The following is a 54393-nucleotide window of genomic DNA, read 5'->3' as shown; positions in this document are numbered from 1 at the left end:
GCATGACGTAACGGCTGTGGATGGGGATCACTTCGGCCTCGGTCCCGCTGGGGTTCGTCATCGCGGGGCCTTCAGGAGACCGGGCCGGCGGAGGGCACATGGCGGGCCGTGGTCACCACGTGGTCGACGAAGCCGTACTCCCTGGCCTCCTCGGCGGTGAACCAGCGGTCGTGGTCGGAGTCGGAGGTGACGCGTTCGATGGACTGGCCGGTGTGGTGGGCGATGCGCTCGGCGATGGTCTTCTTCGTGTGGAGCATCTGCTCGGCCTGGATCCTGATGTCGGACGCGGTGCCGCCGATGCCGCCGGAGGGCTGGTGCATCATGATGCGGGCGCGCGGGAGGGCGTAGCGCTTGCCGGGGGTGCCGGCGCACAGGAGGAACTGGCCCATGGAGGCGGCGAGGCCCATGGCGACCGTGGAGATGTCGTTGGGGACATATTCCATCATGTCGTAAATGGCCATGCCGGCCGTCACCGAACCGCCCGGCGAGTTGATGTAAATGAAAATGTCACGGTGCGGATCTTCGGCGGCCAGGAGGAGCAATTCGCCGCAGATACGGTTGCCGATTTCGTCGTCCACCTCCTGCCCGAGGAAGATGATGCGTTCGCGCAGCAGGCGCTGGACGACTGGTTCGTACTGCACCGGCGGGGCGTAGTCCCTGGTGGTGGTGGAGGAGAGAACGCGGCCGAAGGGGTGAGGGCGCCGGGAGTCGGTCATGAGGGCCTGCTTCCTGTCGACGGAGCCCGGCGGAGCGAACACCGGGGAATACGGCCCCAACACTTCCAGAAAAAACTCATCGATGCCGACTTTTTCACCGACGGCACATTTTCGCTAAAAGCCGATTACGCGTTACGCGTATTACGCCCTCAACCTGGTTTGATTGACGTTTTCACCACCGCCGCCGTCTGGACGGCACGCGCCGCAGCGCGGCCTCCAGTTCGGCGATCCGGTCGAGCAGGTCGATGACCAGCCCCAGCGAGGCGTAGTTGACGCACAGGCCCGCGTGCAGCCGTTCGATGCGGCCGAGCACCGCGAGCTGGGACGGCGCGAACCGGGGCTCGGGGCCGGCGATGGGGTCGAGCAGCCCGAGCTGGACCAGCCTCCGCACCTGCTCGGGGTGCAGGTCACCGGCGCGGGCGAACTGTTCCAGGCTGAGGCCGGGGAGCCGGCTGAGCGCGGTCGTCACGGGTGTCTCCTCGGGTCGAAGTCGGACAGGGCGGCCAGCTGCTCGAACAGGCGCCGCTCGTCGCCGGTGAGCCGGGGCGGCACCATGATCCGCGCCTCGGCGTACAGATCCCCGGCCTGGCCTCTGGGGTTCGGCAGGCCCCGCCCGCGCAGGCGCAGGCGGCGGCCGGTGGAGGTGCCCGGCGGGATCTTCAGCTTGGCCTCGCCGCCGGGGGTGTCCACGGCGACGGTGGCGCCGAGCGCCGCCTCCCAGGGGGTGAGCGGCAGCGGCGCGTACAGGTCGCGGCCCTCCACGCGGTACCGGGGGTCCGCGATCCTGGTGATCAGGTACAGGTCCCCGGGCCGTCCGCCGTCGCCCCGGCCGCCCTGCCCGGCGAGCCGGATCCGCTGCCCGTCGGTCACCCCCGGCGGGATGGTGACGTGGATGGTGCGCGGCCCGCCCGGCGTCTGAAGGGTGACGGTGCGGCGGGCGCCGTGGTAGGCGTCGTCCACCCCGACGGTGATCTCGGCCTCCTGGTCGGCGCCGGGCACCGGGCCCCAGTTCCCGCCGAACAGGTCCGAGAGGTCGACGTCGGGACCGAATCCCCCGAAGCCGTACGCGAAGTCGGGGCGCCCCCCGGACCGGGCCCCGGCCCCGGCGCGGGCCCTGCGTCCGGGCCGCGCCCGGCTCCAGGCGTCCGGGTCGACGTCCTCGGGCACCGAGCGCCAGTCCGGGCCGAACGCGTCGTAGCGCTGCCGCTTGGCCGGGTCGGACAGCACGTCGTAGGCCTCCGCGATGTCCTTGAACCGGTCCTCGGCGCCGGGTTCCTTGTTCACGTCGGGATGGTGGGCGCGGGCCAGCTTCCGGTACGCACGCTGGATCTCCTCACGGCTCGCCGTCCTCGGCACCCCGAGGACCTCGTAGAGATCACGTGCCGCCATGGGACCTCACTCCGGCGCCGTGGCGACCAGCACGGTCGCCGGGCGCAGCTGCCGGTCCCCCTCGCCGTACCCGGGCCGCACGACCTCGGCCACCGTGCCGGGCGCGGCGCCCTGCGCGGGCACGGTGCCGACGGCCTCGTGCAGACCGGGGTCGAACGGCACCCCGGCCTCGTCGTGGCGGGCGTATCCGAGGCGCTCCAGCAGGGACACCGCCTGGTCGCGCACCGCCCGCACGCCCTCGATGACGCTCTTGGGGTCGGCGTCGGCGTGCCGCAGCGCGAGGTCCAGGTTGTCCAGGACCGGCAGCCATTCGCGTACCGAGCGGGCCCGCTCCTCGGCGCGCACCCGCTCCGCGTCCCTGTCCATCCGTTTACGCGCGTTGTCCAGGTCGGCGACGGCACGCAGCCATTTGTCCTCCAGCTCGGCGATCCTGGCCTCGGTGGCGCGCTCGTCCGGCTCCGGCGGCCGGTCCGGTATCTGCTCGGTCATGTCATTCCGCCGTGAACTCGGCGTCGATGACGTCGTCGTCATCGCCGCGACCGGTACGCGCCCCCGCCTCCGCGTGGCCTTCCCGCGCGGCCTCCTCGGGCGGCCGTGTGGTGGCGAGGCTCTGGTCGACCTGCCGCAGCTCCGACGCGAGGTCGCGCAGCCGTTCCACGGGCGCCTCCTCCGTGATGGCCTGGCGGGCGTCGGCGACCAGTTGCTCGGCGCGGGCCTTCTCGTGCACCGGCAGCGAGTCGCCGAGCTCGGCGAGGCGCCGTTCCACCTGGTAGGCCGCCGAGTCGAGCACGTTGCGCGCGTCGATCGCCTCGCGCACCCTGGCGTCCTCGGCCCGGTGCTGCTCGGCGTCCCGCATCATGCGGTCGATCTCGGACTTGTCGAGGTTGGAGCTCTCGCTGATCGTGATGCGCTGCTCGCCGCCGGTCTCCTTGTCCTTGGCGGTGACGTTGAGGATGCCGCTGGCGTCCACGTCGAACGTCACCTCGATCTGCGGCTCCCCGCGCCGCGCCGGGCGGATGTTCTCCAGCCGGAACCGCCCGAGCGCCCGGTTGTCGGCCGCGCGTTCCCGCTCCCCCTGCAGGACCACCACGTCGACGGCGTTCTGCTCGTCCTCGGCCGTGCTGAAGGTCTCGGTGCGGCGGGCCGGGATCGTGGTGTTGCGCTCCAGGACCTTGGTCATCACGCCGCCCAGCGTCTCCACGCCGAGCGACAGCGGGGTGACGTCCAGCAGCAGGACGTCCTTGACCTCGCCCTTCAGCACCCCGGCCTGGATGGCGGCGCCGTCGGCCACCACCTCGTCGGGGTTGACCGTCATGTTCGGCTCCTTGCCGCCGGTCAGGCGCCGCACCAGCTCCTGCACGGCGGGCATCCGGGTGGAGCCGCCGACCAGGATGACCTCGTCGAGGTCGTCGGCCGACAGCTTGGCGTCCGCCATGGCCTGCTCCACCGGGCCTTTCGTCCGCTCCACCAGGTCGTGGGTGATCTCCTCGAACGTCGAGCGCATCAGGGTGGTGTTCAGGTGCTTCGGGCCGTTGGCGTCGGCCGTGATGAACGGCAGGCTGATCGCGGTCTGGGTGACCGAGGACAGCTCGACCTTGGCCTTCTCCGCGGCCTCGAACAGCCGTTGCAGGGCCTGTGGGTCGCGCCGCAGGTCGATGCCCTCCTGCCGCTGGAACTCGTCGCCGAGGTGGTCGACGACACGGCGGTCGAAGTCGTCGCCGCCGAGGTGGGTGTCCCCGGCGGTGGACCGTACCTCGATCACGCCCTCGCCGATGTCGAGGACGCTGACGTCGAAGGTGCCGCCGCCGAGGTCGTACACCAGCACGGTCTCGGCGCCCTTGCGGTCCAGGCCGTACGCCAGGGCGGCCGCGGTCGGCTCGTTGATGATCCGCAGCACCTCCAGGCCCGCGATGCGGCCGGCGTCCCTGGTGGCGTGCCGCTGGGCGTCGTTGAAGTACGCGGGCACCGTGATGACGGCCTCGGTGATCTTCTCGCCGAGGAACTTGGCGGCGTCGGCGACCAGCTTGCGCAGCACCATCGCGGCGATCTCCTCCGGCGCGTACATCCGGTCGCCCACCTTGAAGCGCACCGCGTCGTCCGGGCCGGGGACCACGTCGAACGACACCGCGTTGATCTCGCTGCCCACCTCGTCGAACCGGCGCCCGATGAACCGCTTGGCGGAGTAGATGGTGCCCTTGGGGTTGAGGATGGCCTGGCGGCGGGCCAGCCTGCCGACCAGGCGTTCGCCGTTCGGGGTGAAGGCCACCACGGACGGCGTGGTGCGCTCCCCCTCCGCGTTGGGGATCACGGTCGGCTGCCCCTGTTCGGTGACCGCGATCACGGAGTTGGTGGTACCGAGGTCGATGCCTACTGCCTTCGCCATGAGTTCCCCCCGCCGGACTTGGCCCGGCCCGCGCGCGGCAGACCGGGCGCCCCACCTTCGAGACTGACCGGCCGCGACCGGCCCCACATCCTCAGATCGGGTAGTTGTACTGTGGGTAAAAGGCCAGGTGAGCCGCATGACCGGCCACAGGCGAAGGCCCCCCGTGACCGGACCCGGTTTCGCTGGGGGGACACATGCGTGGACGCGACTCCGAATGGCGGGCCGTCGAGCGGTTGCTGCGGACGACGGCGGGCGGCACGGGCGGGACGCTGCTGATCGAGGGCGAGCCGGGGGCGGGCAAGAGCCTGCTGGTCGCCGAGGCCGCCGCGCGGGCCGTGCGCCTGGGGCTCCTGCCGGTCGTCGGCGGGGCCGAGGAGGTGGGGCAGTTCGTCCCGCTCGCCCCGCTGTTCATGGCCCTCGGCGAGGTTCCGCGCGCGGCCGAGCCCGTCGCCGAGGTCGATCTGCGGGTGCGGCTGCTGGAGCAGCTCAGGGTGGGGCTGGAGAAGCGGGCGGCGAGCCATCCCGTGGTGGTCGCCCTGGACGATCTGCAGTGGGCGGACCACACGACGCTGGCGGCGCTGCGCACCCTGCAGTGGGAGGTCGCGCAGGTGCCGGTGGCCTGGATCCTCGCGCGGGCCACGGGGACGCGGTGCGACGAGGCGGAGCGGCTGTTCGAGGTGCTCGGACGGCACGGGGCCGGGCGGATCGTCCTCGGGCCGCTGCCGGGGGACGCGGTGGCCGCCGTCGTGGCCGACGTGCTCGGGGCGGTGCCGCGGCCCGATCTGCTGGCGATGGCCGAGGGGGCGGGCGGGAACCCGTTCCTGCTGGGCGAGCTGCTGGCCGGCCTGCGGGAGGAGGACGCCGTGGAGATCGACGGCGGACGGGCCGGGCTGCGCTGCGCCGAGCCGCCGCGGCGGGTGCGGGACGCCGTGGGGCACCGGCTGGCGGGGCTGCGGCGGGAGACGCGGCACCTGGTGGAGGCGGCGGCGGTGCTCGGGCGGTCGTTCGGGGTGGAGGACGCGGCCGAGCTGCTCGGCGCTCCCCCGGCGGCGCTGCTGCCCGCGTTCGAGGAGGCGGTGGGGGCCGGGATCCTGACGGCCGCCGAGGACGCGCTGGAGTTCCGGCACGAGCTGGTGTGGCGGACCATCGTCGCGGCCATCCCCTCGCCGGTGCGCAACGCGTTGCACCACCAGATCGGGAAGATCCTGCTCGACCGGGGCGGGTCGCCGGTGCGGGCGGCGGGGCACCTGGTAGAGGGGTCACGGCCCGGGGACCCGCGGACCCTCACCGGGCTGGACCAGGCGGTGAGCGAGGCGCTGTCGACGTCGCCCGGCGCCGCGGCGGAGCTGGCCGTGCAGGCCGTGCGGTTCAGCGATCTGGCCGATCCCGGGCGGGTCGCGCGGATGGTGACCGCGATCCAGGCCATGACGGAGGCGGGACGGCTCGCCGCGGCGGAGGACCTCGCCCGGTCGGCGTTGGCCCACCCCGCGCCCGGTCCCGCGGCGGCCGAGCTGCGGCGGGCGTTGTCCGGGATCCTGCTGCTGCGGGGGCAGGTCGCCGAGGCGGTGACGGAGGCGGAGACGGCGCTGGGCGAGCCGACCCTGGCCGGGGGGGCGCACGACCGTGCCGTCCTGGCGTTGCTGCGCGCGCTCGCGGAGTCGCCGGACACGCGGCGGGCGGCGGAACGGGCCGAGGGGATCCTCGCGGGCGCCGACCACGGGGAGGCGGTGCGGGCCGGGGCGCTGGTGGTGCTGGCGCGGGTGCGCTGGGACGCAGGGCGGCTGGCCGAAGGGGTCGGGATGGCCCGGGAGGCCGTACGGCGGGCGGCCGGGGGGCCGGCGGACGTGCGGCGGGTCCATCCGCGGCTGGTGCTGGCGCCGATGCTGGCCGCGGGCGGCCTGCTCGACGAGGCCGCGCGGGTGGCGCGGGAGGCGGGCGAGGAGGTGGAGGCGCTCGACCACGGCGTGCGGGCTCCCTGTCCCGCGTTCGTGCGAGCGCGGGTGGCGCTGGCCGCCGGGCGGCCGGAGGAGGCGGTGGCGCAGGCGCGGGCCGGGCTCGACCTGGCCGAGTCGCTCGGGACGCGGTTGTTCGTGCCGCTCGCCGCGCCCGTGCTCGGCACGGTGGCGCTGCGGCGGGGGGACCTGCGGACGGCCGCCCGGTACGCGGGGTGCGCGATGGTCGGCGTCAAGACGGCCGAGGCCGGGGAGGGGCCGGGGGCGGCGATGGAGGTGGCGCGGCCCGTCTACGCCGCGCTGCGGGAAGGGGCCGGGGTGCTGGCCGGGGAGCCCGGGGACGCGGCGTGGCTGGTGCGGCTGGCCCTGGCCGCCGGCGAGCGGGCCTGCGCCGGCGTGGTGGTGCGGGCCGTCGAGAGGCTGGCCGCCGCCGGGGCCGGTTTTCCCGCCGTACGGGCCGCCGCGCTGCACGCGCGCGGGCTGCTGGACGGCGACCGGGGCATGCTCGCCAGGGCCGCCGAGACCGCCACGGATCCGTGGAACCACGCGTCCGCCGCCGAGGATCTCGGGGTGCTGCTGGCCGGGGACGATCCCCCCGCCGCGATCCGTTCCTTCGACCGGGCCCTCACCGGCTTCGACACCGCCGGGGCCGGTCGCGACGCCGCCCGGCTGCGCCGCAGGCTGCGCAGGCTGGGCGTCCGGCACCGCCACTGGACGACCGCCGAGCGTCCGGTCACCGGCTGGGAGAGCCTCACCGACACCGAGTGCATGGTCTCGTCGCTGGTCACCCAGGGCTGGACCAACCGGCAGGTCGCCGACCAGATGTTCATCAGCGCGCACACGGTGGCCTTCCACCTGCGGCAGATCTTCCGCAAGCTCGGGATCTGCTCGCGGGTGGAGCTCACCCGCCTGACGATCGAGGCCGGACGCCGCACGGCGGCGCCGGACACGCCGTACCAGATCCCGTCGCACCGGCGCCGCGGCGAGGGGCCGCCCGGCGACGGCGTGTGGACGCCGCGCTAGGCGGGGGTGCGGTGGCGGGTGACGTACGGGGCGAGGAGGCAGGCCCAGACGAGTTTGCCGTGGCCGTCCAGCAGGTGCCAGCCCCAGGAGGAGCACAGGTTGTCCACCAGCCAGAGGCCGCGGCCGCTCTCGGCGAAGTCGTCGGTGTCGGACATGACCGGGGGTCGCTCGGCCGGGTCGAAGACGGCGCAGACGAGGTGGGAGGAGCGGTGGAAGAGGCGGAGGCCGCCTGGCTCGCCCGCGTGGCGCATGGCGTTGGTGACGAGCTCGGAGACGACGAGGCGGGCGTCGGCGGACAGCTCGGTGAGGCCCCAGCCGTCCAGGGTGGCGGCGGTGAAGTCCCGCGCGGCCTTGACCGGCGCCCCCGCACGCCCCAGCTCCCGCAGCTCGGCGCCGGCGGGGCCGGACAGGGCGACCTCGGCCGAAGGAAGCAGCCACCAGGGCGCTTCGCCTCGTACGACGGCCTGCCGGCGTACCGGTTGTGCGGTCATCACGTCCTCACTACGTCGTGTGCCCGCGGATGCGGAGATGACGCGGGAGAGTCAATCCTTCTGCACGCACGAGGCGGATGCAAGAACATCTGCACGTGCAAAATTACAACTTTTCATGCAGAACGCCGGTATAGGCACCTAAGGTCGGTTTTCCCGTCCTGAGAAGTAAGAGGTCCTCTGGGGTGGTCGGGAAGCCCGATGGGGCCTCAGGATTGGACACGACGGCTTACCCAATCATGGCTCCAAGGAGCGACCCGCATGGCCATGCCGCTCGGACAGGACGGCACACCCGAGATCCATATGCTCGCCCGGCCGAGGGGTGGACCCACCGCGCTCCGCATCCTGCTCGGCGCTCAGTTGCGCCGGCTGCGTACCACCCGGGGGATCACCCGCGAACAAGCGGGCCACAGCATCCGTGCGTCCGAGGCCAAGATCAGCCGCATCGAGCTCGGCAGGGTCGGCTTCAAGGACCGCGACGTGGCCGACCTGCTCACCCTGTACGGCGTGGGCGAGTCCCAGGAGCGGGAGGTCTTCCTCGGCCTCGCGCGGCAGGCCAACGCGCCCGGGTGGTGGCACAAGTACAGCGACCTGCTGCCCGGCTGGTTCGAGCTGTACGTCGGCCTTGAGGAGGCCGCCACCACGATCCGCACCTACGAAATCCAGTTCGTGCCCGGCCTGCTCCAGACCCGCGACTACGCCCGCGCGGTGATCAAGCTCGGCCACTCCGGCGCGCCGGAGGACGAGATCGAGCGCCGGACGGACCTGCGGCTGGCCCGCCGGCAACGGATCATCGAACCGGGCGGCCCGAAGCTGTGGGCGCTGGTGGACGAGGCCGCGCTGCGCCGCCCGCTCGGCGGGCCCGGGGTGATGCGGGCCCAGGTCGAGTACCTCCTGGATATGACGCGGGCTCCCAACATCACCGTCCAGGTGGTGCCGTTCGGGCAGGGCGGCCACTCGGCGGCGGGCGGGCCGTTCAGCATCCTGCGGTTCCACGAGGGCGACCTGCCGGACGTGGTGTACATGGAGCAGCTCACCAGCGCGTTGTACCTGGACAAACGCGAGGAGACCGACCCGTACATGAAGGTGATGGACCACCTGTGCGTGGAGGCCGCCACCGTGTCGGAGTCCCGGCGGATGCTCACCGCGCTGCTGGACGAGTTCTGAGTTTTTTTCCGCGTTCTGAGCAGGAACGGCCCGAGGGCGCCGCACCGGAGCGGCGTCCGCCTCTTGCATACCCGGCGGATTGCCGGGCACCGCTAATGAAGAAGGGACAGAAAACCGCAGCTCAGAGGAGTGATCATGCTTCAGGGTAAGACGATCGCCTTCCTGACGGCGTCGCAGGGGGTGGAGCAGGTCGAGCTCACCGAGCCATGGCGGGCCGTCGAACAGGCGGGAGGGACCCCGCGGCTGGTCTCCACCCATCCCGGCCGCGTCCAGGCGTTCAACCACCTGGACCGGGGGGACACCTTCGCCGTGGACACCACGGTCCGTGACTCCGGGCCCGCCGACTACGACGCCCTCGTGCTGCCCGGCGGGGTGGCCAACCCGGACTTCCTGCGGATGGACGAGGACGCCGTGGACTTCGTGCGGGGCTTCTTCGAGGCGGGCAAGCCGGTGGCGGCGATCTGCCACGCGCCGTGGACGCTCATCGAGGCCGGGGTGGTCAGGGACCGCGCGCTCACCTCGTGGCCGAGCCTCAGGACCGACCTCACCAACGCCGGGGCCACCTGGACCGACCAGGAGGTCGTCGTGTGCACCAGCGGGCCGAACCGGCTGATCACCAGCCGGATGCCCGACGACCTGAAAGCCTTCTGCCAGGCGGTGAGCGAGGCGTTCGAGGAGTGACACCCCGCGCGGCGGCGCCGGGGCGTCCGCGTACCCGGCGGGAATCGCACAGTTCGTTGTGAGGACCATCGGTCTCTGCCATGCTGTCCGCCATCAGCGCCGCAGATGGGCAGTCCGCCTGGCATGAAAGATCCTGACATGACCGACGTGTTCACGCTCGGAGAGGCTCTCGGCGTCATCTCCACCGACCGCATCCGCCACGACACGGAGGTGCGTCTCGACGTCGGCGGCCCCGAGCTCACCACCGCCGTCGGGCTCGCCCGGCTGGGCCACTCGGTGACCTGGCTCGGACGGGTCGGCGGCGACGAGCTCGGCGCCCGCATCCTCACCGTGCTGCGCGGCGAGGGCATCGACGCCTCCCACGTGCAGTCCGACCCCGGCGCCGCCACGGGCCTCGCCATGCGGCAGCGCCGCATCGGGCGCGCCGGGCACGTCGTGCACTACCGCGGCGGCTCGGCCGGCGCCCGCCTCGGCCCCGGCGACATCCCCGCCCGCGCCGTCCAGTCCGCCAAGGTCCTGCACGTCACCGGCATCACCCCCGCCCTCAGCGGCACCGCCTGGAGCGCCGCCCACCACGCCGTCAAGCTGGCCAGGGACGCCGGCCTGTCCGTCTCGGTCGACGTGAACTTCCGTCCCCAGCTGTGGATGGACCGCCAGGAGGCCGTGGAGGCCCTCACCGAGCTGGCGACCGGCGCCAACGTACTGTTCGTCAACCAGGACGAACTCCAGCTGATCGAGCCCGTGATTGGAACGATCCGCGAGCTGGTGGTCACCCGAGGTGGCAAAGGCGCCAGCTCCACCGTCAACGGCATGCGCTACGACGCCCAGGCCGCCCCCGTGACGGTGGTGGACCCGGCAGGCGCCGGCGGTTCCTTCGTGGCCGGCTACCTCAGCGGCCTGTTGGAAGAGCTCCACCCCACCGACCGCCTCCGCCGAGGCTGCGCCCTGGCCGCCTTCACCGTGGCCAGCCAGAGCACCTGGCAAGGCCTCCCCACCCGCGCCGAGCTCCCCCCGCTCACCTTCTGACCGCTGTCACCGCAGCACGCGATACCGCAGGTGCGTCGCCTCCGTCCCCCGCACCACCTGAACGGTCTCCAGCTCGATGTGCTCGGCCCCGAGGTGCTCGAAGAGCCGCCGCCCCTCCCCGAGCAGCACCGGGATCAGGTGGATCTGTATCTCGTCGAGCAGCCCCGCCTGAAGACACCGCTGGCCGGTACCCACCCCGTGGACCAGCACGTTCTTCTTCCCCGCCGCCTCCTTGGCCCGGCGCACCGCCTCCCCGAGATCGCTCAGATAGGTGACCCCGGGCCACCCCGCGAAGCGTTCCTCGGGCTGATGCCGGCTGAGAATGAAGATCGGCACGCCGTCGTGGTGGTCCCCGTTCCACCCTCCGGCCGGTTCGAACGTCCCGCGGCCGGCGAGCACCGACCCCGTGGAGAGGAACTCGTCGATGACCTCACGGTCGCCGGCGCCGATCCGTTCGCCCGTACCCAGCTGATTCACATCGTCGATGACGCCGGTCCATTCGTGAAGGCGCTCCCCGCCGTCCCCCAGCCCGTTGTCCAGCCTCTCGTTGGGCCCGGCGACGAAGCCGTCCAGGGACATGGACATGTACAGCACGGTCGAAGCCATGAGGGGTTCTCCTTCGCTCGACTCGGCCCGGCTCGATCACCGTGGGCCTTTACGCGCACCATCGCACTGGTCGACATGCTCTCGGCAAATGCGACGGTCCGGGCGCTGTTTCGGGGATCACACGGCGTGCTCGGCGCAGAGGCACCCGACGCCCCGTTCGATCCACTCCTGGCCGGCCCACTCGGGGTGCCGGTCGATCAGCAGTGCCCGGACCTCGGCGACGATCTCGGCCTCGCCCATCGCGGAGTCACGGCGGCGCCAGGTCTCGTCGCGTAGTTCGCGCAGGTAGTCGCGGACGTCGGTGAGCACCTGGGGGCCGCCGGGGTCGCCGTGGCCGGGGACCACCACCCGGGGTCCGGTGGCGGCCAGGCGGTCCATCACCGTGAGCCAGCGCACGCCGGAGACGTCCGTGTCGTAGGGCGGGAACCAGGGGAAGATGGCGAACTGGCCGGTCTCGGCGAGATCCCCGGTGAACAGGACGCCGGCGTCGGGGACCTCGACCACCTGGTCGCCCTTCGTGTGGCCCCGGCCGGTGGGGCGCAGCCGTACGGTCCGTCCGCCGAGGTCCAGGTCGCAGGCGTCGTCGTCGTAGACCACGTCGGGGGTGGGCACCTGTACGCCGTCGAGGCGGTGGGCGACATGGCCGCCGAAGGCCCGGAACATCTCCAGGTAGCCCGCCCCCTTCGTGCTCAGGTCGTCCGCCTGGGCGCGGTTGACCAGGTACGTGGCGCGGCCGGCGAACACCTGCGCGCCGAACGCGTGCTCGGGGTGGAAGTGCGTCGTGGTCAGGTACAGCCGTCGGCCCTTCGCCACCTCGGAGGCGAAGGCGAGCACCTGCTCCGCGTTGGCGGTGCCGATGCCCGTCTCGACGACCAGCACGGCGTCCGTGCCGCCGATGACGCCGATGTTGGGCACCAGCGCGACCCGGTGGTTCGGGATCACCAGCAGGTCGGGGGCGATCTCCTCGGCACCGGAGACCCGCACGGCGGGGTCACTCAGCGGTTCGCTGGTCACAGGTTCGTCGGTCATGCTCCGATTCGACCCCCCGGGCGGCGCGGCCGTCCAAGTCCGGCTAGGTGGTCCCGATACCGTGCGGATATCGTCGCCGGTCATGGAGCTACGCTCGCTGCGCTATTTCGTGGCCGTCGCCGAGGAACTCCACTTCGGCCGAGCCGCCGCCCGGTTGCACATGACCCAGCCTCCCCTGAGCCGGGCGATCAGGCACCTGGAGACCGGCATCGGAGCCGTCCTGTTGCACCGCTCCCCCGCGGGCGTCACGCTCACCCCCGCCGGGGCGGCACTGCTGGACGAGGCGCGCTCCCTGCTCGACCAGGCCGACCGGCTGCGCGTCCGTGTGGCCGCCGCGGCCGGTGCCGCGAGCATCACCGTCGGCATCCTGGGCGACAGCACCGACCGGGCCGCGACGCGGCTGGCCGCCGCGTACCGTGCGCGGCACCCGGACGTCGAGGTCCACGTCCGCGACACCGACCTGACCGACCCGACCTGCGGCCTGCGCGCCGGCCTGGTCGACGTGGCCCTGACCCGCGGCCCGTTCGACGAGACCGGCCTGGTGGTCCACGACCTACGCGCCGATCCCGTGGGGGCGGTCCTGCGCGCCGACGACCCGCTGGCCTGCCACGACCACCTGGAACTGGCCGACCTGGCCGGCCGCCACTGGTTCCAGTTCCCGGACGGCACCGACCCGATCTGGCGGTCGTACTGGAACGGCGGCGAGCCCCGCGAGGGCCCGGTGGTACGCGCCGTCCAGGAGTGCCTCCAGGCCGTGCTCTGGAACGGCACGGTCGGGATGGCCCCGCTCGGCCACACCCCGCCCGAGGAGCTGGCCGTCGTCCCCCTGATCGACATGGCGCCCAGCCGCGTGGTGGCGGCATGGAACAAGGGCGACCCGAACCCACTGATCCGCTCGTTCGTCCAGATCGCTATTAGCGCCTACCGCGGCTGACCGCCTCCCCGCGGCGTCCGGCCGGTTCAGGCCAGGACGGTGACCGGGTCGCCGAGTCGTATTTCGCCCCGGCCCCGGGGGACCATGCGGATGCCGAACCAGGTCTTGCCGTCCCAGCCGCGGTGGCGGGCGAGGGTGCGTAGGGGCTCCTTGCCCTTTTCGATGGTGACCGGGTCGTAGGTGGTGACGGCGCAGCGGTCGCAGTGCTCCGTGAAGCGGAAGGCGACCGAGCCGATGCGGATCTCGCGCCAGTCGTCCTCGGCGTACGGGGGTGCGCCGTCGATCACGAGGTTGGGGCGGAATCTGGCCATGTCCAGGGGGGCGGGCGGGTCGTCCTGGCGTTCCATGGCGCCTTCGAGGATCCAGTCGTCCAGGCGGCGCAGCGAGGAGCGGGAGGTGAGCAGGATGGGGGCGTCCCCGGCGAAGCTGACGACCTCGCCGGGCAGGCCGCCGTGGGAGGCCGGGACGGGGCAGCGGTTGGGGTCGTCGAGCCAGACCAGGCGGGTGGGTTTGCCGAGCAGGCGGGTGAACCAGGCGTGGGCGTCGGGATGGGCCAGTATCGCGGAGTCCAGTTCGTAGAAGCGCATGGGAAACTTTTCTCCGGTGGCCGGGGGGACCTTCAGCTGGGGCATCCCCGGCGCGTCGAGCAGCAGGCCGCCCTCGTCGGTGACACGGGCGACGACCGACAGCAGCCGGGGATTCTCCCCGACCCAGTGGCCTCCCCCGTACTCGTCCACGACGGCCCAGCGGCGGTCCTCCGCCAGCCCCCACGGCTCCACGACCGCCGAATCCACCACCCAGCCTGAAACCGACTTAACCGGATATCTCCGGATCTCAGCTAGCTCCATGCCGACACCGTACGCCTGGGGTCCGAGAGAGCGCTTTCACGAGTGATCGGGGCGGGCCGACTCCCGCGGGTTGGCCGGCGAGGCACATCGGAGCCCCTTTTCAGGCGCCCGCGCCGCCGTCCACCGGCACGATCGCGCCGGTCACCATCGAGGCTCGGTCGCTGAGCAGCCACGCGGCCAGCTCGGCCACCTCGCGGGGCTCGGCCATGCGGCCGAGTGGGGTCGCCGCCTTGTTGCGCTCGATGATGCCCGGGGATACGGCCTCCCACGCGTCGATCATCTCCGTGGCGGTGCCGCCGGGGGTGATGCCGTTCACCCGGATGCCCTGACGGCCCCAGGTCACGGCCGCGGTCTCGGTGATGCTGTTGAGCGCGCGCTTCATGGCGCCGTACGCGGGGAGGGCGGTGTTCGCGCGGCGGCTGCCGATGCTCGAATTGTTGACGATCGCCCCGCCGCCGTTCCGCCGCATGAGTGCGGCCTGCGCGGTCATGGCGGTCCAGTGCGAGCGGAAGTTCACCGCGAACTGCTCGTCGATGTCCTCGTCGCTCGTGGTGTCGAGCGGGCCGGGGTGCTGGATCGCCGCGCCGTTGTTGAAGGCGCCGTCGAGCCGTCCGTGCAGCTCCTCGACGCGGCCGACCGCCGCGCGGACGCTCGCACGGTCGGCGAGGTCCATGGTGACGGCGTCGGCGACGCCTCCGCCGGCGCGGACCTCGGTGACGACGCGGTCCAGGGCGTCGGTGCTGCGGGCGGCGAGCACGACGGCGGCGCCCTCGGCGGCGAAGAGCCGGGCCGCGGCCGCCCCGATGCCGCGGCTGGCGCCGGTGATGAACACGACCTTGCCGGTGAGCAGGCCGATGGGTGCGACGTCGATGTTGTTGGTCATGAGGCCAGTTTCAGGTGGCCTCCCGGCCGGATGCAGGCACAGGTGGTACCAGGATCCGCCGCCGCGCGGCGTGCAGACTGGGGGTATGGACAAGCAGGAGCTCGGGGCGTTCCTCCGCAGCCGTCGCGAGCGGCTCCGGCCGGAGGACGTCGGCCTCCCCTCCGGACCGCGACGCCGGACACCGGGTCTGCGCCGCGAGGAGGCCGCGGTCCTCGCGCACATCTCCACCGAGTACTACGTCCGGCTCGAACAGGGCCGGGCACCGCGGCCGTCGGGCGAGGTCCTCGCCGGGATCGCGGGCGCGCTGCGGCTCACCGACGCCGAGTCCGACCACCTCCACGTCCTCGCGGGCACCGCGCCGACCCGTACCCGGCTGCACCGTCGCGACGTCCGCCCGAGCATCCTCGCCCTCCTCGAACGGCTGCCGCAGACGGCCGCTTTCGTGACGTCCGCCGTCTTCGAGGTACTCGCGTGGAACGACCTAGCGGCCGCGCTCATGGAGGACTTCGCCAAGCTCCCCCCAAGGGACCGAAATCTCGCACGCCGGGCATTCCTCGGCCCGACGCGCCCCGGCGCGACGCTGTACGGAATCTCCGACGCCACCGAGTTCCGCCACCACGTCGTCATGGAACTCCGCGCCACCCTCGCCCGCTACCCCGCGGACCCCACGGTGACCGCCCTCATCGCCGAACTCCGCGACGCCAGCCCCGACTTCGCCCGCCTCTGGGAGCGACACGACGTACAGGGCGCCCCCATGCTCACGAAAACCTTCCGCCACCCAGTCGTAGGCGAGATCACCGTCGACTGCGACGCCCTCACCCTCACAGACCGCGACCAGCACCTCGTCCTCTACAGCGCCCCAAAAGGCTCCCCCGCCGCCGAGGCTCTGGCTCTCCTGAACGTACTCGGAGCCGAGACCAGCGACTACCTACGCTAGCGACGGCGAACCCGTCACGCTTGAGAGTCGCACCGTCCCGAACATGGTGCCTTCGGCGCTGTCTTTTTTGACGACTCTCGCCGCAGTAGGTGATGACCGCCGCGCAGGCAATTGGTCACAACGTGTACCGCTTTGCGTGCCGTCCCCATCCCCACGAGGAAGACAGCTCCCGGTGTCACCTAAAGTGGCCTCAGGATGACCCTCACGAGGGGATGACTTCGTCTCACCGACGACGGAGGGCCCGGCCCCTGGTGCGTGTCCGCCAGAGCGCGATCCCGTGGCGCCACCACAGCGGCAAGTGGCAGCTGTCCCACAGCCAGGCGACCGCGACGATGCTCCAGCCCATGACGAGCTTGAGCGCATCACCAGCGCCGAATTCAGACATCTACCTCAGCTTTCCGCGGGGCGCCGCAGAGCGGCGGCATAGTCAGCGGACACCGTGCCCGGCACACCCGGCCGTGACAGTGAGCATCACCTGTTCGCCGGGGTCACTCCCTCTCCACCTGCGGCGGGACGCGCCCGGTGGGGTGCTCGATCTCGGCTTGCACGGCCAGAGCTATCACGAGGTCCACGGCGTCGTCGCGGGCCAGTTCAGGCAGCAGTCCGATGGTGCGCTGGGAGTGCGTGAGCGGGGACCGGCGACGAGCCAGCCACCCGGACGGCGCACCCTCGCGCGTCATGAGGCGGGTGACCTCCCACGCGGGATACCGCTGGTGCAGAGCGGCGACCTGCTGGTCGATCAGCGCGGTGATCGCAGACGGCAGCGGCGGCGTGGTCACGCGGTACCCGTACACCGGCGGGCGGGCACCATCGCGGTGAGCTCGGTATGGCGCATCTGGTCGCGCAGCTCCTCAGGGTGGACGCGTCGAGCAGCACAGGGCAAGGAGCGTCCCAGGCGGCGATGGCGTAGAAACGACGGCTCCACGTGCCGTACCAGACCAGCCATCCCGGTTCGATCCGGTCGAGTTCGGCGGCTACCGCTCTGCGGGCCGGATCCCACCATCGTGAGGCGTGAATCTCGGCGACCGGGCCACCCTCCACCACGTGCCGTCCCGGCGGCTGGGCCGAGTACCACGCCAGGAGCCCGGTCACGCTGCCGCCCCGTATCGGGCGGCACGCCACCGAATCCGGATGACTCTAGAGTTACTCACGGGTCAGGGCTCACTTTCCTGGCCAAGGCCCCGGAATCCCCCGGTGTTCGCCCACCGGGCCGGGACCGTCTTGCCAGGGAAGCTAGAACCGCAGGCAGCCCTCACTGTTTCCGAACGGAAACCCCTTGCTAGACCAGGTTCATCCGCCAGGCGAGCCCGTTCAGCTCACGGCCACCAAGGCGAGCGCGCAGGTCGGCCACCAGCTCGCGGGCCATAGGGTCGCTGCGGGTGCGGGGGCCGTCCTGCTTCTCGGCCGCCCGTAGATGGTTCGCGGCCTCTCGCGGCTGGTCGATCATGGCGTACGCTCGCGCTTTTTCGATCTTCAAGCTGGCCCGGCGGATACGGCTCGGCAACGCCTCCGGCACGACCTGGGAGGCGTACTCCAATGCCCGGCCGGGTTCACCGGCCTCGACGGCGAGCGTGGTGCGCCACACGCCGACGTTCGAAGGCCCGAACCACTGCCAGGCGTCCGCATGCTCTCCGGTTCGAACGGCGATCCGTTCTGCTTCCTGCGCGTTCGCGTCGGCCCCAGCGTGGTCGCCGCGAACCTGGCAGGCCAGCGCGGCACTGAGCCGGAGCATTCCGTAGACCTCCTGAGCCCTGCGGTCATCTCCGATGTGCGGTTCGACCCTGTCGGCGGTCCGGCCGATCGTGCGGAACGCCCGGGACAAGTCCAGGCTGCGCCGGCAGTGCGCCATGGCGAATGCCGCCGCCCCACGCCAGACCTCATCGCCAAGCGCATGCGCCGCCCGCTCGGCACGGTCCGCGGCGACCCACGCGAGATCGATATATCCGAGCGCCTTCAGGACGTCGGACGCCGCCACCCCGCACGCCGAGATCAGCATGCGCAGCGCGACGGCCTGCTGCTCGTTGGTCGCGCCGGCCGCGTGGACGTGAAGCTCACCGATGATTCCGGGCAGAAGCCGGGCCAGCGCGGCACGGTCCGATCCGCGCCAGGCGGTGAGAACCGGACCGGCCCATTCGGCTTCCAGCACTGCCATGGGGCGTGCGGGCACGTCGGGTGGATCATCCAGGGAAGTGCCCAGGAAGACGTCCCGCAGACGGGTGGGTTCGACGCCTGCGTGCCGCGAAGAAGTGACCGGCGAAGGTCCCCCCAGCAGGTCGGTGGCGGACACCTCCAACGCCTCCGCGAGGGCAAGGATGTCGGAACGGCGCTCCAATCGCGTCTTGCCGTTCTCCACCTTCGAGAGCCACCCCTTGGAGCGTCCGGCCAGCCCGGCGACGGCCTCCAGACTCTTCCCGCTCGCGAGGCGCGCGGCGCGAACAATCTCGCCGATGCGCCGATGTTCCGTGCCAGCGTCGCGCATAAGCCCGACCTTCCTGAAGCGTGGACAACCTCAGGCTACGGCGCGGGGCTTTCTCCGTGCAGACGGAAGCAGTCGCCACACCGTCGCGCTGGGAGATGGTGTGACCGTGACGAGCTGCCTGTGCCGCGGTCGTCACCGGCTGCGGCGAAGCTCGCCAAAGTAAGCAGCACCGAAGGACCACCGTCCGATCGCGGTGGGCACCGGTTCGGTGCGCGCCATGCGTGAACTGGCCGCCCTGGAGGACGTCATGCGCCCGTGGCAGGATGCGCCTGTCGGCCAGGACCTGGCCGAGGCACTGGCGCCTGCGAGACGGGGAGCGTGATGGCGGAGCCGTTGACACGAGAGCAGATCGACGAGCATCTGAAGGAACTGCCGGGCTGGACCACCGACGGCGTGAGCATCGAACGCGTCTATTCGATCCCGCACATCGCCGGCGCGGCGTTCATCGTGCACATCGCGGCGATCCAAGACCGGTTCGGTCATCACTCCAACGCCACCCTCGGATACAAGACCGTACGACTGTCGATCAGCTCCAGTGACCTCGGCGGCCGAGTGGCCGAGCACGACATCGAGCTCGCCCGCCGCATCGAGGCGATCTCCGAGGCGCATGGAGCGGTAATGGCTTGACCCGACCCGTCCCGAACTGGGCACGGACAGCGTGAACCAACGCACTAACACTCACTGCGGGCCGTCGCGGAATTCCTCCGCTGGAATCCCGACGGTCCCGGCGCGGACAGCACGCCGAAGGCACACAGTTTGGTTCGGTGTGGCCGTGACGAAATGCCTGCGCGGCGGTCGTCACCGGCTGCGGTGAGGCTCGCCTGAAGAAAGCAGCGCCGAAGGCACCATTTCCGGCGCGGGGCATTTTGAAATCGATGGCAGCTGGATGCAGGCACTGCCGTTTCCGCTTGCGGCGTGACGTGACACCGCATACCGTGCGCAATGTATCGGGTCGATATATCGGGCCGATGGATTGCCGTAGTCCGACTGACGTGGGAGTGCGATGAGGCGGATCGACTACGACACGGAGCAGTACCAGGACTACGCGCGTGGCCGGGCGCTCAGTGAGCGGCATCTGCAGGTGTGGATCGGCGCCTTCGGGGCGGTGCTGCCCGAGCGGCGGCCGCTGGCGGGGCTGGATGTCGGCTCGGGGACCGGCAGGTTCACTCCTGCGCTGGCGCGAGAGTTCGGGCCGGTGACCGGGGTCGAGCCGGCGGTCCGGATGCGCGAGATAGCGCAGGCGCAGTCCTCGCATCCCGGTGTGCGGTATCTGGCAGGCTCCGCCGAGGACATGCAGGTGCCGTCCGGCAGCGCCGACTACGCTCTCATGTTCCTGTCCTGGCACCACGTCCAGGACAAGCCGCGGGCGGTCCGGGAGCTGGCCAGGGTGCTCAGGCCCGGTGGGCGGCTGCTACTGCGTGCGAATTTCAGCGACCACCATCCCATGCCGTGGTGGCTGGAGCACTTCCCCCGCGGCTTTGAGGTGGACGCCTCACTGTTTCAGCCCCTGCATGAGGCCATCGAGATGTTCACGTCGGCCGGCTGGCGCGTCGCTAGCTTCGGCACGGTTACCGAGCCGTCCATCGGCACCCGTGGTGACGTGCTCCAACGGCTTCGCCTGCGCACTCTTTCGTTCTTCGCTCAACTCGGTCCCGACGACCTGGAGACCGGCTTCCGCCGCCTGGAGCAGGCTGTCGCCGCAGATCCCGACGCACCAGCGCCTGAGCATTCTCAGCCGCTGCTCACGCTCGAACGGCTCTAGTAATGCCAACGGCGCCTCGTTGACGACGAGAGGTGGGTCGGGCCGCCACAGTCGCTCCCGCCCAAGAAGACAGCGCCGAAGGGGCCAGATTGCTCCTATGAATCCGGCCGACGTCGCTTGACAAGGAAGCGGACGACGATGAAGCCGATGCTCGCCGCAGCCGCCGTCCACACGACTGTCTTCCCTATTGTCTCGACCACCTCGTTCCTGCCGGGCGGGAGTACGACCATCTGTAAGGCGGCGCCGACCGGCACGGTCAGTCTCGCGAGCAAACCGATCGCTCCCGGTCGCCTGACGCACGCACCGACGGCACCCAATGGCGCTCCGAAGACGACACTGGCGACCCACCACACGGGCGATTCGGACTCGTACCAGGCGAATTCCCCGCCGCTACGGATGGCGTCCACGACGCCATAGGCGGCCGTGGCCGCAAGCAGGGCCAGCACGCCGGCTACGGCACCACCCTGCGCCAGTGCTGCGGGACGGCTCACCCTGGCGCGGGTGACCAGCCACCCCACTGCGACCGCCAAACCCGCCCATGCCCAGCCGGAGTCGAGCAACACGCTAATGATTTCCGCGATCGACCATCCGCTGGTGGTATAGGCACGGCTTTCAAGGTCGGCGTAGCTGTGGGAGAGCGCGTTCACAAGGGAGGTCGCCGCGCCGAATCCCGCCCCGACCGCCAGGGCGCTCACCAGGACCTTCGCCGGCCACGTCCCAGACGAGCGGTACCGCCATCGACCGTCATACCGCTGAATGTTGGTCACGATGCCTTCCTACCGTGTGACTCATGATCTGTACGGCGAACGTTCCATGCCAGGAATCAGCCGCATTCGGCGACTGGTGACACGTATCCGTTCACAGCATCACCGAATCTCATCGACGGGTCGCCCCGAAGCCCTCGCGACCGTCGCTCAAAGCAGCGAGCAAACGTTGCTGCTTCTCGCGGTCACAGTCAGGACAGCACGCCGAGGGCCCACGGTCGGGTTCGAGGTGTGGCTGTGACGATCCGGTGGCCATGACCTCCTCGTTCGGCACCGCTACCGGATTGCGGCATCCGTCTACCGCGACTGAGCGCCTCGCGACCCCCCTCAGGCCGACTTCAGCGCGTGTACGAATGCCCGCCACTCATCGGTGGTGAACGCCAGTACCGGGCCGCCGGGGTTCTTGCTGTCCCGGACCACGACATGGCCGCCCGAGCCCGCGATCTCGACGCACTGTCCTTCCTGGGCCGAGTAGCTGGACTTGCGGAACGTCACTACAGCGTCTTCCATATCTCCTCGATCATCTGTCGGCTCTGGGTTGTCGGCAGGCTCTCACTTCGTAACCGGTCGAAGAAAATCATCGTCCTGTCAACCGTTTTTGGATCTGCTGTAAGGCTAGACAACCCAGCGGCTTCGATGGAGACATATCGGGTTCCATCTACCTCGATGATGATGAAGCCCGAACTGATACCAACAGTGGTGCGCACGCCGACGAAGGGTACGACCTGCACACTCACGGCGGGGTGCTCCATTATTTCGAGCAGGAACGCCAGTTGGCCGATCATGATTTCGCGGGAGCCTATCTCGCGGTGCAGCGAGGACTCGTCCAGCACGGCGAACACGGGTGGGTGGCCGTCTCCGTCAAGGATGGTACGACGTGCGAGACGGGTGCTGACGCGGTCTTCTATCTCGCAGGCTTTGACCATCCCACCGCGAAAGATCGCTCGTGCGTAGTCGGCGGTCTGGAACAAGCCAGGGATGATCGCGAGGTCGTACGACCTGACGATGGAGGCCCTGGGTTCCAGGTCAAGGTATTCCAGGAACCACTCCGCCACCCCTCGGCGGCTCTCGAAGAGAGACAGGTAGCGCGTCAGGAAGTGGCCGTCGAGGTTGAGCACGACATCGAGGTTTTCGGCGATCTCGCGTTGTGGGTTCCTCGTTCCGAGCTCGATCTTGGAGAGATGTCCCTGGCTGATCCGCAGCTTCGCTGCGAGAGCTTCTTGGCTGAGGCCGTGGCGGCGGCGATACTTTCGCACCTGCTGCCCGAATTGTGCGGCGGGAGTTTCTGGCGGGATAGTCATCTTCAGTCCAAACTAGCCGGGACGCTGGAACTGATAATTCCATAGAAGCATGGTCCGACATAGGTTGACGACCCGTTGACCAGGAAATCCGGCACCCATCGCGGGATGGTTGATGCATGCCGAACACCACAAAAGGCCGCTCACGCGAGCATGACGTTTCCCCGATTCGGTCTAAATGGGTGCTAAATCTGCTCGATATCCCACTCCAGCGCTATCTGAACATCACCCTTAAAGCGGACCATTCCAAGCGGTTCCCCGGATGGCATGAGCCTGACCTGATCGTGTGCGGGGATGACGTGGCCGACCGCAGATGGGAGGCCGCGCGGTGAGGACCATGGGGCTCCTCGGCAAGGTCGATCTGCTTGGCCGGGCCAGTTCGGTCAAGGTCGCGCGGGCGTATGTGCGTTCGGTGCTCTGTCGGGCTGGACGGCGGGACCTCGATGACGTCGAGACGCTGGTCAGCGAGGTCTTCACGAACGCGGTGCGGCACTCGGAGTCGGGGCGCAGGCCGGGTGGCCTGGTGACGTTGCGCGTGTACGACGACGGCGAGACGGTTCGGGTCGAAGTGAGCGATGAGGGCTCCTCCACCGGTATACCGACGGCCCCGGAGCGGGTCGGCCTGTGTAGCGAGGGTGGCAGAGGGTTGTGGATGGTCCGGGAGCTGTCTTCGTCGTGGGGATGGGGACGGCACGCCAAGGGACACACGGTTTGGTTCGAGGTGCGGCCGTGACGAATCGCTTGCGCGGCGGCCGTCACCGGCTGCGGCGAGGGTCGCCAAAAAGCAGACAGCGCCGAAGGCACCATTTCGGGGCGTGGTGTGACTTACTCCCTAGCGGTGTGACTTACTCCGCTCTCAGAGTGCGGCTGCCGTTAGGTGGTGGGGAGGTGGCGGATTCGGGAGTTGGTGGGGTCGTACAGGGGGGTGGGGGTGATGGTGGCGGGGGTCCAGGTGCCGTTTACTGCCACCTCTAGGTGGCCGTTCAGGGTGGTGGCGGAATTCGTCAGGGCGGCTTGGGGGTCTTGGTCTCTGGGGATGGGGAGGTAGGCGTAGGCGATGGAGCTGTCTACTCGGTGGCCGTAGCCGCCGCTGGTTATGCGGGAGGCGGGGGTGCCGTCTATTCGGACCGGCTCGCCGCCTAGGCAGACCTGGTCGGGGTCGGTGGGGGTCAGGCAGTGGAGTAGGCGGCGGGGGGGTGTGAGGGCTTCGCGGCCCAGGAAGTTCTTGGTGCGGGAGACGGCGAAGCCCAGGCCTGCCTCGTAGGGCGTGGTTTCGGGGGTGATGTCCAGGCCCCAGATGCGGTAGCCCTTTTCCAGGCGCAGGGAGTCCAGGGCTCGGTAGCCGGCGGGGCGCATGCCGTGCGGGGTGCCGGCCTCCATGAGGGTGTCCCAGAGGGTGAGGGCGTATTCGGTGGGGCAGTACAGTTCCCAGCCGAACTCGCCGGCGAAGGTGACGCGCTGGGCCAGGACCGGCACGTGGCCGACGGTGATCTCGCGGGCGCGCATGTAGCCGAAGGTCAGGTCGTCGGTGCTGAGTTCGCCGAGGATGGGAAGGGCCTTGGGGCCCCACAGGCAGTAGCAGGCGTACGCCGAGGTGACGTCGCGGACGTCGAGGCCGTGGCCGCGTATCCAGGACGCGTCGTGGACGCCGAAGGCGGTGCCGGTGATGACGCGGAAGCGGTCGGCGGTGAGGCGGGTGACGGTGACGTCGGCCTCGATGCCGCCGCGTTCGTTGAGCATCTGGGTGTAGACGACCGAGCCGACGGGGCGGTCCAGGTCGGCCCCGCAGAGGCGCTGGAGGCCGGCGAGGCCGGTGACCTCCAGCTTGGCGAACGAGGTCTGGTCGAACAGGCCGGCGGCGTCGCGGGTGGCGAGGCACTCGGCGCGGACGGCGGGCGACCAGTGCTTCCCGGCCCACCCGGCGGGACGCGGGCCCTGTTCGTCGCCGTCCGCGGGGGCGAACCAGTTGACCCGTTCCCAGCCCGCCTTCTCGCCGAACTCGGCACCCATCGCCTGGTGGCGCGGCCAGGCGGCCGAGCGGCGCAGCGGGCGGGCGGCGGTGCGTTCCTCGCCGGGGTACACGATGTCGTAGTACTTGCTGTAGGAGTCCAGGGCTTTGGCCCGGGCCCAGCGGGCGCCGCGGGCGTGCGCGCCGAACCGGCGGATGTCCATGCCGAACATGTCGTATTCGGGGGCGCCGTCCACGATCCACTCGGCCATGACCTTGCCGACGCCGCCCGCCGCCGCGAGGCCGTGCACGCAGAAACCGGCGGCGACCCAGAAGCCGCGCACCGTGGTCTCGCCGAGCAGGAACTCGCCGTCGGGGGTGAACGCCTCGGGGCCGTGCACGACCTTGGCGAACTCCTCGGCGTGCTCGCCGCCGCCGGGGACCGCCCGGGTCAGCTCGGGTACGCGGCGCCGCGCCGACTCCCACGACTCGCCGAACTTCGCCATGTCGGGGTCGAACAGCGCGCGGGGCGCGGCCAGTGGCGTGGACGTCTCCCAGACCTGCGGGGTGCGGATGTACCCGCCGACGAGGATGCCACCGTCCTCCTCCCGGAAGTACACGATGTTGTCGGGGTCGCGCACGGTGGGCGTCGCCGGGGACACCCCGAACGGCGGGGTCACGACGTACTGGTGCTTGATCGGCACGATGGGCACGTCCACCCCGGCCAGGAGCCCCACCCGCCCGGCCGCCGCGCCCGCCGCGTTGACCACGGTCCCGGTGCGGACGAACTCCTCGCCCACCCGCACGCCGAGCACCCGCCCGTCCCGCACCTCCACCCCGGTGACCTCGGTCCCGGTGACGATCCGCACGCCGAGCTTCTCCGCCCCGGCGGCGAGGGCGCGCACCAGCCCGGCGGGGTCCAGCCAGCCGTCGCCGGGCAGCCAGAGCGCGGACCGCACGTCGGCGACCTCCAGCAGCGGCAGCATGTCGCGGGTGGCCGGGCCGGAGAGGAGTTCCATGTCCAGGCCGTACGTCTCGGCGGCGCCCGCCTGCCGCAGCAGTTCCTCGTGCCGTTCGGGGGTGGTGGCCAGGCGCAGGCCGCCCACGCCGTGCCAGCCGGGGGGAAGGCCGGTCAGTTCGCTGAGTTCGGGGTACAACCCGGCCGAGTACATGATCATGCGGGTCTGGGTGACGGTGGAGCGCAGCTGGCCGACGAAACCGGCCGAGTGCCACGTCGTGCCTTCCGTCAGCTCGTGCCGTTCCAGCAGGATGACGTCCGTCCAGCCGAGGCGGGCCAGGTGGTACGCGACGCTGCATCCGGCGACGCCGCCGCCGACCACCACGGCCTGCGCTTCGGCAGGAAGTTTCACCATCTCTACTCCTGTGTAACAACTAACCCGGAAAATCGGATCAATGGTCTGAAGGTAGACCAAAGGAGGCGCGGCGTGCCAGATGTGCTCGGCTCGGCGCTCGAGCTGGTCACGGCCTGGGCCGGCCGGCCGGTGACCTATACCCAGATCAAGGGGGGACTCAGCCACCGGATCGTCCGGGTCGACACCGAGGCGGGCGACCGCTGGCTGCTGCGCGTGCTGGACCCCCGCGTCTCCGCCGCCGGTCTCGGCATCCCCCTCGACCTGGAGATCGTCAACACCGCCCGCGCCGCCGGTACCGGGGTCGGCGCGGAGGTGCTGCTGCGGCTGCCCGGCGCGGTGCTGCTGGAGTACATCGACGGCGCCACCCTGGACGCCGCGGCCGTGCGCGACCCGGCGATGACCGAGGGCATCGCCGCGGCCTGCCGCCGCCTGCACGCCGGGCCGCCGTTCGCCACCGAGTTCTCCGTCTTCCGCAAGCTGGACGAGCTGCTGGCCATCTGCCGCACCCACGGCCTGAAGATCCCGGCCGGGTACGAGGACTGGCTGCCGCTGGTCGCCGAGATCGAGGCGGCCCTGGAACTGCGCCGGCCGCCTGGCGTGCCGTGCCACAACGACCTGCTGCCGGAGAACTTCATCTTCGACGGCACCGCGGTCCGCATCGTCGACTACCAGCTCTCCGGGAACAACGACCCGGCGTTCGAGCTGGGGGACATCGCCGCCGAGGCGGACTACGACCCGGACATGGTGGCGCGCCTGACCCGCGCCTACTACGGCGACGAACGGCCGGCCGCCCGGGTCCGGCTGTATCTGACCATGTCCAACCTCACCTGGACGCTGTGGTTCAGCGTCCATCACGGCCTGCTCACCGAGCAGGCCGCGGCGGCGGACTTCGACTACGACGCCGAGGCCGCCGACAAGTTCCATCAGGCCGTACGCGACCTCTCCGATCCCGGGCTCGGCACCCTCATCGACCGCGTGCGGGGCGGGTGACCCCCTCCGCACCCCGGCAACGTCCCCATCCGCACCCTTCAAGTCACACAAGCACCACCCGCACCACGCACACACCGTGCATCCAAGGAGAGCTGATGGCTCAGCAGTCTTCCCTCGACGACGACGCCCAACGCCTTGCCGAACTCGGGTACAAACAGGAGCTTTCCCGCACCTGGAGCGGCTTCTCCAACTTCGCGATCTCCTTTTCGATCATCTCCATCCTGGCCGGCTGCTTCACGACCTTCGGGCAGGCGTGGAACAACGGCGGCCCGCTGGCCATCTCGGTCGGCTGGCCGCTGATCTCGGCGTTCATCCTCATCATCGGTTTCTGCATGTCCGAGCTGGTCTCGGCCTACCCCACCGCGGGCGGGATCTACTGGTGGGCGGCCAAGCTCGGCCGTCCCGTCCACGGCTGGTTCACCGGCTGGCTGAACCTCATCGGGCTGATCGCGGTGACCGCGTCGGTGGACTACGGCTGCGCGACGTTCCTGAACATCACGATCGGGAGGTTCAGCGACTCGTGGGCGCAGGGTGACGCGCTGAAGCAGACGTTCCTGCTGTTCGCGGTGGTCCTGGTCCTGCACGCGCTGATCAACATCTTCAGCCACCGGCTGATCTCGGTCCTGCAGAACATCTCGGTGTGGTGGCACGTGTTCGGCGCGGCCGTCGTGGTGCTGATCCTCATCTTCGGCCCGTCGTCGCACCAGAGCGTGGGCTTCCTGTTCGAGACGTTCAACAATTCGGGCTTCGGCGACGGCAACGGCGGCGCCACCTTCTGGCTGTACGTGCTGCCGCTCGGCTTCCTGCTCACGCAGTACACCATCACCGGCTTCGACGCCTGCGCCCACGTGTCGGAGGAGACGCACGGCGCGGCGACCAGCGCGGCCAAGGGCCTGTGGCGGTCGATCTTCTACTCGGCGATCGGCGGCTGGATCCTGCTGCTGGCGTTCCTGTTCGCGGCGACCAACGTGGACGCGGTCAACAAGGAGTTCGGCTTCGTCGGCGCGATCTTCACGTCGTCGCTGACGCCGGGGCTGGCCACGGTGATCTTCGGCATCTCCACCATCGGGCAGTTCTTCTGCGGGATGAGCTGCGTCACCTCGATGTCCCGGATGACCTACGCCTTCTCCCGGGACGGCGCGGTGCCCGGCTGGCGGCTGTGGTCCAAGGTCGACAAGAACCGCACGCCGGTCAACGCGATCATCGCCGGCTGCGCGGTGGCCCTGCTGATCACCCTGCCCGCGCTGTACGCCCCTCCCGGAAGCGCCACCCCGGTCGCGTTCCTCGCGGTGGTGTCGATCGCGGTGATCGGGCTCTACCTGGCGTTCCTCATCCCGATCTGGCTGCGGCTGCGGATGGGGGCCGCGTTCCAGCCCGGCCCGTGGACGCTCGGCGGCAAGTACAAGGTGCTGGGCTGGATCGCGGTGATCGAGATCGTCATCATCTCGATCTACTTCATCCTGCCGATCAGCCCCGCCGGGGTGCCGGGCAACGCGGACTTCACCTGGACCTCGGTGAACTACGCGCCGCTCGCGGTGGGCGCCGTGCTCATCGGCATCGCGCTGTGGTGGACGGTGTCGGCCAGGCATTGGTTCACCGGGCCGCGCCGCAACGTCGACGAGGTGCCCGCCGACGAGCCGGTGGCCTGACCACCGGAACGCGGCGCGAAAAGGCTCAGGCCTCGAACGCCTCGGCGACCGCCCGGCGGACCTCGTCGAAGCCGGGCGGTCGCGGGAGCTCGCGGGCCAGGGAGGTCATGTCGACCTCCGGCATGCCGCACGCCACCGCGAATCCCCACGGCGTGAGGTCGCCGTCGACGTTGAGCGCGAAACCGTGGCTGGTGACGCCCCGGGACGCCCGCATCCCGATCGAGACGATCTTGCGGGCGTTCCCGGTGGTCCACACGCCGGTCAGCAGCTCCGACCCCGGCGGCGTCTCGCGGCGCTCGGCCGGGACGCCGAGCTTCCCCAGCGCCTCGACCACGCGCAGCTCGACCTCGCGGACGTAGTCGACGACACCCTCGTCGGCGCGGAGCTTGACGATCAGGTAGCCCACCAGCTGGCCGGGGCCGTGGTAGGTGAGCTGGCCGCCCCGGCCGGTGGGCACCACGGGGATGCCGTAGGCCGGGTCGGGGAGGTGCTCGGCGAGGGTGCGTTTGCCGATCGTGAACACCTGTGGATGGCTGAGCAGCCACAACGTGTCGGGGCGCTTGTCGCGCTGACGCGCCCCGACAAGCTCCGCCATGCGCTCCATGGCCGCCTCGTAGTCCACCAGGTCGTCCTGGATGAGGGCCAGCGGGCGGGTGCGGAGGATTCTCTCACTCACCTGTCCGAGGATACGTCCCACGAACCGATGACCACCGCCTGGCGCTCAGTGGCGGCCGTACGACGCGCCCGCGGGGGCCTTGGGGATCAGGGCCCACATGAGCAGGTAGACGATGACCTGGGGACCGGGCAGGATGCAGGAGAGAATGAACAGCAGGCGAACCATGGTCGGCGGCATGTGCCACTTCTCACCGAGACCGCCACAGACACCTGCGATGATCTTGTGTTCTCTTGATCGATACACTGTCTTTCCCCCGTCTCCTCTCGGCTTTCACTTGTCCCAACGATCGTTGCCCCTGCCCCGTTCCAGCCGGGTCATTCGTCTTCGCCACGCCACCGCCGGGCCGTCGCGCCGGACGGCCGGACACCCCGTAGGGTGGCAATCCCCTGACCATGGAGAGCAAAGTGGACCTGCAAACCCTGCAGGCGCAGCGGCGCCTGCTCGTCCGCCAGAAGGTCACCATGATGGTGAACCGCTATGTGGTGCATCTGGCGAACCCCGACGACTCCGAGGGACCGATGGTCGCCTTCGCCGAGCAGAAGCGGATGGCGTTCAAGGAGCAGGTCACGCTGTACACCGACGAGTCGCGGCAGCACGTGCTCGCGGGCTTCAAGGCCCGCAAGGTGCTCGACCTCGGCAGCGGGTACGACGTCCTGGACCACGCCGGGCAGCCGATCGGCTTCTTCCGCAAGGAGTTCGCCGCGTCGTTGCTACGTTCCACCTGGCACTTCCAGCAGCCCGGCCTGCCGACCCTCACCGGCCAGGAGCGCAACGTGCTGGTCAGCCTGGCGCGCCGCTTCGTGGACTCGCTGTCGTGGCTGCCGTACCACTTCGACTTCGGCGTGGGCGCGCAGATCGGCTTCTCGGTGGATCGCAAGTGGGGCCTGCGCGACCGCTACGCCGTGGAGATCAACGACCCAAGGCTGGACCGGCGGCTGGTCATCGCGATGGCCGTGGCTCTCGACGCTCTGCAGGCCCGCTGACGCTGAGCATCAGCCAGGCGCCCCAGCCGACGAGCAGGACCGCCCAGTACGAGATCAGGCGGTAGATCGCCACCACCGCCGCGGCGGCGGGCAGCGACAGGCCGGCCCCGGCGAACGTCGCGGCCATGCCGACCTCGGTGACGCCGAGGCCGCCGGGCAGCAGCGCGAGCACCCCCGCGGCCTTGGCGGCGACGTAGCCGAGCAGCACCGTGTGCGACCCCACCGAGACCCCGGTGGCGGCGCACACGGCGGCCAGGCAGGCGATGTCGAACAACCAGTTGAGCAGTGCCAGGCCGGGCAGCACGAGCCGGTCGCGCGGGGTCAGCGTGACGGCGGCCCGCGCGGCGCGGATCGCGTCGGCCATCGCCTGGATCCGCGGCCCGTGGCCGGACGGCCGGTGCGCGCCCCGGCCGGGCAGGAACACCACGAGCAGCGCCAGCGCGGACCCCGCGGCGGCGAACCCCAGCATCGCGGTGGTGCGGGTGGCGGGCTCGGCGAGCAGCGCCACCACGCCGAGCGCCAGGAAGGTCAGGGTGGAGAAGACCGAGGTGAGCACCAGCGTCGCCGCGATCACGGCGGGCGGGGCGCCGAGGCGGCGGAACTGCCGCGTGGTGTAAGCCACGCTGAGGATCTGGCCGCCGGGCAGTGAGCTGGACACGGCGTTGCGCGCGTAGGTGACGGCGACCGCGCGCGGCATGCTCAGGTGGATGCCCGAGGTGACCAGCAGGTGCCGCAGCAGCCCCGCGAAGGTCCGCATGGCGGCTGCCTCGGCGACCACGGCGGCCGCGAGCCAGGCGGGGTTCGCCCCGGTGATCAGCTCCCACACCTCGGACGGCGCGGGCAGCTGGTCGCGGAACAACACCACGACGCCCACCACCGCGCCGAACGCCGCCACCCGGCCCGCAACGCGGCCGAACGTCCGCCTCCGCCCGGTCGTCTCGCCGGCCACCGCGCTTCGCGCGGGACGGGCGGGATCAGGGGGATCGGCGGCCTCCGCCACCATCGTTCCTGGACCCGACATCGTCACCTCCTCCACCTGAGGAGCATGACGTCCCCGAGCCATCTGAAGTACTGCCTGATCCCAACCATTTCGCGCCCCGAACTCTTCCGGCTTCCCGCAACTTTCCCCGCGCGACCTGCGGCGGCGCGCGGGGAAGGAGGTGTGCCGCGTCACACTAGGCACTGGGAACCGCGACGGGCTCGGGGCTGTGGGCCGTCACGGGACGGGGCCGCCGGACCGGCACGAGGAGCAGCACGAGACCGGCGAGCGCCCAGCAGGCGAGGACGGTGAGCGGGACGGTGAGGGCGGCGCCGCCGAAGTGCACCACGTCGCGCACGAGGTCCGCGCCGGGGCCGACGGGGAGAACCCGGCCCACCATGGCGTACCACTCCGGGACGAAGTTCGCCCCGAGCGGGCCGCCGCTGGCGGGAAGGCCGATCGGGATGAACAGCAGGGCGGCGAGGCCCGCGCCGGCCGGGCCCACCACGCGGAGCAGGCCGGCCACGATCAGCCCGATGGTCAGCACGATGGCGGTGGAGGCCAGGGTCAGCGCCGTGAACGCGCCGGGCAGCGCGCCGAGCACCACGCCTGCCAGCCACGCGTTGCCGAGGCCCGCCGTCACCGCGCCGAGCAGCAGCGCGCCCGTGCGTCCGGCCCAGCCGAGACCGGGCGCCACCTGGGAGAGCAGCACGGCGAGGCCGATGCCGGGCAGGACCAGCGCGAGGGCGTAGAACATGCCCGCGATGCCGCCGGCGTCGCCGGGGGGCAGCGGGACGGCGTCCTCGACGGCGAGCTGCGCGCCCTGGGCCTTGGCGACGCCCTGGAAGACGCCGGTGAGGACGGTCGCCGCGGTGCGCCCGGCGGCGCTCGCGACGGTCAGCTTGCCGGCGACGGGGTCGATCACCCCGTCCACCTCGCGGCCGAGCAGGGCGGCGCGGGCGGCCTGCGGGGTGGCGTAGCCGGTCAGCTCGAACGCGCCGGGGCGGGCGCGGGTGAGCGCGGCGTCGAGGCGGGAGACGACCTCGGGCGGGCCGACCACCGCGACCGGGACGTGGTGCGGCTCGGGTGCGTGCAGGGCGCCGAGGAACGACGCGACGAACAACATGCCGAGGACGGTGGCGCCCAACACGGCGCCGATGATCTTACGCATTTTTCACCACCTGTTGAGTTCATCAGTGTTGAGTTCAACATAGATGAATTCAACGTGGTTGAATAGGGGCAATCGGAAGGAGACCGATGACCGATCAGCCGGCCAGGGCGGGCGGACGGCGTCCGGGCACGTCACAGACCCGGGACGCCATCCTGGACGCCGCCATGGAGTCCTTCACCAGCCAGGGGTACACGGCCACCACCATCAGAGGGGTGGCCCGCGCGGCCGAGGTGGACCCTGCGCTGGTGATGCACTTCTTCGGCACCAAGGACGGCCTGTTCGACGCCGCCGTGCGCTCCCGGGGCCTCCCCCTGCGCCGCCTGTCGGAGGTCGTGCCGGGCGATCCGGACGGCCTCGGCGAGCGGCTGGTACGGCGCTACCTGACGCTGTGGGAGGAGCCGGAGACGGGGGCGCGGCTGCAGGCGATCCTGCACGCGGCGGCCGCCTCGGAGGCCGCCGCGACGCTGCTGCGGGGGTTCCTCACCGAGGAGGTGCTGCGCCCCATCGCCAAGACGCTCGAGATCGACCACGCCGAGACGCGGGCCATCCTGGCGGGATCCAGCCTGATCGGCCTGGCGATGGTCAGGTACGTGCTGAAGGTGGACGCGCTGGCCCTGCTCCCCCCGGAGACGGTCATCGCCGCCGCCGCGCCCGCCGTCCAGCGCTATCTCACGGGCGAGCTGGACCTGGACTGAGCTCACGGCGCCGAGCGGGCTCGACGGCGCCCAAGGCCCCGGCGGGCTCAGGGGGTGAGCGGCTGCTTCAGGCCCAGCAGGTTGCCCTCGGTGTCCTCCACGTAGACCACGTGGCCCTGGCCGGGGATGGTGTTCCTCTCGCCCGCGACCCGGCCTCCCGCGCGCCGCACCGCGTCCATGGCGGCGTCGATGTCGTCGACCTCCAGCCAGGCGATGGTGGCCTGCGACTGGTACTCGCGGGTCATGATGGCCCCGTCGACGCCCGCGCCGGGCCCGGTGGCGGCGACCTTGTATCCACCGGCGAACGGCGAGTCCCGGGGCTCCCAGCCGAACGCCTCGGTGTAGAACTTCGCCGCCCGGTCGACGTCGGCGGCGGTGATCTCGAAGTGAATGATGCGTCCCATGGGCCCCAGCCTGCCGCAACGTCCCGGGGCACGTCTTGGACGAATCTTTCAGGCCGCCGGATCGGGCTGGTGCATCAGGCGGGCGATGCCGTGGTGGATCCGCTTGAACGACGACGCGCTCACCCCGGTGAACCGCTTGAAGTCCCGCGCGGCGTGCGCCTGGTCGTAGTACCCCGCGAGCGCCCGCCCGGCGTCCCCGCCGCGCAGCAGCGCGCCCACGCCGTGGTAGTAGCGGATCAGCTCGCAGTACCGCTTGGGTGGCAGGCCGAGGTTGGCGGTGAACAGGCGGTACAGGGTGCTGTAGGAGACCCCGGCCTTGCCGGCGAGCCCGGCGACCCCGACCGCCCCGTGCGCGGCGTCCACGAGGCCCACGGCCGCCCGCAGCGCCTCCAGCGTGCCGGGCGCGATCGGGGTGAGGCGAGCGGCGACGAACGCCGCCAGGCCGCCGGCGCGGGCCCGTCCCGGCTCCCGGCCGCGCAGGTCGTCCGCCAGCCGGGCCGCCTCGGCGGCGCCGAGCCAGGACGCCAGCGGCAGGAACGTGTCCACCAGCCGCTCCCGGGGCAGCAGCGCGGCGAGGCCCCACGGCGCGAGCTGCGCGCCCGCGTAGGAGGAGCGGCCGCTCTGCTCCAGGACGTACGGCCGGGTGGTGATGCCGAACAGCACGCCGTCGTTGGGATGGGCGGTGCCGGTCAGCGGGTCGTGCCGGGTGCCGGGGTCGCCGAGCGCCACCACGAGCGCCGGGCGGCCGTTCGGGATGAGGATCTCCCGGGACGGCACGGCTCCGTGGGACGCCTCCGCCGTCCACAGCGCCTCGACGTAACCGCCGAGGTCCGGCGGCGCCGGGTGCCGGGCGTAGCAGCCGTCAGCCACGCCGGGCCGCCCGCGGGGGGCGGCCCGGGCCGCGGTTGTCAGACACCGATGGGGTGCCACACGGTCTTGGTCTCCAGGAACGCCGTCATGCGCTCCAGGCCGGGCTCGGCGAGCCAGTCGGCCTTGCCCGCCGGGCGCAGCACCCGCTTGAGGTTCTCGGCCGCGTCCCGCTCACAGGCCACGGCGAGGTCCTCGGGGCATCCGGTCAGGTCGATGGCGTTGACGTCCATGTGGGACGCCAGCCACGGGGCCAGCTCGGCGGCCCGGCCGGTCAAAAGGTTCACCACCCCGCCCGGCAGGTCGGAGGTGGCCAGCACCTCGCCGAGGGTGATCGCCGGGAGAGGCGCACGCTCGGAGGCCACCACCACGCAGGTGTTGCCGGTCACGATCACCGGGGCGAGCACCGAGATCAGGCCGAGCAGCGGGCCCTCCGGGGGCGCCACCACGGCGACGACCCCGGTGGGCTCGACGGTGGACAGGTTGAAGTAGGGCCCGGCGACGGGGTTGGCCGCGCCGCGCACCACGCCGATCTTGTCCGACCAGCCCGCGTACCAGACCAGACGGTCCACCGCGGCGTCCACCAGCTCACCCGCCCGCTTGGCGGACACGCCGTCGGCCGCGGCGACCTCGGCCGCGAACTGCGCGCGGCGGCCCTCCAGCATCTCGGCGACGCGGTAGAGGATCTGCCCCCGGTTGTAGGCGGTCGCCCCGGACCAGCCGGGGAACGCCTTGCGGGCCGCGACCACCGCGTCCCTGGCGTCCTTGCGGGAGGCGCGCGAGGCGTTGGCCAGGAAGTCGCCCTTGGAGGAGGTCACGACGTAGGACCTTCCGCTCTCCGAACGCGGGAACGCCCCGCCGATGTACAGCTTGTACGTCTTGCGTACGGCCAGGCGGCCGGGCTCAGTCATCGCCCCTCCAGGTGGTCTCCTCAGAGGACAGCCGGGCGGGCTCGGCGACCTGGTGGCAGCGGCTCACTCCGCAGCGGTGGGCGAACCATCCGCGGCGGGGACCGGCGGCCGTACGGCCGGCCCGCAACCAGGCACGCCCGCGGGCGGCCCGTGCCCGCCGGGAGCGGCGCGGGCCGCGGCGGTGCTCGCAGGGCTCAGACATCGAGATACGCCTCCAGTCCATGGCGGCCGCCTTCGCGGCCGTAACCGGACTCCTTGTAGCCGCCGAACGGCGACGTCGGGTCGAACCGGTTGAAGGTGTTCGCCCAGACGACCCCGGCACGCAGCCGGTCGGCCATCCACAGGATGCGCGAGCCCTTCTCGGTCCACACCCCGGCGGACAGCCCGTAGGGGGTGTTGTTGGCCTTCTCCACGGCCTCGGCCGGGGTGCGGAAGGTCAGCACGGACAGCACCGGGCCGAAGATCTCCTCCCGGGCGATGCTGTGGGACTGGGCCACGCCGGTGAACAGCGTCGGCGGGAACCAGAAGCCCTTGTCCGGGATGGGGCACGGCGGCGACCACCGCTCGGCGCCCTCCCGCTCGCCCGCGTCGCTGAGGGTGCGGATGCGGTCGAGCTGGGCGGCCGAGTTGATCGCGCCGATGTCGGTGTTCTTGTCCAGCGGGTCGCCGAGGCGCAGGGTGCCGAGCCGCCGCTTGAGGGAGTCCAGCAGTTCCTCCTGCACGGACTCCTGCACCAGCAGGCGCGAGCCCGCGCAGCAGACGTGGCCCTGGTTGAAGAAGATGCCGTTGACGATGCCCTCGACGGCCTGGTCCAGCGCGGCGTCGTCAAACACGATGTTGGCGGCCTTGCCGCCGAGCTCCAGCGTCACCTTCTTGCGGGTGCCCGCCACCGACCTGGCGATCAGGCGGCCCACCTCGGTGGAGCCGGTGAACGCCACCTTGTCGACGTCCTGGTGGCCGGCCAGCGCCTGGCCGGTCTCCCCGGCGCCGGTCACGATGTTCACCACGCCGGGCGGCAGGTCGGCCTGGCGGCAGATCTCGGCGAACGCCAGCGCGGTGAGCGGGGTGGTCTCGGCGGGCTTGAGCACGACGGTGTTGCCGCAGGCCAGTGCGGGGGCGATCTTCCAGGCCAGCATGAGCAGCGGGAAGTTCCACGGGATGACCTGGGCGGCCACCCCGAGCGGGCGCGGCTCCTCGCCGAACCCGGCGTACCGCAGCTTGTCGGCCCAGCCGGCGTAGTAGAAGAAGTGGGCGGCGACCAGCGGCAGGTCGACGTCCCGGGACTCGCGGATCGGCTTGCCGTTGTCCAGGGACTCCAGCACGGCCAGCTCGCGGGCCCGCTCCTGGATGATCCGGGCGATGCGGAAGAGGTATTTGGCGCGCTCGCGGCCGGGCATCCGGCTCCACACCGAGTCGTACGCCTTGCGCGCCGCGGCGACGGCGCGGTCGACGTCGGCGGGCGAGGCGTAGGTGAACTCGGCCAGGGCCTCCTCGGTGGCCGGGTTGATGGTCTTGTGGCGCTCGTCGCCGAGCGAGTCGATCCACTCGCCGTTCACGAACAACCCGTAGGACGGCCTGATGTCGACGACGTCCCGGGATTCGGGCGCGGGTGCGTATTCGAATATGTCCGACATCGGGCCGCCTCAGTCCAGGGTGAAGTAGTCGGGGCCGGCGTAGTGCCCGGTGGTCAGCTTCTGGCGCTGCATCAGCAGGTCGTTCAGCAGGCTGGACGCGCCGAGGCGGAACCACTCGGGAGTCAGCCAGTCGGGCCCGGCGGTCTCGTTGACCAGCACGATGTTCTTGATCGCGTCCTTGGTGGTGCGGATGCCGCCGGCGGGCTTGACGCCCACCATGCGGCCGGTCTGGGCGCGGAAGTCGCGCACGGCCTCCAGCATCACCAGCGTGACCGGCGGGGTGGCGGCGGGGGCGACCTTGCCGGTGGAGGTCTTGATGAAGTCCGCCCCGGCGATCATCGCCAGCCACGAGGCGCGGCGCACGTTGTCGTAGGTGACGAGCTCTCCGGTCTCGAGGATCACCTTCAGGTGGGCGTCGGTCCCGCCCTCGCGGGCGCACGCGGCCTTCACCGCGACGATCTCCTCGTACACCTTGCGGTAGTCGCCGGCGAGGAACGCCCCGCGGTCGATCACCATGTCGATCTCGTCGGCGCCGGACGCGACCGCCAGCGCGGTGTCCTCCACCTTGACGCCGAGCGACGTGCGGCCGCTCGGGAAGCCGGTGGCCACGCTGGCCACCGCCACCCCCGAGCCGCGCACCGCCGCGACGGCGTGCGGCACCATGTCGGGGTAGACGCAGACGGCGGCGACCGAGGGGACGGTGCCGTCGGCCGGGTCGGGCCGGACGGCCTTGGCGCACATCGCGCGCACCTTGCCGGGGGTGTCGGCGCCCTCCAGGGTGGTGAGGTCCACCATGGATATGGCGAGGTCGATGGCCTTGGCCTTGGCGGTGGTCTTGATGGAGCGGGTGCCCAGGGTCGCGGCGCGCTGGTCGGCGCCGACACGGTCGACGCCGGGCAGGCCGTGGAGGAATGCCCGCAGGGTCGCGTTGGACGACGCGACCTCCGTGAGCGAAGTCGTCAGAGTTGACACCTCACCAGCATCGCCGACCTGCCTGATAGTTCCAAACCGGCCGCGGTGACCAGCAACGTTCCCGACATTTCACCACAGATGGCTAGGCGCCAGATGGGCTGGAGCCCCGGGTTTCCGCCGGGCCCTAAGGGGGCTTACGCGGGATCCAGGGGCCCTAGGCCCCGTGGCCTCCGGGAGATAAGGCATACGCCCGATGTGCGGGGGCGGGCCTTAGACCGAGTCTTGAGGTGTCAGAGAAGACGAACCTCAAGGAGACAGCCGAAATGGCTCCCGAACTGCACTACGAACTGATCGCCACCCGAGTGGCCGAGCTGCACAAGCAGGCCGACGACGACCGAAGGGCCCGCCAGGCCAGCAAGGGCGCCAAGTCCGCCAAGGAGCCCCGCTCCGGGCGCGGGCTGCGCGCGAGCTTCGCCCGGCTGCGCACCTCGTGAACACCCGCGGTACCGCCCGCACCTGGACCCGGGACCTCCGGGCGGGGTGGGCCACCCCCTGGACCGAACCGCCGCGTGGGCGCGAAAGCGCCCCGCGGACCAGACGACGCCCCATGACGCCCGGCCGGACCCTCCCTCCCGGCCGGGCCGCCCACCCCCCGTGATCGGCGCCCGGCTCAGCCGGGCGCCGATGGGCCGTTTACCACCTTTTAGCCAGGGATAAATCACGCGATACTCAACATGGCACATGACATGCTTGCCCACATGGTGGGCCGGATGGTGAGTCCCGTCTTCGTCGGACGGATAGCGGAGCTCGACACCCTCGCCGACGCGTTCGAGCAGGCCCGTAAACAGACGGCCTCGGCCGTGCTGCTCGGGGGTGAGGCGGGAGGCGGCAAGACACGCCTGGTCAGCCGGTTCACCGAGGAGGCCGGGTACGCCGGCGCGCACATCCTCAGCGGCGGCTGCGTCGAGCTCTCCAGCGAGGGCCTGGCCTACGCGCCGTTCACCGCGGCGCTGCGCCAGCTGGTCCGTGAGATGGGCGCGCCCGAGGTGGCCGCGCTGCTGCCCGACGGCGCGGCGCGCGACCTAGCGCGGCTGCTGCCCGAGTTCGGCGAGGCGAGCGGCGACAAGGAGACCGAGACCGGCAGGGCGCGGCTGTTCGAGCAGTTCCTCACGCTGCTGGAACGCCTGGCCGAGCGGCGCTCGGTGATCCTGGTGATCGAGGACGTCCACTGGGCCGACCGGTCCAGCCGCGACCTGATCGCCTTCCTCAGCCGCAACCTGCGCACCGCGCCGGTGCTCATGATCATCACGTACCGCTCCGACGAGCTGCACCGCCAGCACCCGCTGCGGCCGGTGCTCGCCGAGCTCGGCCGGGTCGAGGGCGTGGTGCGCATCGACCTGCCGCGGCTCACCCAGACCGAGGTCGCCCAGCAGGTGGCCGGCATCCGGGGCGACGAGCCGGAGTGGGCGTTCGTCCGCAAGGTGTACGAGCGCAGCGAGGGCATCCCGCTGTTCGTCGAGGCCCTGCTGGAGAGCGGGGACGAGTGCGGCCTGCCCGGCTCGCTGCACGACCTGATCATCGGCAGCGTGGAGCGGCTGCCCGAGGAGACCCAGCGCGTGCTGCGCGTCGCGGCGGCCGGGGGGAACAGGACCGGGCACACGCTGCTCGCCTCCGTGACCGGCATGTCGGACTTCGACCTGGAGGACGCGCTGCGGCCCGCCATCGCCGGCAACGTCATCCAGGTCGACGGCCGGGCCTACGTCTTCCGCCACTCGCTGATCCGCGAGGCCGTGCACGAGGAGATGCTGCCCGGCGAGCACAACCGCGTGCACGCCCGCTTCGCCGAGGAGATCGACCGGGACCGCTCCCTGGTGCCGCCGGGCCGGGCGGCCATCGAGATCGCCCACCACTGGTACGCCGCGCGCGACCACCTGTGGGCACTGATCTCCGCCTGGGAGGCCGCGGGGAAGGCCGCCAACGCCTTCGCCTACACCGAGCAGATCCAGCTGCTGGAGCGGGTGCTGTCGCTGTGGGACCGGGTGCCGGACGCCGAGGAGCGCATCGGCGCGGGCCACACCGCCGTCCTGGAGCTCGCCGCGGAGGCCGCCGTCATCAGCGGCGACCCCGACCACGGCCTCAAGTTCGTCAAGGCCGCGCTCGCCGAGCTGGACGAGACCGCCGAACCCGAGCGCGTCGCCGGGCTGATGCTCCGGCGCAGCCAGTTCAAGTCCGACAAGGGCAAGCTCGGCGCGCTGGACGACCTGCGGTACGCCGAGCGGCTGGTGTCGTCGCCGAACGCCGCCCGGGCGCACGTGCTCTCCCGGCTGGGCTCCTACCTGATGTTCATCAACGAGACGGTCGAGGGCAGCGCGCTCACCGAGGAGGCGCTGCGCATCGCCCGCGAGGTCGGCGACTCCTCCCGGGAGGCCGAGCTGCTCACCAACCTGGCGCTCGGCCGCTCCCTGGCCGGCGACCTGGAGACCGCGATGCTCACCAACGAGCGGGCCATCGAGATCGGCACCATGCTGTCCTCGGGGCGCATAGTGCTGCGCGCGGTCGCCAACAACGTGGACGGCCTGACCAACCTCGGCCGCTCCACCGAGGCCGTGGCACTGGCGCTCAGCGGTGAGGCGACGGCGCGCGAGTACGGCCGCTACCGCACCTCGGGCACCTTCCTCGCCAACAACCGGGCCGAGGCCCTGGAGACGCTCGGCCGGTGGGACGAGGCCGTGGAGATCGTCGACAACGCGCTGGCCATGGACCCGGTGCCGAGGATCCGCGCTCACCTGCTGCGGGTGCGCTGCGACGTGGCCGCCGCGCGGGGCGAGACCGAGCTGCTGCGCCACCTGCTCACCCAGGTCGGCGCGCTGTACGGCGAGCCGCACGTGTACACGCAGGAGTGGATGACCAACAACCGGCTCCGGGTCGAGTACCACCTGCTGCGCGGCGAGGCGCTGGAGGCGCTCACGGTGGCCGACGAGCTGCTGTCGACGTCGCTGGACGCCCAGTCCGGCAAGCCTGCGCTCGGCTGGTCCAGCAAGCCCATGCTCGGCTGGCGCGTGCTGGCCCAGGGCCGCCTGGTCTACGAGACCGCCGCCGCGGCCGACCCGGACCGGGCCAGGGCCGTGCTGGAGAAGGCCGACGCCCTCGCCGCCCACATGGCGGCGTGCGGCCCGGTCGCCGAGGCGTTCCGCCTGATGTTCGTCGCCGACTTCGACGCGGCGGCCACCGCCTGGCGCGAACTCTCCCGGCCGCACCCCGAGGCCCGCTCCCTGTTCCAGGCCGCCGTCATGGCCGCCCGCCACGGCGACCGCGACGGCGCCGCCGACCGCCTGCGGGCCGCCTACCCCCTGGCGGTCTCCCTCGGCGCCCGCCCGCTGCTGGAAGAGATCGAGACCCTGGGCCGCCGCGTCGGCGCCACCGTGGCACCCCCCGCACAGGCCTGCCCCGCGCCCGAGCCCGCCGCCCCCGCCGCCGAGCTGACCCCCCGGGAACGCGAGGTGCTGCGCCTGGTGGCGCTCGGCCGCTCCAACCGCGAGATCGCGGCGGAGCTCTTCATCTCCGCCAAGACGGTCAGCGTCCACGTCTCCAACATCCTCGCCAAGCTGGGCGTCGCCACCAGGGGCGAGGCCGCGGCGGCGGCACACCGGTTGTCCCTGCTCACCTGACGATCGATTTGACGGCTTCCGGTAGAGTTACAGCGAATTTCCGAAGGGGAGTAGTCCCAATCGCGTGATCGACACACTGGCCGTAAGGCCCGGTCACGCGGGCCTCGCGTAGAGGCGGACGAGACCTTCGGCCCAGCAGTCATGCACGTTCATGCTGCCGGGCCGAGGTCTGTGCCCGAAAGACTCCCCGGGTGCCGCTTCCGGCCCGGTCGCACCAGAAGAAGGGCGACCCCCGTTGGAAGCGTTCTGGATCAGTCTCGCCGTGGTCTTCGTGGCCGAGCTCGGCGACAAGAGCCAGCTCATGGCACTGACCTTCGCCACCAGGTTCAAGACGTGGCCGGTGCTGGCGGGGATCACCATCGCCACCACCGTGGTCCATCTGCTCAGCGTCGGCCTGGGCGGGCTGATCGGCAACGCGCTGCCCCGCACGGCCATCTCCGTGGTGGCGGGCATCGCCTTCCTGTTCTTCGCGCTGTGGACGCTGCGCGGTGACGAGCTGAGCGCGGACGAGTCCCGCAAGGCGGAGCGCACCACCCGGAACGCCGTCATCGCGGTCACCGTGGCGTTCTTCCTCAGCGAGCTGGGCGACAAGACCATGCTCGCCACCATCACCCTCGCCACCCAGCACGGCTGGCTCGGCACCTGGATCGGCTCGACGGTCGGCATGGTCGCCGCCGACGCCCTGGCGATCCTGGTGGGCCGCCTCCTCGGCCGCCACCTCCCGGAGAAGGCGATCCGCTACGGCGCCGCCGCCTGCTTCGTCGTCTTCGCGTTCGTGTTGTTCGCCGAGGCCCTCGTCTGAGGTCAGAGACGCACGCCGACCAGGACGGGCTCGTTGACCAGGGTCACGCCGAACTTCGCCTCGACCCCCTCGCGGATCTCGCGGGCGAGGTCGAGGAGGTCGGCGGCCGTGGCCGCGGGCTCGGCCCCGCCGGGCTCCGGGGCGGCCGACAGGAGCGCCTCGGGGTCGGTGGGGAAGCCGGTGACGTGGAGGCCGCCCGGGTTGGTCAGCGCCAGGGTGTGCTTGGTGGAGATCCGCGCGGGGCCGCGGCGGTAGCCCTTGGGGAAGCCGGAGTGCTCGATCAGCCACGCGGCGGGGACCTTGACCCGGTCCCCGGGCATGTCCCAGCGGGGGAAGCCGGGGGCGCGGTGCTCCAGGGCGGCGGCCTCGGCGGCGCTCAGGATCGGGTTGGTGAAGAAGGATCCGGCGCTGCAGGTGTCGGGGTCGGCGGGGTCGAGCACCATGCCCTTGCCGCGGCGCAGGGCCAGCACGGCCGTGCGGACGTCGCGGGGGTCGGCGCGGACGCCGAGCTCCACCCCGAGCCGGGTGGCCAGCTCCTGGTACGCCACCGGCCCGGAGAGCGGCGACCGCTCCATGCCGTAGGTCACCGCGAGCACGACGAACCTGGCCGGGTCGTCCTTGAAGACACTGTGGCGGTACGCGAAGCCGCACTCGTCCGCGCCGAGTTCCCGCACCTCACGGGCGCGCCGGTCGTAGACCCGCACGCGGGTGACGGTCTGCGCCACCTCCTGGCCGTACGCGCCGACGTTCTGGATGGGCGTGGAGCCCACCAGCCCGGGGATGCCGGACAGGCACTCCACGCCGGACCAGCCCTCGGCTACGGCCCGGTCGACCAGCCCGTCCCAGTCCTCCCCGGCCTCGGCGGTCACCTCGACCCGCCCGTCGCTCCCGGCGACGTGCACGCCCCGGGACGCCACCTTCACGACGAGACCGTCGAAACCGTCGTCCGAGATCAGCAGATTGCTGCCGCCGCCGAGCACCAGCACCGGCTCTCCCACCCGGTCGGCCTCGGCCACCGCCCCGGCCAGCTCGTCGCCGCTCCCGGCGGTCACGAACGTCCGCGCGGCGCCGCCCACCCGCAACGTGGTGAACGGCGCGAGCCGCACCCCATCCTCCCGCTCAGCCATGCACCTTCCCCACCACGAGATCGGCGGCCTGCCCGCCGGGCCCCAGCCTAGACCGGGTCCGCTACGCCTGGCCGTCCCCGGGGCGCAGCAGGCGCCGCACGCGGTCGTCCGTGCGGCCCGACTCGCGGTCGCGGTACGCGGGGTCGGCCTCGTGGTAGGGGCGGTGGCGCTCGCGGTGGACGGGGAGGTGCTCCTCGGCGGCGACCAGCCTGCCGGGGAGGCGCAGGGAGAACTCCAGGTCGGCGTGGCGGTAGTAGTGGGCCTCCTCGGGGAAGCCGCCCGCCTTCAGGGCCGCCTCGCGGCGCACGGCGAACAGGTTGCCGCGCAGGGCCCGCACCTCACCGGGGCCGGCCTCGCGCCACTCGTCGCCGTCGTGGGTCAGGCCCTTCCAGCCCGCCGCCACCACGCCCTCGCGCAGCGACTCCACCAGCGGCGTGACGGCGTCGCCGTCCAGCACGGTGGAGGTCTCCATGACCACGTGGACCTCGCCGGAGTCCAGTTCCAGGAGCTTGTTCCTGGCGGCGCCCCAGCCGGCCGTGCCGCCCCGCCAGTGCGGGGTCTCGGCCACGTGCCACGCCGTGACCCGGCCGGGATGCCGCTCGGCCAGCTCGTGCAGGACGGTGCCGGCGCCGTCCATGTTGCCGAGGTCCAGCGCGATGATCCGGTCCTGGGTGTAGGAGATGAGCGCGTCAACGCATTTACGCAGGTCGGACGGGTGGCCGTCGACCACGAGCGCTATCGTCACCGCGGAGGCCGGGACCTCGTCGTGCCGTTGCGCGGCGGCCGCGGCGGTGATCGCCTCGTCCAGCCGCGACGCGGCGAGCGTGGAGTCCCACAGGACCTGTGAGGCGATCATGCTCTCGGTGCCGACGCTCTCGGCGCCGCCCTCGTCCGGCCGCGTGCCGCGCGTCGGTGTCCGCGTGCGCAGCTCGGTGCCGTCCCGGTCGCCCTCGGCGGTGCCGTCGTGCGTGACCGGGACCGACGAGACCTCCGGCCAGACCTTGAACGGCGGCTGGGGGGCCAGCTCGAAGCCGTCGCCCGTGTCCCGGACCGTCCATCCGGCGTCCTCGATCCGCTGCCTCAGCAGGTCGGCCGCGGCGTCGTCGTGCTCGGCCCGCACCGCCGCCCGTTCTTCGGCGAGTCCCTGTACATGCTTCGGTGCCTCTGTCACCTTCGCCCCAGTACCCACCAGGGGCGGAAGCATTCAGGTGATCAGGCGAGGCGCACCGTCGCGCGGGCCTTGGACAACACCCGCGAGTCCCCGGACCGGGCGGTGAGCGAGATCACCACGCGGTTGTCGTCGAGCTTCTCCTCCACGACCCCGCTCACGGAGATCACCGCGCCGTTGTCGTCGTCCGGCACGACCACCATCGACGAGAAGCGCACGCCGTAGTCGAGCACCGCGCCGGGGTCGCCCGCCCAGTCGGTGACGAACCGGCCGCCCTGCGCCATGGTGAACATGCCGTGCGCGATCACGTCCGGCAGCCCGACGGCCTTGGCGTGCCGCTCGTTCCAGTGGATCGCGTTGAAGTCGCCCGAGGCCCCCGCGTACATCACCAGGTCGACGCGGCGCACCGGGTAGTCGACCGCGGGGATCTGCAGGCCGACCTCGATCTCGTCGTACTTCACCGTGGCCGTCATCGCTTACGCCGCCCCTCCGCGCTCGACAAGGGTGTTGTAGGTCGTGCAGACGGCCTCGCCGCCGACGGTCGTCACGTCGCTGCGCAGGGTCAGGAACTCGTTGCGCCCGACGCTGCGGATCTCGGTGATCGTGGAGGAGCACATCAGCTCGTCGCCCGCGTGGATGGGGCGGGTGTACTCGAAGCGCTGCTCGCCGTGCACCACCATGCTGAAGTCGAGCCCGAGCTCGGGGTCGGCGAGGATGTCGCCGGCGCCGGTGAGGCTGAACACGATGGGGAAGGTCGGCGGGGCCACCACGTCGGGGTGGCCGGCGGCCCTGGCGGCCTCGGGGTCGCGGTAGATCGGGTTGCGGTCGCCGATCGCGCCCGCGAATTCCCTGATCTTGACCCGGCTGACCTCGTAGGAGGCGGGCGACGGGTAGGTGCGCCCGACGAAATCACGGTTCAACGCCATCGTGCCAGTGCCTTTCGAAACGCGAGCCGACGAGCCGACGGTAACAGAACAACCTTCGGCTGTCCGCAGTCACGCGCAGGGCTCACTGATTCCCGGGGACGCGTCAAACCGGCGCCTCGCATGGAGGGCGCCGGTGGCGCGTGATGGCGGTCGCGCCGGGGCGGCCCGCAGGCCGTCCCGCCGGAGGGACCGCGGGAACTACCGGGTCTCGCGATGCGCCCGGTGGCACTTGCAGTTCGGGCAGTACTTCTTCAGCTCAAGCCGGTCCGGGTCGTTGCGCCGGTTCTTCCGCGTGATGTAGTTGCGGTGCTTGCACTCCTGGCAGGCCAGCGTGATCTTTGGCCTAACGTCGGTGGCAGCCACGTGGGAGTGCCTTTCTACGTTTGGGACACATGGACAACCCGAACCAGGTCGCCTCATCGGTGACCCGGAAGGGTAGTAGCGGAGGCCGGACTTGAACCGGCGACACAGCGATTATGAGCCGCTTGCTCTGCCTGACTGAGCTACTCCGCCCCCGGACGGTCAAATAAAATATATACCCGCCCAAGCGAAAAGCCCCACCCGGAATGGCCGGAAAGGGCATCTACGCTGCCGAGCCCCTTTACGGAATCGAACCGTAGACCTTCTCCTTACCATGGAGACGCTCTGCCGACTGAGCTAAAGGGGCTTGTCCCGCGTCTCGCGTCGCCGCGCCGTTGGACAGGTGTAACCATACACGGACCCCGCGCCCGGCGCGAATCAGAACGCCTCTCGGGGAACCCCTATGACAGCGCCTCCTGGCGACGGCGCGGGGCACGCTCGCCGAAGGGGACGGTGATCACCTCGCACAGGTCCGCGAGGTCCACGAAGCGGCGCAACTCGTCGACCGAGGAGCAGTCGGCGACGTGCTCGCCGTGCCGCCGGAGGCGGAGAACCTGGCCGTGGCCGTGGGCCGCGACCGTGATCTCTAAGCCGTCCGGACCCACCCAGCGCGTCTCCATAACCGGACAGAGTATGCCGGGCGCCCATCTGCCCGCGGGACCAACACGCATCCCGGCATCAACTCCCATGCCGTCCCTGCACCCGCGCGGCACGGCGTCACGGAAGACGCAAGAAATGTCCTCTCGGCATCTTGTGGAATCGTTGAACGATTTCTACGGTGGACGGTGACGAGTACCGGCGTCACCCCCCATCCCGCACCGATCGACGCACAGGAGGTCCTCAGTGTCCGTACGCGCCCCCCTGGTCATCACGGCCGCCATCACGGCCGTCGTCCTGGCCATCCCCACCCTGATCGGCCTCCTCGGCGGCTACGAGAGCACCGGAGGCGGCGAGGTGGCGGTCGTCCGGGACGGCGGCCCGTTCGACGACAGCCGCATCCGGCAGATCATCCAGCCGGCCTCCGGGCTGACCTGGACCGGCTGGTGGTCCGAGGTCCACCGCTACCCGGCCCAGCAGCGCTTCTACACGATCACCGCCGACGCCAAGCGCAGCACACTGCTCGGCGTGGACGTGGTGACCGTCCCGAGCAGCGACGGCGTGAACATGGGCATCGAGGGCACCCTGTACTTCCGGCTCAACCTCGAACCGGAGACGCTCAAGCAGTTCGACGACAAGTTCGGCACCCGGCGCTTCCGCGGCCAGGACGACACGATGCGCTACCCCTACGACGGCGAGGAGGGCTGGTCGTCCTTCTTCGGCCAGGCCATCCGCCCGGTCATCGACAACGCGCTGCGCAGCCAGATCGGCGCCTTCCGGTGCCCCGAGCTGGTGTCCTCCTGCGCGTTCGTGGAGGGCGGCGCGGCGCAGGAGACGATCAGGCTCGTCGCGCGGGACAACAACGCCAGCCTCGTCAAGATCCAGAATGCGGTGAACGCCAGCCTGGACCGCGACCTGCGCCAGATGCTCGGCGCCGCCTACCTGGTGGACCTGCGCTTCAACCTGGTGCGGATCACGCTGCCCGCGCAGGTGCAGGCGGCGGTCGACCGCGCGCAGGCGGCGTTCGCCGGGGTGGCCGAGTCGCAGGCGGCCATCGCGCAGGCCCGCGCCCAGGCCGAGGCCAACAAGGAACGCCAGAAGGGCTACGACCTCTGCGCCACGTGCGCCGAGATCGAGAAGCTCAAGGCCCTGCCCCAGGGCATCACGGTCTACGCGCCGGGCAACCCGGGCGGCGTCGCCGTGCCCGGCAAGTGATCGCGCTCCTTGGGCGCGGTGAGGGTGTTGAACCGCGCCAGCATGTCGGCCAGCCGGCGCACGTCGTCCTCAGGCCAGGTGCCGAGCAGGGAGTAGAAGCGCTCCTGGCGGGCCGAGCGCGCGCGGTCCAGCCGCACCCGGCCCTCGTCGGTGAGGGCCAGCCGGCAGACCCGCCCGTCCAGCGGGTCGTCCTGCCGCCCCACCAGCCCGAGCTCCTCCAGCACCTTGACCTGGCGGCTGATGGTGGCCTTGCCGACCCGGAAGTAGGCGGCGAGATCGCTCGGCCGCGCGGGGGCCGCGGTGTCGATCCGGACCAGCAGGCTGTACGCGCCGGGCTCCAGCTCGGGGTGGACCGCGCGTCCCACCTCCGCCGATATCGCCCGGGAGCGCCGGAACAGCACGCCGAGCTGCTGCTCCAGGGAGCAGTACGCCTCGAACGCCTCGACGGGGATCGCCGCCTGTGTTCTGGCCGTCATGCGGCCCCACCTTTCCGAGATGGCCGGGAAGACACCACCGTCATGCTTCCGGGTTGGAACGAACACGCACCCGCCGGGACACGCCCCGCTCACCCCGGACGCCGCGGGACCGCCGGGCGTGACGGCCCGGCCCCGCGCCGGCCGTCTCAGGCGGCTGAGCGCTCGCTCCCGCGCGGACCTGCTCGGAGTTGAGAGTCCGCAGCGGTACTTCCTTGATGAACAGAATGGCGACCAAGGCCAGGAAAGCACATGGTGCCGCGTAGAGGAACACATCGCCTACCCCGTGTCCGTACGCGCCCTGCACCACGGCGCGGATCGGGGCGGGCAGCTCGGCCAGCCTCGGCACCGAGCCGTCGTTCGCCACGCCCTTGACGCCCAGCCCGTTGAGCCCCTCCTGGATGTAGGCGATCACCCGGTGCGACAGCATGGCCCCCAGCACCGCGACGCCGACGGCGCCGCCGAGCGTGCGGAAGAACGCCACCAGCGAGCTGGACGCGCCTAGCTCCTCGGGCCGCACCTGGTTCTGCACCGACAGCACGAGGTTCTGCATGGTCATGCCGACCCCGGCCCCGATGCCGAACATGTACACCGCCATCAGCGGGTACGGGGTGTCGTACCGCAACGTGCCCATCAGCGCGAACCCGGCGGCCAGCGACAAGGACCCGGTCACCAGGAACACCTTCCAGCGGCCCGTCCGGGTGATGATCCGCCCGGCGATCGTGGACGAGATGGCCAGGCCGAGGATCATCGGCAGGGTCATCACCCCGGCCATGGTGGGCGACTCGCCCCGGGCGAGCTGGAAGTACTGCCCGAGGAACGTGGTCGCGCCGAACAGCGCCACCCCGACGAAAAGGCTGGCCACCACCGCCAGGCTGATCGCGCCGCGCCGGAACAGGCGCAGCGGCACGATCGGCTCGGCGGCCCGGGACTCGACGAACACGAACAGCCCCGCGAGCGCGAGCGCGCCGCCCACCATCGCGCCGCTCTGCCAGGACACCCAGTCGTACTGGTGGCCCGCGAACGACACCCACACCAGCAGCAGCGAGACCGAGGCGGCGATCAGCGCCGCGCCGGTCCAGTCGACGCGCGCCTCGCGCCGGTACACCGGCAGGCGCAGGGTCTTGCGCAGCACCACCCAGGCCAGCGCGGCGAACGGCACGCCGACGTAGAAGCACCACCGCCAGCCGAGCCACGAGGTGTCCACGATGACGCCGCCGATGAGCGGCCCGCCGATGGTGGCCAGCGCGAACACCGCGCCGAGGTAGCCCGAGTACCTGCCGCGCTCCCTGGGGGAGATCATCGCGGCCATGATGACCTGCGTCAGCGCGGTGAGGCCGCCGGCCCCGATGCCCTGGACCACCCGGGCGGCGATGAGCATGCCGGGCCCGTTGGACACCCCGGCGATGGCCGAGCCGACGACGAAGATCACCAGGCCGAGCTGGACCAGCATCTTCTTGCTGGTCAGGTCGGCCATCTTGCCCCACAGGGGTGTGGAGACCGTCGTGGCGAGCAGCGTGGAGGTGATCACCCAGGTGTACGTGGTCTCGTCGGCGTGCAGGTCGGCGATGATCGTCGGCAGCGCGTTCGACACGACGGTCGACGACAGGATCGCCACGAACAGGCCGATCAGCAGTCCGGACAGGGCCTCGAGGATCTGGCGGTGCGTCATCGGGGCCGCGGACGTGGCGCCGGCCGTCGCGTCCCCCGCCCCGGCCGTCGTTGCGGTTGCCATCGAGATCCCTTCGCGTCGCGGAGCCGTACGGCGAGGAGCTGTCGCCGAACCAATGGCCGCCGCTCAATTTGGTTGCCTTGGGCAAATATATGTCATTGCTCCAGGCAACCATCGGGGGGGCATGTCCCGCCTTCCGGCCGGGTGACCAGGTGCGGAAACGACGGCACCGCCCTGTCCCGGACGGGACAGGGCGGTGCGGGGAACTTCAGGCGGGCGGGCCCAGGGCTCAGTGGTCCTTGCCGCCGTGGCCGTGGCCGTCGTGGCCGTGGCCGTCGCCGTCACCCGGCCGCTTCCACGGGCCGGTGATGGCGAAGACGTACCCGGGCGACTGGATGTTCGCGAAGAGGATCTTGCCGTCCTCGCTGAACACCGGGCCGGTGAACTCGCTGTCGCTCTGGTCGTTGCGCGCCATCGGGTACGGGGTGCCGTTCCTGGTCACGCCGACCAGGTGCGACACGCCCTCGCCGTCCTCGGCCAGGATGATCCCGCCGTACGGCGACACGGTGATGTTGTCCGGCCCGTCGTAGTCGGTGTCCGCCTCCGGGTCGGGGTTCACCCCGAAGATCGTCTTGAGCGTGACGGTCTCGTGCCCGGGGTCGTAGAACCACACCTGGCCGTCGTGCTCGTTCACGCTGCCGTCGTCGTTCCGGGCGTAGCTGGCGACGAAGTACGCGCCGCCGTCGGCCCACCACGCGCCCTCCAGCTTGCGGCTGCGGGTCACCTGAGCGTCGGTGAACTGCTTGCGCACCGACACGGTCTTGGCGTCGCGGTCGGGCACGTCGACCCAGGTCACCTTGTAGGTGGTGCCGGGCTGGGTGGCCGCCGACAGGTCGGGGATGTGCTTGCCGCCCTTGGAGCAGCTCATGGCCTGCAGCTTGCCCGCGGTGTCCCCGCCCGGCGACAGCGCGAGCGCGCGCAGCGCGCCCTTGCGGCCCTTGAAGCCGCGCGGCGGCACCCAGCGGAAGTACAGGCCGTTCGGGCCGCTCGCGTCCTCGGTCAGGTAGATGGCGTCGGTGCGCGGGTCCACCGCGACGGCCTCGTGCGCGTAGCGGCCGAGGAACTTCAGCGCCACCGGGTTCTGGTTGGCCCTGCGGTCGAACGGGTCGACCTCGAAGACGTAGCCGTGGTCCTTCTGGAACACGCCGCCGGCGCGCTGCTCGGTCTCCTCGCAGGTCAGCCAGGTCTCCCACGGCGTGACGCCGCCCGCGCAGTTGTTGTGCGTGCCGGCCACGCTGACGTACTCGCGCACGCGCCTGCCGCGCCGGTCGACCTCGATGTTGGTGGTGCCGCCCTGGGCTCCGGGGTCGTAGGTCAGGCCGGGCAGCGGCGGCACGCCGTAGGGCTCGCCGCCGCCGATCTCGTGGTTGTTGACCAGCACGAAGCCGTCGCGGGACCGGAAGCAGCCGGTGCCGTCGGCGTCGCTCGGGGTCGGCTGGCCGGACTCGAGCAGCGTCTTGCCCGCCTCGGCCACGATCGTGTAGGAGAAGCCGCGCGGGAGGGCGAGCAGGCCGGCGGGGTCGGCGACGACCGGACCGTAGCCCGTCACCCCGTGCGCCGCGGTCTGCGCGGCGGCCGGACCGGCGATGGCCTCGACGCTGCCGGCGACGGCGATGCCGAGCGTGCCCACGGCGCTGGTGCGCAGCAGGTCGCGACGGGAGATGGAGGAGGTCATGAGAGCACCTGTTCCCCTGTTGATTTTCCGAAGTACTCGAAAGACCCAAGCCCTCCCCGCTGAACAGCGACCTCCCGGAACCGGACACTCAGGTGAATGCCCGGCTAATGTCCCACCACCACCGCGTTACGACGGAGGCACCGTGAAGTCGCCGAGGATCCCGGAGTACCGCTTCGGCCCGGGAGGGGCGTACTCCCCCCGCGTGCTGGTGCGCAGCCCGAGGGCGACCAGCGACTCCACCAGTTTGACGGCCGCCGCCACCCCCTCGACCACCGGGACGCCGATCCGCCCGGCCACCTCGCCGGCGAACGCCGCCATGCCGGCGCAGCCCAGCACCACCGCGTCGGCGCCGTCGGCCGCCACGGCCTCCGCGCACAGCGCCGCCACCGTCTCACGGGCGCCGGACCCCGGGTCGTCCAGCGCGAGCACCGGGATGTCGCAGGCGTGCACACCGAGACACGCCTCCCCGAAGCCGTACCTGCGGGCCAGGTCCCAGGCGCGGCCGGTGGTGCGCGACAACGTCGTGACCACGCTGAAGCCGCGCCCGACCAGCGTGGCGGCGTGCATGGCCGCCTGCGCGACCCCGACCACGGGCCCGGACGCGAGCTCGCGCGCCGCGTCCAGGCCGGGGTCGCCGAAGCACGCGATGACGTAGCCGTCCACACCCTCCCGCTCACCCGCCGCGATCTCCGCGAGCAGCCCGGGGACGGCCAGCGCCTCGTCGTAGTGGCTCTCGATCGACTCCGGGCCCATGGCCGGGTTCACGGCCGTGACGACGGTCGACGGCGCCGCGACCGCCCGGGCGGCGCCGCCGATGACGGCGGTCATGGCCCGGGCGGTGTTGGGGTTGATGACCCTGATCCGCGTCATTCAGGACGCCAGGGTCGTCCCGTCCGTGGCCCGCTCCAGGTCGCGGTCCAGGCCGGTGATCCGCGGTGAGGCCCGTTCCAGCGCCACCATGGCCACGAAGCCGAGGCCGCAGCCGAGGAACCAGCTGTAGTCGGCGATCCAGGTCAGGTCGACGGTGGTGAGCTCCAGGTCGACCAGCAGCTTCGGCACCAGCACCGACAGGATGGACGGCACACCGGACAGCACGGTAGCCCAGACCGCGTTGGGGTTGTAGCCGCCGCTGAACCAGTAGCGCCCGCCCCGGTCCATGGTGAACAGGTCGTCCACCCAGACCCGCTGCCTGCTGATCGTGTAGTAGCCGGCGATCAGGATGCCGAACAGCGGACCGATCAGCGCCCCCAGCAGGCCCAGGGTGTAGTGGATGGCGTCCGGGTTGGAGTACCAGTTCCACGGGGTGAGCAGCACCGAGCCGACCGCCGCGATCATGCCGCCGGTGCGCCAGCTGATGCGCTGCGGGCTCACGTTGGAGAAGTCGAAGGCCGGGGAGATGAAGTTGGCGACGATGTTGATGCCCACCGTCGCGATGACGAACGTCAGCCCGCCGAGCAGGATCGCGAACGCCGAGTCGATGCGCTGGACGGTGTGGATGGGGTCGGTGATCAGCTCGCCGAACACCGGCACGGTGGCCGACGCGGTGATCACGGTGAGCAGCGAGAAGAACAGGAAGTTGAGCGGCAGGCCGAGCAGGTTGCCCCGCTTCACCGCGGCGAACGAGCGGCCGTACCTGGAGAAGTCGCCGAAGTTGAGCATCGGCCCGGAGAAGTAGGAGACCACCAGGGCGATCGCGCCCAGCATCACCGGGATGGACTCGCCGAAGCTCAGGCTGTCGTCCGACAGGTTCAGGCTGATGTTCTCCCACCCGGCCTGGCTCACCAGGTAGATGGCGAGCACCACCATGACGACGTACACGGCGGGCCCGGCCCAGTCGATGAACCGGCGGATCGCCTCCATGCCCTTCCAGAACACCGCGGCCTGGGCCACCCAGAGGATCGCGTAGCAGATGTACCCGAGGGCGGACAGGCCGAGGAAGCCGTACTGCTGGGTGTCGTTCAGCGCCGCCGTCGAAGGCCAGAACTTCAGGAAGATGATGATGAGGGACTGCGACGCCAGGTAGGTCTGTACGCCGTACCAGGCGATGGCGATCGCCCCGCGCGTGATCGCCGGGATGTTGGCGCCGAGCACGCCGAAGATCGCCCGGTTGATCACCGGGTACGGCACGCCGGTCACCTGGCTCGGCTTGGCGACCAGGTTGCAGAACACGTTCACGATGACGATCCCGGCGATCAGCGCGAACAGCACCTGCCAGCTCGCCAGCCCGAGCGCGAACAGACTGCCCGCCGTGACGTATCCGCCGACGCTGTGCACGTCGGACATCCAGAACGCGAAGATGTTGTACGAGGTCCACTTCTGCTCGCGCAGCGGTGCGAGGTCCTCGTTGGCGAGCCGCGGGTCGTACTGAGGCTCCACCAGGCCGATGCCGACCGGCATTCCGGCGGCCTCCACCAGGTCCTGGTGGCCCACGTCGGGTTCGGCGAGATTTTGGTTACTGGGCAGGGGCGACACACCGGGTTCGGTCATTTGAGCATCCCTGGGGGGTAATGTGCCGACGGAAGGGTGCGCACCCAGTCCTGTTAAGTCACCACTTAACAGTTGCCGTCAATGTATGCCTTGACGGCCGGCGGTGAATTTCCCCGAGGTTAATCCCCTGTGACAATGGTGTGGAGGCCATGACCAGCCGCCCGGACCTCGAAGCGATCACCAACGAGAGCCTCGGCCGGCGGCTGCGCGAGCTGCGCCTGCGGTCGGGCAAGTCCCTCCGGGCCGTCGCCCGCGAGCTCGGCATCTCGGCCAGCGCCGTCTCCCAGATCGAACGCGGCACCATGCGCCCCTCGGTGAGCAGGCTCATCGCGTTCGTCTCCGCCATCGGCGCCCCCCTCGCCGCCGTCTTCGACACCCCGGACGCCAAGGCCCCCGACAGCGGCACCGCCTCGTCCGCCCCGCCGCCCCCCGCGACCTTCGCCATCCGGCGGTCCTTCGAGGTCGGCGCGATCGAACTGGCCGGCGGCGTGACGTTCCGCAGGCTCTCCCCCGTGCCGACCCCCGACGTGGAGTTCTTCGAGTCGACGTACCCGCCCCGCGCCGTCTCCACGGCCCACGGCCGGTTCCTCGAACACGACGGCTACG

At 71.2% G+C, this 54393-nt stretch carries 56 protein-coding genes and 3 tRNA genes (2 of these 59 cut by a window edge); 19 read left to right on the top strand and 40 right to left on the bottom strand.

The features are described 5' to 3' along the window. The 6 genes from ACFP1K_RS01420 to dnaK all read right to left on the bottom strand — a co-directional run. Positions 1 to 61 carry the beginning of an ATP-dependent Clp protease proteolytic subunit gene (locus ACFP1K_RS01420; protein WP_380746200.1) on the bottom strand. It extends 581 nt beyond the left edge of the window, so 61 of the gene's 642 nt are visible here — the first part of the coding sequence; the start codon lies at positions 59 to 61; its stop codon lies off the left edge, out of view. Positions 62 to 71: 10 nt separating this feature from the next. Further along, on the bottom strand, positions 72 to 716 hold the full coding sequence (locus ACFP1K_RS01415) for an ATP-dependent Clp protease proteolytic subunit (RefSeq protein ID WP_380746198.1): 645 nt from the start codon (positions 714 to 716) through the stop codon (positions 72 to 74). A gap of 172 nt (positions 717 to 888) precedes the next feature. Continuing rightward, on the bottom strand, positions 889 to 1185 hold the full coding sequence (locus ACFP1K_RS01410; RefSeq protein WP_380746196.1) for a chaperone modulator CbpM: 297 nt from the start codon (positions 1183 to 1185) through the stop codon (positions 889 to 891). After that, a complete protein-coding gene (locus ACFP1K_RS01405; RefSeq protein ID WP_380746194.1) occupies positions 1182 to 2105 on the bottom strand; it encodes a DnaJ C-terminal domain-containing protein in 924 nt (307 codons plus the stop codon). Before ACFP1K_RS01405 ends, ACFP1K_RS01410 begins: the two co-directional genes overlap by 4 nt. Positions 2106 to 2111: 6 nt before the next feature. Beyond that, a complete protein-coding gene (locus tag ACFP1K_RS01400; protein WP_380746192.1) occupies positions 2112 to 2594 on the bottom strand; it encodes a nucleotide exchange factor GrpE in 483 nt (160 codons plus the stop codon). 1 nt (position 2595) lies between these two features. Beyond that, positions 2596 to 4488, bottom strand: a complete 1893-nt coding sequence (gene dnaK, locus ACFP1K_RS01395; protein ID WP_380746190.1) for a molecular chaperone DnaK — start codon at positions 4486 to 4488, stop codon at positions 2596 to 2598. 194 nt (positions 4489 to 4682) lie between these two features. On the opposite strand from dnaK, the gene ACFP1K_RS01390 reads away from it, so the two are divergent. Next, positions 4683 to 7463, top strand: coding sequence for a helix-turn-helix transcriptional regulator (locus ACFP1K_RS01390; protein WP_380746188.1), 2781 nt, complete (start codon positions 4683 to 4685; stop codon positions 7461 to 7463). Here ACFP1K_RS01390 and ACFP1K_RS01385 read toward each other — a convergent pair. Then, a complete protein-coding gene (locus ACFP1K_RS01385; protein WP_380746186.1) occupies positions 7460 to 7954 on the bottom strand; it encodes an ATP-binding protein in 495 nt (164 codons plus the stop codon). The genes ACFP1K_RS01390 and ACFP1K_RS01385 overlap by 4 nt on opposite strands. 264 nt (positions 7955 to 8218) lie before the next feature. On the opposite strand from ACFP1K_RS01385, the gene ACFP1K_RS01380 reads away from it, so the two are divergent. From ACFP1K_RS01380 to ACFP1K_RS01370, 3 genes are all read left to right on the top strand, one after another. Continuing rightward, positions 8219 to 9118: a helix-turn-helix domain-containing protein gene (locus ACFP1K_RS01380; RefSeq protein WP_380746252.1), complete on the top strand. Its 900-nt coding sequence runs from the start codon at positions 8219 to 8221 to the stop codon at positions 9116 to 9118. 135 nt (positions 9119 to 9253) lie between these two features. Next, positions 9254 to 9799, top strand: a complete 546-nt coding sequence (locus ACFP1K_RS01375) for a type 1 glutamine amidotransferase domain-containing protein (RefSeq protein ID WP_380746184.1) — start codon at positions 9254 to 9256, stop codon at positions 9797 to 9799. A gap of 138 nt (positions 9800 to 9937) precedes the next feature. After that, the gene (locus ACFP1K_RS01370; RefSeq protein WP_380746182.1) at positions 9938 to 10825 is read left to right on the top strand and encodes a sugar kinase; all 888 of its coding nucleotides are present in this window, start codon (positions 9938 to 9940) and stop codon (positions 10823 to 10825) included. Between the two features lie 6 nt (positions 10826 to 10831). Here the strand turns inward: ACFP1K_RS01370 and ACFP1K_RS01365 are convergent, their stop codons facing one another. Further along, the gene (locus tag ACFP1K_RS01365; RefSeq protein WP_380746180.1) at positions 10832 to 11431 is read right to left on the bottom strand and encodes a dihydrofolate reductase family protein; all 600 of its coding nucleotides are present in this window, start codon (positions 11429 to 11431) and stop codon (positions 10832 to 10834) included. Positions 11432 to 11548: 117 nt separating this feature from the next. Further along, positions 11549 to 12460 (bottom strand): MBL fold metallo-hydrolase, encoded by a 912-nt coding sequence (locus ACFP1K_RS01360; RefSeq protein WP_380746178.1) that lies wholly within the window; start codon positions 12458 to 12460, stop codon positions 11549 to 11551. A gap of 82 nt (positions 12461 to 12542) precedes the next feature. Between ACFP1K_RS01360 and ACFP1K_RS01355 the strand changes: the two genes are divergently transcribed. Next, positions 12543 to 13394: a LysR family transcriptional regulator gene (locus tag ACFP1K_RS01355; protein WP_380746176.1), complete on the top strand. Its 852-nt coding sequence runs from the start codon at positions 12543 to 12545 to the stop codon at positions 13392 to 13394. A gap of 26 nt (positions 13395 to 13420) precedes the next feature. On the opposite strand, the gene ACFP1K_RS01350 is transcribed toward ACFP1K_RS01355, so the two are convergent. Both ACFP1K_RS01350 and ACFP1K_RS01345 read right to left on the bottom strand, forming a co-directional pair. Next, positions 13421 to 14242 carry an MOSC domain-containing protein gene (locus ACFP1K_RS01350; RefSeq protein ID WP_380746174.1) on the bottom strand — a complete coding sequence of 274 codons (822 nt, stop codon included), beginning with the start codon at positions 14240 to 14242 and terminating at the stop codon, positions 13421 to 13423. Between the two features lie 100 nt (positions 14243 to 14342). Beyond that, a complete protein-coding gene (locus ACFP1K_RS01345; protein ID WP_380746172.1) occupies positions 14343 to 15125 on the bottom strand; it encodes an SDR family NAD(P)-dependent oxidoreductase in 783 nt (260 codons plus the stop codon). 85 nt (positions 15126 to 15210) lie between these two features. Here ACFP1K_RS01345 and ACFP1K_RS01340 point away from each other — a divergent pair, with 85 nt between their 5' ends. Beyond that, entirely contained in the window at positions 15211 to 16062 is an 852-nt protein-coding gene (locus tag ACFP1K_RS01340) for a helix-turn-helix transcriptional regulator (protein WP_380746170.1), read from the top strand. Positions 16063 to 16550: 488 nt separating this feature from the next. Here the strand turns inward: ACFP1K_RS01340 and ACFP1K_RS01335 are convergent, their stop codons facing one another. Both ACFP1K_RS01335 and ACFP1K_RS01330 read right to left on the bottom strand, forming a co-directional pair. After that, on the bottom strand, positions 16551 to 16841 hold the full coding sequence (locus tag ACFP1K_RS01335; RefSeq protein ID WP_380746168.1) for a hypothetical protein: 291 nt from the start codon (positions 16839 to 16841) through the stop codon (positions 16551 to 16553). A 500-nt stretch (positions 16842 to 17341) separates the two neighbouring features. Then, positions 17342 to 18541: a helix-turn-helix domain-containing protein gene (locus ACFP1K_RS01330; protein ID WP_380746166.1), complete on the bottom strand. Its 1200-nt coding sequence runs from the start codon at positions 18539 to 18541 to the stop codon at positions 17342 to 17344. 321 nt (positions 18542 to 18862) lie between these two features. Between ACFP1K_RS01330 and ACFP1K_RS01325 the strand changes: the two genes are divergently transcribed. Together ACFP1K_RS01325 and ACFP1K_RS01320 are read left to right on the top strand one after the other, a co-directional pair. Beyond that, the gene (locus ACFP1K_RS01325) at positions 18863 to 19168 is read left to right on the top strand and encodes a 4a-hydroxytetrahydrobiopterin dehydratase (protein ID WP_380746164.1); all 306 of its coding nucleotides are present in this window, start codon (positions 18863 to 18865) and stop codon (positions 19166 to 19168) included. 376 nt (positions 19169 to 19544) lie between these two features. Further along, entirely contained in the window at positions 19545 to 20303 is a 759-nt protein-coding gene (locus ACFP1K_RS01320) for a class I SAM-dependent methyltransferase (protein WP_380746162.1), read from the top strand. A 95-nt stretch (positions 20304 to 20398) separates the two neighbouring features. Here ACFP1K_RS01320 and ACFP1K_RS01315 read toward each other — a convergent pair whose 3' ends face one another. Then, a complete protein-coding gene (locus tag ACFP1K_RS01315) occupies positions 20399 to 20950 on the bottom strand; it encodes a hypothetical protein (protein WP_380746160.1) in 552 nt (183 codons plus the stop codon). Between ACFP1K_RS01315 and ACFP1K_RS01310 the strand changes: the two genes are divergently transcribed. Next, positions 20920 to 20988, top strand: a tRNA-OTHER gene (locus tag ACFP1K_RS01310). The genes ACFP1K_RS01315 and ACFP1K_RS01310 overlap by 31 nt on opposite strands. Positions 20989 to 21394: 406 nt before the next feature. Here the strand turns inward: ACFP1K_RS01310 and ACFP1K_RS01305 are convergent. Further along, positions 21395 to 21577 (bottom strand): DUF397 domain-containing protein, encoded by a 183-nt coding sequence (locus ACFP1K_RS01305; RefSeq protein ID WP_380746158.1) that lies wholly within the window; start codon positions 21575 to 21577, stop codon positions 21395 to 21397. Continuing rightward, complete coding sequence (locus ACFP1K_RS01300; protein WP_380746156.1) at positions 21562 to 22368, bottom strand: helix-turn-helix domain-containing protein; 807 nt, start codon at positions 22366 to 22368, stop codon at positions 21562 to 21564. The genes ACFP1K_RS01305 and ACFP1K_RS01300 overlap by 16 nt, the downstream gene beginning before the upstream one ends. A 334-nt stretch (positions 22369 to 22702) precedes the next feature. Between ACFP1K_RS01300 and ACFP1K_RS01295 the strand changes: the two genes are divergently transcribed. Beyond that, a complete protein-coding gene (locus tag ACFP1K_RS01295; RefSeq protein WP_380746154.1) occupies positions 22703 to 23098 on the top strand; it encodes an ATP-binding protein in 396 nt (131 codons plus the stop codon). Between the two features lie 140 nt (positions 23099 to 23238). Here ACFP1K_RS01295 and ACFP1K_RS01290 read toward each other — a convergent pair whose 3' ends face one another. Then, the gene (locus ACFP1K_RS01290) at positions 23239 to 25686 is read right to left on the bottom strand and encodes a GcvT family protein (RefSeq protein ID WP_380746152.1); all 2448 of its coding nucleotides are present in this window, start codon (positions 25684 to 25686) and stop codon (positions 23239 to 23241) included. Between the two features lie 72 nt (positions 25687 to 25758). On the opposite strand from ACFP1K_RS01290, the gene ACFP1K_RS01285 reads away from it, so the two are divergent. Both ACFP1K_RS01285 and ACFP1K_RS01280 read left to right on the top strand, forming a co-directional pair. Continuing rightward, positions 25759 to 26676: a phosphotransferase gene (locus tag ACFP1K_RS01285; protein WP_380746150.1), complete on the top strand. Its 918-nt coding sequence runs from the start codon at positions 25759 to 25761 to the stop codon at positions 26674 to 26676. 95 nt (positions 26677 to 26771) lie between these two features. Then, positions 26772 to 28325, top strand: coding sequence for an amino acid permease (locus tag ACFP1K_RS01280; protein ID WP_380746148.1), 1554 nt, complete (start codon positions 26772 to 26774; stop codon positions 28323 to 28325). A 25-nt stretch (positions 28326 to 28350) separates the two neighbouring features. Here the strand turns inward: ACFP1K_RS01280 and lipB are convergent, their stop codons facing one another. Together lipB and ACFP1K_RS01270 are read right to left on the bottom strand one after the other, a co-directional pair. After that, positions 28351 to 29001: a lipoyl(octanoyl) transferase LipB gene (lipB, locus tag ACFP1K_RS01275; RefSeq protein ID WP_380746146.1), complete on the bottom strand. Its 651-nt coding sequence runs from the start codon at positions 28999 to 29001 to the stop codon at positions 28351 to 28353. Positions 29002 to 29046: 45 nt separating this feature from the next. Then, on the bottom strand, positions 29047 to 29244 hold the full coding sequence (locus tag ACFP1K_RS01270) for a PspC domain-containing protein (protein ID WP_380746144.1): 198 nt from the start codon (positions 29242 to 29244) through the stop codon (positions 29047 to 29049). Between the two features lie 149 nt (positions 29245 to 29393). On the opposite strand from ACFP1K_RS01270, the gene ACFP1K_RS01265 reads away from it, so the two are divergent. After that, on the top strand, positions 29394 to 29984 hold the full coding sequence (locus tag ACFP1K_RS01265) for a hypothetical protein (protein ID WP_380746142.1): 591 nt from the start codon (positions 29394 to 29396) through the stop codon (positions 29982 to 29984). Here ACFP1K_RS01265 and ACFP1K_RS01260 read toward each other — a convergent pair. Together ACFP1K_RS01260 and ACFP1K_RS01255 are read right to left on the bottom strand one after the other, a co-directional pair. After that, entirely contained in the window at positions 29941 to 31005 is a 1065-nt protein-coding gene (locus ACFP1K_RS01260; protein ID WP_380746140.1) for a lysylphosphatidylglycerol synthase transmembrane domain-containing protein, read from the bottom strand. The genes ACFP1K_RS01265 and ACFP1K_RS01260 overlap by 44 nt on opposite strands. 154 nt (positions 31006 to 31159) lie before the next feature. After that, positions 31160 to 32134, bottom strand: a complete 975-nt coding sequence (locus ACFP1K_RS01255; RefSeq protein WP_380746138.1) for a hypothetical protein — start codon at positions 32132 to 32134, stop codon at positions 31160 to 31162. A gap of 86 nt (positions 32135 to 32220) precedes the next feature. On the opposite strand from ACFP1K_RS01255, the gene ACFP1K_RS01250 reads away from it, so the two are divergent. Beyond that, positions 32221 to 32829: a TetR/AcrR family transcriptional regulator gene (locus tag ACFP1K_RS01250; protein WP_380746136.1), complete on the top strand. Its 609-nt coding sequence runs from the start codon at positions 32221 to 32223 to the stop codon at positions 32827 to 32829. Positions 32830 to 32876: 47 nt separating this feature from the next. Here ACFP1K_RS01250 and ACFP1K_RS01245 read toward each other — a convergent pair whose 3' ends face one another. Genes ACFP1K_RS01245 through deoC form a run of 6 tightly spaced genes read right to left on the bottom strand, consistent with a single transcriptional unit; the run spans position 32877 to position 37608 of the window. Next, entirely contained in the window at positions 32877 to 33233 is a 357-nt protein-coding gene (locus ACFP1K_RS01245; RefSeq protein ID WP_380746134.1) for a VOC family protein, read from the bottom strand. 48 nt (positions 33234 to 33281) lie between these two features. Continuing rightward, positions 33282 to 34103 carry a helix-turn-helix domain-containing protein gene (locus ACFP1K_RS01240; RefSeq protein ID WP_380746132.1) on the bottom strand — a complete coding sequence of 274 codons (822 nt, stop codon included), beginning with the start codon at positions 34101 to 34103 and terminating at the stop codon, positions 33282 to 33284. A gap of 38 nt (positions 34104 to 34141) precedes the next feature. Beyond that, positions 34142 to 35011 (bottom strand): aldehyde dehydrogenase family protein, encoded by an 870-nt coding sequence (locus tag ACFP1K_RS01235; RefSeq protein WP_380746130.1) that lies wholly within the window; start codon positions 35009 to 35011, stop codon positions 34142 to 34144. Next, positions 35004 to 35213: a hypothetical protein gene (locus ACFP1K_RS01230; protein WP_380746128.1), complete on the bottom strand. Its 210-nt coding sequence runs from the start codon at positions 35211 to 35213 to the stop codon at positions 35004 to 35006. The genes ACFP1K_RS01235 and ACFP1K_RS01230 overlap by 8 nt, the downstream gene beginning before the upstream one ends. Further along, a complete protein-coding gene (locus ACFP1K_RS01225; protein WP_380746126.1) occupies positions 35206 to 36645 on the bottom strand; it encodes an aldehyde dehydrogenase family protein in 1440 nt (479 codons plus the stop codon). The genes ACFP1K_RS01230 and ACFP1K_RS01225 overlap by 8 nt, the downstream gene beginning before the upstream one ends. A 9-nt stretch (positions 36646 to 36654) precedes the next feature. Then, positions 36655 to 37608, bottom strand: coding sequence for a deoxyribose-phosphate aldolase (deoC, locus tag ACFP1K_RS01220; RefSeq protein WP_380746250.1), 954 nt, complete (start codon positions 37606 to 37608; stop codon positions 36655 to 36657). A 272-nt stretch (positions 37609 to 37880) separates the two neighbouring features. Between deoC and ACFP1K_RS01215 the strand changes: the two genes are divergently transcribed. The 3 genes from ACFP1K_RS01215 to ACFP1K_RS01205 all read left to right on the top strand — a co-directional run bounded on the left by ACFP1K_RS01215 (position 37881) and on the right by ACFP1K_RS01205 (position 42027). Then, positions 37881 to 38051, top strand: a complete 171-nt coding sequence (locus ACFP1K_RS01215; protein ID WP_380746124.1) for a hypothetical protein — start codon at positions 37881 to 37883, stop codon at positions 38049 to 38051. 276 nt (positions 38052 to 38327) lie between these two features. Then, on the top strand, positions 38328 to 41225 hold the full coding sequence (locus ACFP1K_RS01210; RefSeq protein WP_380746122.1) for a helix-turn-helix transcriptional regulator: 2898 nt from the start codon (positions 38328 to 38330) through the stop codon (positions 41223 to 41225). Positions 41226 to 41460: 235 nt separating this feature from the next. Continuing rightward, on the top strand, positions 41461 to 42027 hold the full coding sequence (locus tag ACFP1K_RS01205; protein WP_380746120.1) for a TMEM165/GDT1 family protein: 567 nt from the start codon (positions 41461 to 41463) through the stop codon (positions 42025 to 42027). 2 nt (positions 42028 to 42029) lie between these two features. Here ACFP1K_RS01205 and ACFP1K_RS01200 read toward each other — a convergent pair whose 3' ends face one another. The 8 genes from ACFP1K_RS01200 to ACFP1K_RS01165 all read right to left on the bottom strand — a co-directional run bounded on the left by ACFP1K_RS01200 (position 42030) and on the right by ACFP1K_RS01165 (position 46228). Beyond that, positions 42030 to 43154, bottom strand: a complete 1125-nt coding sequence (locus ACFP1K_RS01200) for a UDP-N-acetylmuramate dehydrogenase (RefSeq protein WP_380746118.1) — start codon at positions 43152 to 43154, stop codon at positions 42030 to 42032. Between the two features lie 61 nt (positions 43155 to 43215). Then, on the bottom strand, positions 43216 to 44325 hold the full coding sequence (locus ACFP1K_RS01195; protein WP_380746116.1) for a glycosyltransferase: 1110 nt from the start codon (positions 44323 to 44325) through the stop codon (positions 43216 to 43218). A gap of 41 nt (positions 44326 to 44366) precedes the next feature. Next, positions 44367 to 44795 carry a MaoC family dehydratase gene (locus tag ACFP1K_RS01190; protein WP_380746114.1) on the bottom strand — a complete coding sequence of 143 codons (429 nt, stop codon included), beginning with the start codon at positions 44793 to 44795 and terminating at the stop codon, positions 44367 to 44369. 3 nt (positions 44796 to 44798) lie between these two features. Further along, a complete protein-coding gene (locus ACFP1K_RS01185) occupies positions 44799 to 45248 on the bottom strand; it encodes a MaoC family dehydratase N-terminal domain-containing protein (RefSeq protein WP_380746112.1) in 450 nt (149 codons plus the stop codon). A 198-nt stretch (positions 45249 to 45446) separates the two neighbouring features. Beyond that, positions 45447 to 45611, bottom strand: coding sequence for a 50S ribosomal protein L33 (rpmG, locus tag ACFP1K_RS01180; protein WP_184608557.1), 165 nt, complete (start codon positions 45609 to 45611; stop codon positions 45447 to 45449). A gap of 76 nt (positions 45612 to 45687) precedes the next feature. Continuing rightward, positions 45688 to 45761: transfer RNA gene (locus ACFP1K_RS01175), tRNA-Met, on the bottom strand. Positions 45762 to 45842: 81 nt separating this feature from the next. Further along, a tRNA-Thr gene (locus ACFP1K_RS01170) sits at positions 45843 to 45915 on the bottom strand. Positions 45916 to 46009: 94 nt separating this feature from the next. After that, positions 46010 to 46228, bottom strand: coding sequence for a transposase (locus ACFP1K_RS01165; protein ID WP_380746110.1), 219 nt, complete (start codon positions 46226 to 46228; stop codon positions 46010 to 46012). Between the two features lie 223 nt (positions 46229 to 46451). On the opposite strand from ACFP1K_RS01165, the gene ACFP1K_RS01160 reads away from it, so the two are divergent. Further along, complete coding sequence (locus ACFP1K_RS01160) at positions 46452 to 47420, top strand: SPFH domain-containing protein (RefSeq protein ID WP_380746108.1); 969 nt, start codon at positions 46452 to 46454, stop codon at positions 47418 to 47420. Here ACFP1K_RS01160 and ACFP1K_RS01155 read toward each other — a convergent pair. The 5 genes from ACFP1K_RS01155 to ACFP1K_RS01135 form a co-directional block, all read right to left on the bottom strand. After that, entirely contained in the window at positions 47375 to 47896 is a 522-nt protein-coding gene (locus tag ACFP1K_RS01155; protein ID WP_380746106.1) for a MarR family winged helix-turn-helix transcriptional regulator, read from the bottom strand. The two genes, ACFP1K_RS01160 and ACFP1K_RS01155, sit on opposite strands and share 46 nt — an antisense overlap. Before the next feature lie 40 nt (positions 47897 to 47936). Further along, positions 47937 to 49628, bottom strand: coding sequence for an MDR family MFS transporter (locus ACFP1K_RS01150; RefSeq protein ID WP_380746104.1), 1692 nt, complete (start codon positions 49626 to 49628; stop codon positions 47937 to 47939). Positions 49629 to 49854: 226 nt separating this feature from the next. Next, positions 49855 to 51300, bottom strand: a complete 1446-nt coding sequence (locus ACFP1K_RS01145) for an alkaline phosphatase PhoX (RefSeq protein WP_380746102.1) — start codon at positions 51298 to 51300, stop codon at positions 49855 to 49857. A 126-nt stretch (positions 51301 to 51426) separates the two neighbouring features. Further along, positions 51427 to 52170: an aspartate/glutamate racemase family protein gene (locus tag ACFP1K_RS01140; RefSeq protein ID WP_380746100.1), complete on the bottom strand. Its 744-nt coding sequence runs from the start codon at positions 52168 to 52170 to the stop codon at positions 51427 to 51429. Then, positions 52171 to 53787: an NCS1 family nucleobase:cation symporter-1 gene (locus ACFP1K_RS01135; protein WP_380746098.1), complete on the bottom strand. Its 1617-nt coding sequence runs from the start codon at positions 53785 to 53787 to the stop codon at positions 52171 to 52173. 149 nt (positions 53788 to 53936) lie between these two features. Here ACFP1K_RS01135 and ACFP1K_RS01130 point away from each other — a divergent pair, with 149 nt between their 5' ends. Further along, a protein-coding gene (locus ACFP1K_RS01130) for a helix-turn-helix domain-containing protein (protein WP_380746096.1) crosses the window boundary here: on the top strand, positions 53937 to 54393 show its 5' portion. 167 nt of this gene lie beyond the right edge of the window; 457 of the gene's 624 nt are visible here — the first part of the coding sequence; the start codon lies at positions 53937 to 53939; its stop codon lies off the right edge, out of view.

This window comes from Sphaerisporangium aureirubrum, assembly GCF_042658925.1.
Lineage (GTDB): Bacteria > Actinomycetota > Actinomycetes > Streptosporangiales > Streptosporangiaceae > Sphaerisporangium > Sphaerisporangium aureirubrum.
The sequence above is the reverse complement of the archived record's forward strand: the minus strand, read 5'-3'. Positions and strand labels throughout refer to the sequence as shown.

Bases quoted from the DNA above. Each gene is read 5' to 3' on its own strand.
- ACFP1K_RS01415 (WP_380746198.1), bottom strand. From the start codon at position 716: ATGACCGACTCCCGGCGCCCTCACCCCTTCGGCCGCGTTCTCTCCTCC.
- ACFP1K_RS01405 (WP_380746194.1), bottom strand. From the start codon at position 2,105: ATGGCGGCACGTGATCTCTACGAGGTCCTCGGGGTGCCGAGGACGGCG.
- ACFP1K_RS01400 (WP_380746192.1), bottom strand. From the start codon at position 2,594: ATGACCGAGCAGATACCGGACCGGCCGCCGGAGCCGGACGAGCGCGCC.
- dnaK (WP_380746190.1), bottom strand. From the start codon at position 4,488: ATGGCGAAGGCAGTAGGCATCGACCTCGGTACCACCAACTCCGTGATC.
- ACFP1K_RS01390 (WP_380746188.1), top strand. From the start codon at position 4,683: ATGCGTGGACGCGACTCCGAATGGCGGGCCGTCGAGCGGTTGCTGCGG.
- ACFP1K_RS01385 (WP_380746186.1), bottom strand. From the start codon at position 7,954: ATGACCGCACAACCGGTACGCCGGCAGGCCGTCGTACGAGGCGAAGCG.
- ACFP1K_RS01380 (WP_380746252.1), top strand. From the start codon at position 8,219: ATGCCGCTCGGACAGGACGGCACACCCGAGATCCATATGCTCGCCCGG.
- ACFP1K_RS01375 (WP_380746184.1), top strand. From the start codon at position 9,254: ATGCTTCAGGGTAAGACGATCGCCTTCCTGACGGCGTCGCAGGGGGTG.
- ACFP1K_RS01370 (WP_380746182.1), top strand. From the start codon at position 9,938: ATGACCGACGTGTTCACGCTCGGAGAGGCTCTCGGCGTCATCTCCACC.
- ACFP1K_RS01365 (WP_380746180.1), bottom strand. From the start codon at position 11,431: ATGGCTTCGACCGTGCTGTACATGTCCATGTCCCTGGACGGCTTCGTC.
- ACFP1K_RS01360 (WP_380746178.1), bottom strand. From the start codon at position 12,460: ATGACCGACGAACCTGTGACCAGCGAACCGCTGAGTGACCCCGCCGTG.
- ACFP1K_RS01355 (WP_380746176.1), top strand. From the start codon at position 12,543: ATGGAGCTACGCTCGCTGCGCTATTTCGTGGCCGTCGCCGAGGAACTC.
- ACFP1K_RS01350 (WP_380746174.1), bottom strand. From the start codon at position 14,242: ATGGAGCTAGCTGAGATCCGGAGATATCCGGTTAAGTCGGTTTCAGGC.
- ACFP1K_RS01345 (WP_380746172.1), bottom strand. From the start codon at position 15,125: ATGACCAACAACATCGACGTCGCACCCATCGGCCTGCTCACCGGCAAG.
- ACFP1K_RS01340 (WP_380746170.1), top strand. From the start codon at position 15,211: ATGGACAAGCAGGAGCTCGGGGCGTTCCTCCGCAGCCGTCGCGAGCGG.
- ACFP1K_RS01330 (WP_380746166.1), bottom strand. From the start codon at position 18,541: ATGCGCGACGCTGGCACGGAACATCGGCGCATCGGCGAGATTGTTCGC.
- ACFP1K_RS01325 (WP_380746164.1), top strand. From the start codon at position 18,863: ATGGCGGAGCCGTTGACACGAGAGCAGATCGACGAGCATCTGAAGGAA.
- ACFP1K_RS01320 (WP_380746162.1), top strand. From the start codon at position 19,545: ATGAGGCGGATCGACTACGACACGGAGCAGTACCAGGACTACGCGCGT.
- ACFP1K_RS01305 (WP_380746158.1), bottom strand. From the start codon at position 21,577: ATGGAAGACGCTGTAGTGACGTTCCGCAAGTCCAGCTACTCGGCCCAG.
- ACFP1K_RS01300 (WP_380746156.1), bottom strand. From the start codon at position 22,368: ATGACTATCCCGCCAGAAACTCCCGCCGCACAATTCGGGCAGCAGGTG.
- ACFP1K_RS01295 (WP_380746154.1), top strand. From the start codon at position 22,703: ATGGGGCTCCTCGGCAAGGTCGATCTGCTTGGCCGGGCCAGTTCGGTC.
- ACFP1K_RS01290 (WP_380746152.1), bottom strand. From the start codon at position 25,686: ATGGTGAAACTTCCTGCCGAAGCGCAGGCCGTGGTGGTCGGCGGCGGC.
- ACFP1K_RS01280 (WP_380746148.1), top strand. From the start codon at position 26,772: ATGGCTCAGCAGTCTTCCCTCGACGACGACGCCCAACGCCTTGCCGAA.
- ACFP1K_RS01265 (WP_380746142.1), top strand. From the start codon at position 29,394: ATGGAGAGCAAAGTGGACCTGCAAACCCTGCAGGCGCAGCGGCGCCTG.
- ACFP1K_RS01260 (WP_380746140.1), bottom strand. From the start codon at position 31,005: ATGTCGGGTCCAGGAACGATGGTGGCGGAGGCCGCCGATCCCCCTGAT.
- ACFP1K_RS01255 (WP_380746138.1), bottom strand. From the start codon at position 32,134: ATGCGTAAGATCATCGGCGCCGTGTTGGGCGCCACCGTCCTCGGCATG.
- ACFP1K_RS01250 (WP_380746136.1), top strand. From the start codon at position 32,221: ATGACCGATCAGCCGGCCAGGGCGGGCGGACGGCGTCCGGGCACGTCA.
- ACFP1K_RS01245 (WP_380746134.1), bottom strand. From the start codon at position 33,233: ATGGGACGCATCATTCACTTCGAGATCACCGCCGCCGACGTCGACCGG.
- ACFP1K_RS01235 (WP_380746130.1), bottom strand. From the start codon at position 35,011: ATGACTGAGCCCGGCCGCCTGGCCGTACGCAAGACGTACAAGCTGTAC.
- ACFP1K_RS01230 (WP_380746128.1), bottom strand. From the start codon at position 35,213: ATGTCTGAGCCCTGCGAGCACCGCCGCGGCCCGCGCCGCTCCCGGCGG.
- ACFP1K_RS01225 (WP_380746126.1), bottom strand. From the start codon at position 36,645: ATGTCGGACATATTCGAATACGCACCCGCGCCCGAATCCCGGGACGTC.
- ACFP1K_RS01215 (WP_380746124.1), top strand. From the start codon at position 37,881: ATGGCTCCCGAACTGCACTACGAACTGATCGCCACCCGAGTGGCCGAG.
- ACFP1K_RS01210 (WP_380746122.1), top strand. From the start codon at position 38,328: ATGGTGAGTCCCGTCTTCGTCGGACGGATAGCGGAGCTCGACACCCTC.
- ACFP1K_RS01200 (WP_380746118.1), bottom strand. From the start codon at position 43,154: ATGGCTGAGCGGGAGGATGGGGTGCGGCTCGCGCCGTTCACCACGTTG.
- ACFP1K_RS01190 (WP_380746114.1), bottom strand. From the start codon at position 44,795: ATGACGGCCACGGTGAAGTACGACGAGATCGAGGTCGGCCTGCAGATC.
- ACFP1K_RS01185 (WP_380746112.1), bottom strand. From the start codon at position 45,248: ATGGCGTTGAACCGTGATTTCGTCGGGCGCACCTACCCGTCGCCCGCC.
- ACFP1K_RS01165 (WP_380746110.1), bottom strand. From the start codon at position 46,228: ATGGAGACGCGCTGGGTGGGTCCGGACGGCTTAGAGATCACGGTCGCG.
- ACFP1K_RS01155 (WP_380746106.1), bottom strand. From the start codon at position 47,896: ATGACGGCCAGAACACAGGCGGCGATCCCCGTCGAGGCGTTCGAGGCG.
- ACFP1K_RS01150 (WP_380746104.1), bottom strand. From the start codon at position 49,628: ATGGCAACCGCAACGACGGCCGGGGCGGGGGACGCGACGGCCGGCGCC.
- ACFP1K_RS01145 (WP_380746102.1), bottom strand. From the start codon at position 51,300: ATGACCTCCTCCATCTCCCGTCGCGACCTGCTGCGCACCAGCGCCGTG.
- ACFP1K_RS01140 (WP_380746100.1), bottom strand. From the start codon at position 52,170: ATGACGCGGATCAGGGTCATCAACCCCAACACCGCCCGGGCCATGACC.
- ACFP1K_RS01135 (WP_380746098.1), bottom strand. From the start codon at position 53,787: ATGACCGAACCCGGTGTGTCGCCCCTGCCCAGTAACCAAAATCTCGCC.